Annotated in this window: 56 protein-coding genes, 1 tRNA gene and 1 pseudogene (2 of these 58 cut by a window edge); 34 read left to right on the top strand and 24 right to left on the bottom strand. The window is 68.3% G+C overall.

The window, feature by feature from the left end; genetic code table 11:
• A protein-coding gene (locus ABVF28_RS09565; protein WP_371030308.1) for an ABC-F family ATP-binding cassette domain-containing protein crosses the window boundary here: on the top strand, positions 1-452 show its 3' end. The gene continues 1,147 nt to the left of window position 1, outside the view; only the last 452 of its 1,599 coding nucleotides appear in the window; its start codon lies beyond the left edge, outside the window; its stop codon occupies positions 450-452.
• Positions 453-530: 78 nt separating this feature from the next.
• Here ABVF28_RS09565 and ABVF28_RS09570 read toward each other — a convergent pair whose 3' ends face one another.
• From ABVF28_RS09570 to ABVF28_RS09580, 3 genes are read right to left on the bottom strand one after another with little or no spacing between them, the layout of a single operon-like run.
• A complete protein-coding gene (locus ABVF28_RS09570) occupies positions 531-1,385 on the bottom strand; it encodes an SURF1 family protein (protein ID WP_371030309.1) in 855 nt (284 codons plus the stop codon).
• Entirely contained in the window at positions 1,382-1,660 is a 279-nt protein-coding gene (locus tag ABVF28_RS09575; RefSeq protein WP_306455471.1) for a hypothetical protein, read from the bottom strand. Before ABVF28_RS09575 ends, ABVF28_RS09570 begins: the two co-directional genes overlap by 4 nt.
• Positions 1,653-1,928: a DUF3099 domain-containing protein gene (locus tag ABVF28_RS09580; protein ID WP_371030310.1), complete on the bottom strand. Its 276-nt coding sequence runs from the start codon at positions 1,926-1,928 to the stop codon at positions 1,653-1,655. The genes ABVF28_RS09575 and ABVF28_RS09580 overlap by 8 nt, the downstream gene beginning before the upstream one ends.
• Before the next feature lie 80 nt (positions 1,929-2,008).
• On the opposite strand from ABVF28_RS09580, the gene ABVF28_RS09585 reads away from it, so the two are divergent.
• Positions 2,009-2,719: a beta-ketoacyl-ACP reductase gene (locus ABVF28_RS09585; RefSeq protein WP_104311900.1), complete on the top strand. Its 711-nt coding sequence runs from the start codon at positions 2,009-2,011 to the stop codon at positions 2,717-2,719.
• Positions 2,720-2,796: 77 nt separating this feature from the next.
• Here the strand turns inward: ABVF28_RS09585 and serB are convergent, their stop codons facing one another.
• Positions 2,797-3,456 (bottom strand): phosphoserine phosphatase SerB, encoded by a 660-nt coding sequence (gene serB, locus ABVF28_RS09590; protein WP_371030311.1) that lies wholly within the window; start codon positions 3,454-3,456, stop codon positions 2,797-2,799.
• Positions 3,453-4,694 carry a glucose-1-phosphate adenylyltransferase gene (locus ABVF28_RS09595; protein WP_371030312.1) on the bottom strand — a complete coding sequence of 414 codons (1,242 nt, stop codon included), beginning with the start codon at positions 4,692-4,694 and terminating at the stop codon, positions 3,453-3,455. Before ABVF28_RS09595 ends, serB begins: the two co-directional genes overlap by 4 nt.
• Positions 4,695-4,741: 47 nt before the next feature.
• Between ABVF28_RS09595 and glgA the strand changes: the two genes are divergently transcribed.
• The 3 genes from glgA to ABVF28_RS09610 all read left to right on the top strand — a co-directional run bounded on the left by glgA (position 4,742) and on the right by ABVF28_RS09610 (position 7,111).
• Positions 4,742-5,926 (top strand): glycogen synthase, encoded by a 1,185-nt coding sequence (gene glgA, locus ABVF28_RS09600; protein WP_104311899.1) that lies wholly within the window; start codon positions 4,742-4,744, stop codon positions 5,924-5,926.
• 50 nt (positions 5,927-5,976) lie between these two features.
• Entirely contained in the window at positions 5,977-6,762 is a 786-nt protein-coding gene (locus tag ABVF28_RS09605) for an ABC transporter ATP-binding protein (protein ID WP_371030313.1), read from the top strand.
• 88 nt (positions 6,763-6,850) lie between these two features.
• Complete coding sequence (locus ABVF28_RS09610) at positions 6,851-7,111, top strand: type B 50S ribosomal protein L31 (protein ID WP_068481959.1); 261 nt, start codon at positions 6,851-6,853, stop codon at positions 7,109-7,111.
• A gap of 141 nt (positions 7,112-7,252) precedes the next feature.
• On the opposite strand, the gene ABVF28_RS09615 is transcribed toward ABVF28_RS09610, so the two are convergent.
• Positions 7,253-7,948, bottom strand: coding sequence for an exonuclease domain-containing protein (locus ABVF28_RS09615; RefSeq protein WP_371030314.1), 696 nt, complete (start codon positions 7,946-7,948; stop codon positions 7,253-7,255).
• Between the two features lie 105 nt (positions 7,949-8,053).
• On the opposite strand from ABVF28_RS09615, the gene ABVF28_RS09620 reads away from it, so the two are divergent.
• Positions 8,054-8,965, top strand: a complete 912-nt coding sequence (locus ABVF28_RS09620; RefSeq protein ID WP_371030315.1) for an alpha/beta fold hydrolase — start codon at positions 8,054-8,056, stop codon at positions 8,963-8,965.
• Positions 8,962-10,041, top strand: a complete 1,080-nt coding sequence (locus ABVF28_RS09625) for a glycosyltransferase family 4 protein (RefSeq protein WP_371030316.1) — start codon at positions 8,962-8,964, stop codon at positions 10,039-10,041. Before ABVF28_RS09620 ends, ABVF28_RS09625 begins: the two co-directional genes overlap by 4 nt.
• Positions 10,042-10,057: 16 nt before the next feature.
• On the opposite strand, the gene ABVF28_RS09630 is transcribed toward ABVF28_RS09625, so the two are convergent.
• On the bottom strand, positions 10,058-10,933 hold the full coding sequence (locus tag ABVF28_RS09630; protein WP_371030317.1) for a Sir2 family NAD-dependent protein deacetylase: 876 nt from the start codon (positions 10,931-10,933) through the stop codon (positions 10,058-10,060).
• Between ABVF28_RS09630 and ABVF28_RS09635 the strand changes: the two genes are divergently transcribed.
• Complete coding sequence (locus tag ABVF28_RS09635) at positions 10,932-11,771, top strand: RNA methyltransferase (RefSeq protein WP_211890495.1); 840 nt, start codon at positions 10,932-10,934, stop codon at positions 11,769-11,771. The two genes, ABVF28_RS09630 and ABVF28_RS09635, sit on opposite strands and share 2 nt — an antisense overlap.
• On the opposite strand, the gene ABVF28_RS09640 is transcribed toward ABVF28_RS09635, so the two are convergent.
• Complete coding sequence (locus tag ABVF28_RS09640; RefSeq protein WP_104311892.1) at positions 11,761-12,570, bottom strand: SGNH/GDSL hydrolase family protein; 810 nt, start codon at positions 12,568-12,570, stop codon at positions 11,761-11,763. The two genes, ABVF28_RS09635 and ABVF28_RS09640, sit on opposite strands and share 11 nt — an antisense overlap.
• Before the next feature lie 97 nt (positions 12,571-12,667).
• Here ABVF28_RS09640 and ABVF28_RS09645 point away from each other — a divergent pair, with 97 nt between their 5' ends.
• Positions 12,668-13,846, top strand: coding sequence for an acyl-CoA dehydrogenase family protein (locus ABVF28_RS09645; protein WP_104312571.1), 1,179 nt, complete (start codon positions 12,668-12,670; stop codon positions 13,844-13,846).
• Between the two features lie 56 nt (positions 13,847-13,902).
• A complete protein-coding gene (locus ABVF28_RS09650) occupies positions 13,903-15,732 on the top strand; it encodes a DEAD/DEAH box helicase (RefSeq protein ID WP_104311891.1) in 1,830 nt (609 codons plus the stop codon).
• 77 nt (positions 15,733-15,809) lie between these two features.
• On the opposite strand, the gene ABVF28_RS09655 is transcribed toward ABVF28_RS09650, so the two are convergent.
• The 3 genes from ABVF28_RS09655 to ABVF28_RS09665 all read right to left on the bottom strand — a co-directional run bounded on the left by ABVF28_RS09655 (position 15,810) and on the right by ABVF28_RS09665 (position 17,446).
• Positions 15,810-16,511: a DedA family protein gene (locus tag ABVF28_RS09655; protein ID WP_179556779.1), complete on the bottom strand. Its 702-nt coding sequence runs from the start codon at positions 16,509-16,511 to the stop codon at positions 15,810-15,812.
• A gap of 107 nt (positions 16,512-16,618) precedes the next feature.
• Positions 16,619-17,167, bottom strand: coding sequence for a flavin reductase family protein (locus ABVF28_RS09660; RefSeq protein WP_371030318.1), 549 nt, complete (start codon positions 17,165-17,167; stop codon positions 16,619-16,621).
• Positions 17,168-17,360: 193 nt separating this feature from the next.
• Positions 17,361-17,446, bottom strand: a tRNA-Leu gene (locus ABVF28_RS09665).
• Positions 17,447-17,577: 131 nt separating this feature from the next.
• On the opposite strand from ABVF28_RS09665, the gene ABVF28_RS09670 reads away from it, so the two are divergent.
• The 3 genes from ABVF28_RS09670 to mshC all read left to right on the top strand — a co-directional run bounded on the left by ABVF28_RS09670 (position 17,578) and on the right by mshC (position 21,306).
• Positions 17,578-18,888 (top strand): M20/M25/M40 family metallo-hydrolase, encoded by a 1,311-nt coding sequence (locus tag ABVF28_RS09670; RefSeq protein ID WP_211890497.1) that lies wholly within the window; start codon positions 17,578-17,580, stop codon positions 18,886-18,888.
• 195 nt (positions 18,889-19,083) lie between these two features.
• Complete coding sequence (locus ABVF28_RS09675; protein WP_371030319.1) at positions 19,084-19,926, top strand: undecaprenyl-diphosphate phosphatase; 843 nt, start codon at positions 19,084-19,086, stop codon at positions 19,924-19,926.
• Positions 19,927-19,989: 63 nt separating this feature from the next.
• Entirely contained in the window at positions 19,990-21,306 is a 1,317-nt protein-coding gene (gene mshC / locus ABVF28_RS09680; RefSeq protein WP_371030320.1) for a cysteine--1-D-myo-inosityl 2-amino-2-deoxy-alpha-D-glucopyranoside ligase, read from the top strand.
• Between the two features lie 70 nt (positions 21,307-21,376).
• Here mshC and ABVF28_RS09685 read toward each other — a convergent pair whose 3' ends face one another.
• Positions 21,377-22,501 (bottom strand): proteasome assembly chaperone family protein, encoded by a 1,125-nt coding sequence (locus ABVF28_RS09685; protein ID WP_371030321.1) that lies wholly within the window; start codon positions 22,499-22,501, stop codon positions 21,377-21,379.
• An 86-nt stretch (positions 22,502-22,587) separates the two neighbouring features.
• On the opposite strand from ABVF28_RS09685, the gene ABVF28_RS09690 reads away from it, so the two are divergent.
• The 11 genes from ABVF28_RS09690 (at position 22,588) to lnt (ending at position 33,980) form a co-directional block, all read left to right on the top strand.
• Positions 22,588-23,328, top strand: coding sequence for an HAD family phosphatase (locus tag ABVF28_RS09690; RefSeq protein ID WP_179556782.1), 741 nt, complete (start codon positions 22,588-22,590; stop codon positions 23,326-23,328).
• Positions 23,325-24,380 (top strand): tRNA (adenine-N1)-methyltransferase, encoded by a 1,056-nt coding sequence (locus ABVF28_RS09695; protein ID WP_371030322.1) that lies wholly within the window; start codon positions 23,325-23,327, stop codon positions 24,378-24,380. Before ABVF28_RS09690 ends, ABVF28_RS09695 begins: the two co-directional genes overlap by 4 nt.
• Positions 24,377-25,372 (top strand): hypothetical protein, encoded by a 996-nt coding sequence (locus ABVF28_RS09700; protein ID WP_371030323.1) that lies wholly within the window; start codon positions 24,377-24,379, stop codon positions 25,370-25,372. Before ABVF28_RS09695 ends, ABVF28_RS09700 begins: the two co-directional genes overlap by 4 nt.
• 50 nt (positions 25,373-25,422) lie before the next feature.
• A complete protein-coding gene (locus ABVF28_RS09705) occupies positions 25,423-26,340 on the top strand; it encodes an FKBP-type peptidyl-prolyl cis-trans isomerase (protein WP_371030324.1) in 918 nt (305 codons plus the stop codon).
• A 9-nt stretch (positions 26,341-26,349) separates the two neighbouring features.
• Positions 26,350-27,387, top strand: coding sequence for a helix-turn-helix transcriptional regulator (locus tag ABVF28_RS09710; RefSeq protein WP_371030325.1), 1,038 nt, complete (start codon positions 26,350-26,352; stop codon positions 27,385-27,387).
• Complete coding sequence (locus tag ABVF28_RS09715; protein WP_371030326.1) at positions 27,384-28,355, top strand: helix-turn-helix transcriptional regulator; 972 nt, start codon at positions 27,384-27,386, stop codon at positions 28,353-28,355. Before ABVF28_RS09710 ends, ABVF28_RS09715 begins: the two co-directional genes overlap by 4 nt.
• Positions 28,356-28,421: 66 nt before the next feature.
• On the top strand, positions 28,422-28,778 hold the full coding sequence (locus ABVF28_RS09720; protein ID WP_179556787.1) for a hypothetical protein: 357 nt from the start codon (positions 28,422-28,424) through the stop codon (positions 28,776-28,778).
• 4 nt (positions 28,779-28,782) lie between these two features.
• Entirely contained in the window at positions 28,783-29,130 is a 348-nt protein-coding gene (gene tatA, locus ABVF28_RS09725; RefSeq protein WP_371030327.1) for a Sec-independent protein translocase subunit TatA, read from the top strand.
• Position 29,131: 1 nt separating this feature from the next.
• Positions 29,132-29,992 carry a twin-arginine translocase subunit TatC gene (gene tatC, locus ABVF28_RS09730; RefSeq protein ID WP_258068107.1) on the top strand — a complete coding sequence of 287 codons (861 nt, stop codon included), beginning with the start codon at positions 29,132-29,134 and terminating at the stop codon, positions 29,990-29,992.
• Positions 29,989-32,439 carry a DEAD/DEAH box helicase gene (locus ABVF28_RS09735; protein ID WP_371030328.1) on the top strand — a complete coding sequence of 817 codons (2,451 nt, stop codon included), beginning with the start codon at positions 29,989-29,991 and terminating at the stop codon, positions 32,437-32,439. Before tatC ends, ABVF28_RS09735 begins: the two co-directional genes overlap by 4 nt.
• Positions 32,436-33,980, top strand: coding sequence for an apolipoprotein N-acyltransferase (gene lnt / locus ABVF28_RS09740; RefSeq protein WP_371030329.1), 1,545 nt, complete (start codon positions 32,436-32,438; stop codon positions 33,978-33,980). The genes ABVF28_RS09735 and lnt overlap by 4 nt, the downstream gene beginning before the upstream one ends.
• A 116-nt stretch (positions 33,981-34,096) precedes the next feature.
• Here lnt and ABVF28_RS09745 read toward each other — a convergent pair whose 3' ends face one another.
• Both ABVF28_RS09745 and ABVF28_RS09750 read right to left on the bottom strand, forming a co-directional pair.
• Positions 34,097-34,465 carry an RNA polymerase-binding protein RbpA gene (locus ABVF28_RS09745; RefSeq protein ID WP_371030330.1) on the bottom strand — a complete coding sequence of 123 codons (369 nt, stop codon included), beginning with the start codon at positions 34,463-34,465 and terminating at the stop codon, positions 34,097-34,099.
• A gap of 98 nt (positions 34,466-34,563) precedes the next feature.
• Positions 34,564-35,334, bottom strand: a complete 771-nt coding sequence (locus ABVF28_RS09750) for a glycerophosphodiester phosphodiesterase family protein (protein WP_371030331.1) — start codon at positions 35,332-35,334, stop codon at positions 34,564-34,566.
• 52 nt (positions 35,335-35,386) lie between these two features.
• Between ABVF28_RS09750 and ABVF28_RS09755 the strand changes: the two genes are divergently transcribed.
• Positions 35,387-36,163: an SDR family oxidoreductase gene (locus tag ABVF28_RS09755; protein WP_218854949.1), complete on the top strand. Its 777-nt coding sequence runs from the start codon at positions 35,387-35,389 to the stop codon at positions 36,161-36,163.
• A 137-nt stretch (positions 36,164-36,300) separates the two neighbouring features.
• Here the strand turns inward: ABVF28_RS09755 and ABVF28_RS09760 are convergent, their stop codons facing one another.
• Positions 36,301-36,765 carry an SRPBCC domain-containing protein gene (locus tag ABVF28_RS09760; RefSeq protein ID WP_179556792.1) on the bottom strand — a complete coding sequence of 155 codons (465 nt, stop codon included), beginning with the start codon at positions 36,763-36,765 and terminating at the stop codon, positions 36,301-36,303.
• 20 nt (positions 36,766-36,785) lie between these two features.
• On the bottom strand, positions 36,786-36,965 hold the full coding sequence (locus ABVF28_RS09765) for a hypothetical protein (protein WP_068479684.1): 180 nt from the start codon (positions 36,963-36,965) through the stop codon (positions 36,786-36,788).
• A gap of 204 nt (positions 36,966-37,169) precedes the next feature.
• On the opposite strand from ABVF28_RS09765, the pseudogene ABVF28_RS09770 reads away from it, so the two are divergent.
• The 3 genes and pseudogenes from ABVF28_RS09770 to ABVF28_RS09780 form a co-directional block, all read left to right on the top strand.
• Positions 37,170-37,955, top strand: a pseudogene (locus tag ABVF28_RS09770) (GyrI-like domain-containing protein); the annotation flags it as partial.
• A 181-nt stretch (positions 37,956-38,136) separates the two neighbouring features.
• A complete protein-coding gene (locus tag ABVF28_RS09775; RefSeq protein WP_371030332.1) occupies positions 38,137-39,186 on the top strand; it encodes an LLM class flavin-dependent oxidoreductase in 1,050 nt (349 codons plus the stop codon).
• A gap of 116 nt (positions 39,187-39,302) precedes the next feature.
• The gene (locus ABVF28_RS09780) at positions 39,303-41,318 is read left to right on the top strand and encodes an AarF/ABC1/UbiB kinase family protein (protein WP_104311873.1); all 2,016 of its coding nucleotides are present in this window, start codon (positions 39,303-39,305) and stop codon (positions 41,316-41,318) included.
• Here ABVF28_RS09780 and ABVF28_RS09785 read toward each other — a convergent pair.
• The gene (locus tag ABVF28_RS09785; protein ID WP_371030333.1) at positions 41,315-42,775 is read right to left on the bottom strand and encodes an amino acid permease; all 1,461 of its coding nucleotides are present in this window, start codon (positions 42,773-42,775) and stop codon (positions 41,315-41,317) included. The two genes, ABVF28_RS09780 and ABVF28_RS09785, sit on opposite strands and share 4 nt — an antisense overlap.
• A gap of 87 nt (positions 42,776-42,862) precedes the next feature.
• Here ABVF28_RS09785 and ABVF28_RS09790 point away from each other — a divergent pair, with 87 nt between their 5' ends.
• Entirely contained in the window at positions 42,863-44,806 is a 1,944-nt protein-coding gene (locus ABVF28_RS09790; RefSeq protein WP_104311872.1) for a potassium transporter Kup, read from the top strand.
• Here ABVF28_RS09790 and ABVF28_RS09795 read toward each other — a convergent pair.
• The 6 genes from ABVF28_RS09795 to dhaK all read right to left on the bottom strand — a co-directional run bounded on the left by ABVF28_RS09795 (position 44,803) and on the right by dhaK (position 49,904).
• Positions 44,803-45,294: a hypothetical protein gene (locus ABVF28_RS09795; protein ID WP_211890510.1), complete on the bottom strand. Its 492-nt coding sequence runs from the start codon at positions 45,292-45,294 to the stop codon at positions 44,803-44,805. The two genes, ABVF28_RS09790 and ABVF28_RS09795, sit on opposite strands and share 4 nt — an antisense overlap.
• 95 nt (positions 45,295-45,389) lie before the next feature.
• Complete coding sequence (locus ABVF28_RS09800) at positions 45,390-46,868, bottom strand: flotillin family protein (protein WP_104311870.1); 1,479 nt, start codon at positions 46,866-46,868, stop codon at positions 45,390-45,392.
• Positions 46,869-46,955: 87 nt separating this feature from the next.
• The gene (locus ABVF28_RS09805) at positions 46,956-47,423 is read right to left on the bottom strand and encodes an NfeD family protein (RefSeq protein WP_104311869.1); all 468 of its coding nucleotides are present in this window, start codon (positions 47,421-47,423) and stop codon (positions 46,956-46,958) included.
• Positions 47,424-47,556: 133 nt separating this feature from the next.
• Positions 47,557-48,270, bottom strand: coding sequence for a dihydroxyacetone kinase phosphoryl donor subunit DhaM (gene dhaM / locus ABVF28_RS09810; protein ID WP_371030334.1), 714 nt, complete (start codon positions 48,268-48,270; stop codon positions 47,557-47,559).
• On the bottom strand, positions 48,267-48,899 hold the full coding sequence (dhaL, locus tag ABVF28_RS09815; RefSeq protein ID WP_104311867.1) for a dihydroxyacetone kinase subunit DhaL: 633 nt from the start codon (positions 48,897-48,899) through the stop codon (positions 48,267-48,269). Before dhaL ends, dhaM begins: the two co-directional genes overlap by 4 nt.
• A 3-nt stretch (positions 48,900-48,902) precedes the next feature.
• On the bottom strand, positions 48,903-49,904 hold the full coding sequence (gene dhaK, locus ABVF28_RS09820; RefSeq protein ID WP_371030335.1) for a dihydroxyacetone kinase subunit DhaK: 1,002 nt from the start codon (positions 49,902-49,904) through the stop codon (positions 48,903-48,905).
• Between the two features lie 189 nt (positions 49,905-50,093).
• Here dhaK and ABVF28_RS09825 point away from each other — a divergent pair, with 189 nt between their 5' ends.
• Positions 50,094-50,879, top strand: a complete 786-nt coding sequence (locus ABVF28_RS09825) for an MIP/aquaporin family protein (protein WP_179556800.1) — start codon at positions 50,094-50,096, stop codon at positions 50,877-50,879.
• Between the two features lie 154 nt (positions 50,880-51,033).
• Entirely contained in the window at positions 51,034-52,548 is a 1,515-nt protein-coding gene (gene glpK, locus ABVF28_RS09830) for a glycerol kinase GlpK (protein WP_371030336.1), read from the top strand.
• 87 nt (positions 52,549-52,635) lie between these two features.
• Here the strand turns inward: glpK and trpD are convergent, their stop codons facing one another.
• On the bottom strand, positions 52,636-53,694 hold the full coding sequence (gene trpD, locus ABVF28_RS09835) for an anthranilate phosphoribosyltransferase (RefSeq protein ID WP_179556801.1): 1,059 nt from the start codon (positions 53,692-53,694) through the stop codon (positions 52,636-52,638).
• A gap of 105 nt (positions 53,695-53,799) precedes the next feature.
• On the opposite strand from trpD, the gene ABVF28_RS09840 reads away from it, so the two are divergent.
• The 3 genes from ABVF28_RS09840 to ABVF28_RS09850 form a co-directional block, all read left to right on the top strand.
• Positions 53,800-54,432, top strand: a complete 633-nt coding sequence (locus tag ABVF28_RS09840; RefSeq protein ID WP_211890514.1) for a heme-copper oxidase subunit III — start codon at positions 53,800-53,802, stop codon at positions 54,430-54,432.
• Between the two features lie 22 nt (positions 54,433-54,454).
• The gene (locus ABVF28_RS09845; RefSeq protein ID WP_104252851.1) at positions 54,455-55,288 is read left to right on the top strand and encodes a c-type cytochrome; all 834 of its coding nucleotides are present in this window, start codon (positions 54,455-54,457) and stop codon (positions 55,286-55,288) included.
• 72 nt (positions 55,289-55,360) lie between these two features.
• On the top strand, positions 55,361-55,916 hold the 5' portion of the coding sequence (locus tag ABVF28_RS09850) for a ubiquinol-cytochrome c reductase iron-sulfur subunit (protein ID WP_104311862.1). Its footprint extends 524 nt past the window's final position; the window shows 556 of its 1,080 coding nt (coding positions 1-556); the start codon lies at positions 55,361-55,363; the stop codon falls past the right edge of the window.

The raw sequence follows: 55,916 nt of genomic DNA on the forward strand, positions 1-55,916 counted from the left end.
AGCCGGGCCACGGCCTCAAGATCGGCTACTACGCCCAGGAGCACGAGACGCTGGATGTCGCCCGCAGCGTCCTCCAGAACATGGTGGGCGTCTCGAGCCACCTCACGGAGACCGAGGCGCGCAAGGTACTCGGCTCCTTCCTCTTCTCCGGGGATGACGTGCACAAGCCGGCGGGGGTGCTCTCCGGCGGTGAGAAGACGCGACTCGCGCTGGCGATGCTCGTGGTTTCCAGTGCCAACGTCCTGCTCCTCGACGAACCGACGAACAACCTCGACCCGATGAGCCGTGAGCAGATCCTGGACGCGCTCGCGCACTACGAAGGCTCAGTCGTGTTGGTCAGCCACGACGAGGGCGCTGTAGAGGCGCTCAACCCCGAGCGGGTGCTCATCATGCCCGATGGGGTGGAGGACCACTGGACGCCCGACTACTTCGACCTCATCACGATGAACTAGGCACGCCGCGCGAACGCTCCTGCCTCACCACGAAGCGCATGCCCCTCGGGGCATGCGCTTCGTTCGTGACGGGGACTGTCAGGCGCCTGCGCGGTCGAGGAGCTCGTCCTCGATCTCCGCATCGGTCCTGCGGCGGCGCCCAGCTCGCTCGCGTTCGCGGGCGAGAGCTTCCCTCACCTTGGGGTCGTCCGGGTTTCGATCGCGGTATTCGGCGCGGAGGCCGAAGATGAGCCCCAGCAGGGCGATGATCGCGAAGATGATCCACTGGAACGCGTAGGACAGGTGATTGCCCTCATCCAGCGCCGGCTTCGTCGTGAGCGCGCCGGTCTCCGCTGACGGCCGTTCGGCAGACAGCAGGCCGTATGCACCCGTGTACACGCGGTCCGCACCGAGCTCTTCGGCGAACTGCGGCAGGTGGATGGTCGCGATCTGTCCGGCCGGAGCGCTGCGACCCGGGATCTCTGGTTCACCGGGTTTAAGTCGTGCCACCACCGTCGCATCACCCTCGGGGGGTGCCGGCACGTGGTCGGGGGAGTCCTGCGCGTCCCCGGTCGGGATCCAGCCGCGGTTCACGATGAAGACCCGTCCGTCCTGAGTCTCGAAGGGGGTCAGGATCTCGAAGCCTGGGAGGCCGTTGTGGGGTCGAGACCGAGCCAGGAGCTGCTCGTCGGTCAGATATCTGCCCTGCAGGAGCACGGGCGTCCACTCCTGGTTGATCGAGAACGCGTCGAGCGACGCGAGCTCCGACTCGATCGGGACCGGTTCCCGGTCGAAGTTGCCGGTGATGCGGGCGTTCTCGGAGACGCGCTCGTCTCGACGCTCGAACTGCCAGTGACTCAGGAAGCCGCACGCTATGGCGAACACGATGAGCAGACCCAGGTAACCGAGCCAGCGCTTCGACAGCGCGAACCGCCAGCGACGCTCGCCGCTCACGCGTGCCCATCCTCGTGGTCGGCCGCCTCGCCCGCGATCGCGGCGGCGGTCACCGGAAAGTCCCGTTGGCGGAGGAAGTCCTCGAGGTAGCCAGCATGCTCGCCGCAAGCGAGCCAGACCTTGCGGCGGGTCTCGTCGTGAATGCGTGGATTGCGCCATTCCAGTCGGGTCGTCGCATCGGCGCTGCAGCCCGCGCGCGAACACCGAGGCTCCGCCTCGGCCGCGTCCAGACCGCCGCCCTGCAGGGCCCCGAGCAGGTCGAAGCCGTCACGCATCCGGCTTGCCTCGCCGCTGGAGGAAGCTCGGCCGCTCCACCCTGCGTGTTCTGCGCTGCGTTGCGGCGTTGGCGATGACGACAGCGAAGTAGGGAAGGAAGATGGCCCCGGCTGCGAACACGAACATCCAGGGTCCGCGCACCCAGATGAGCGCGACGAAGCACGCCACCCTGATCAGCATCATGATGGTGTACTTCTTCATGCGGGCGGCGCGCTCGTCGTACTCGCTGTCCGCCAAGGAGGTGACGTTCGTCGTGTGTGATCGCACGGTGGCAGGTGCTCCTCTCGGCGATCTGCTCAGCTTACTCCTCGCCCCTAGACTGGAGCTCACCGTCTCAAGGGAGCAGCATGACCCAAAGAACCGTCCTCGTCACGGGAGGAAACCGTGGCATCGGCTTCGCCATCGCCGCACACTTCGTCAGCTTGGGGCATCGCGTCGCGGTGACCTCGCGCTCGGGGGAGGGCGGGCCGGAAGGCGCGCTCACCGTGCAAGCTGACGTCACCGACTCGGCAAGCGTCGACGCGGCGTTCAAGGCCGTCGAGCAGGAGCTCGGGGCCGTCGAGGTGCTCATCGCCAACGCTGGCATCACGAAGGACAACCTCCTCCTCCGCATGTCGGAGGACGATTTCCAGCAGGTCATCGACACGAACCTGACGGGAGTCTTCCGCGTCCTCAAGCGCTCTTCGAAGGGCATGCTCAAGGCCCGATTCGGACGGGTCGTCTTCATCTCGAGCGTGGTCGGGCTCTTCGGCTCGCCCGGTCAGATCAACTACTCGTCGGCGAAGGCCGGCCTCGTCGGCATGGCCCGCTCGCTCACCCGCGAGCTCGGCTCGCGCGGCATCACAGCAAACGTCATCGCGCCAGGGTTCATCGAGACCGAGATGACGGCCGTGCTGCCGGAGGACACGAAGAAGGAGTACCTCTCGCAGATCCCCGCCGCGCGCTACGGCAGCGTCGACGAGATCGCGAAGACCGCAGCGTGGCTCGCGAGCGATGACGCCGGATACATCTCCGGCGCCGTCATCCCCGTCGACGGCGGACTCGGCATGGGGCACTAGCGGCGGCCGCCAGGCGAACAGACGAAGGGCCGACCGGATGCACGCATCCGGTCGGCCCTTCGTCTGCGTCGTGGCCGTCAGCCCGCGAGGCCGAGCACGTGCAGCACCTGACGCATGTCGCGATCGGGGAGGCTGATGTGCGCCTGCTCGCGCACGACCGGCTTGGCGTCGAACGCGATCGAGAGTCCCGCCGCCGACATCATGCCGAGGTCGTTCGCGCCGTCTCCGATGGCGACCGTCCGCGACGGGTCGACCCCGAGTTCGTCTGCCCACTCGAGCAGCGTGTCGCGCTTGGCCTCACGACCGATGATGGGGCCGGAGACGCGTCCCGTGAGCCTGCCTTCGATGATCTCGAACCGGTTGGCTCGCCACCGGTCGAGGTCCAGCCTTGCAGCGAGGTCGTCGAGGATCTCATGGAACCCGCCGGAGACGGCAGCGATGTACCCGCCAGCGGCGCGCACGCCCGAAACGAGCTCGGGAACGCCATCGGTGACGACGACCCGGTCGACGACCGAGGCGACGTCGGCGGCAGACACGCCCTCGAGGAGCGCAACACGATGCCGCAGGCTCTCCTCGAAGTCGAGCTCGCCGGCCATGGCGCGTTCCGTGACCTCGGTGACCTGGGCGGTCACGCCGGCGTAGTCGGCGATGAGCTCGATGACCTCGTCCTCGATGAGGGTCGAGTCGACGTCGAGGAGGACCAGGAACGGGGCGCGGGTCAGCGTGCCCGACGTCACGGCTCGACGATCCCGAACTTCTCCACGACGGTGAGGCCCGAGTCGGTGACCGTGAATCCGCGACGGAGGTCATGCTCGCGGTCGACGCCGACGGAGGCGCCCTCCTTGACGATGACGTTCTTGTCGAGGATCGCGCGCCGAACCACGGCGCCGGCCTGCACGTTGACCCGATCGAACAGGATCGAGTCGACGACAGCCGCCCCGGACTCGACGTTGTCCCACGGGCCGAGCACGCTCCGCTCGATGTGCGCGCCTGATATGACGGAGCCGAGGGAGATGATCGAGTCGATCATGGTGCCCGTCGACCCGCGGCTGTCGCGGACGAACTTCGCGGGAGGCGAGTTCAGCTGCTGGGCGAAGATCGGCCACTTCTCGTTGTAGAGGTTGAAGATCGGAAGCGTGGAGATGAGGTCCATGTGCGCGTCGTAGAACGAGTCGATCGTGCCGACGTCGCGCCAGTAGTCGCGATCGCGATCCGTGGAACCAGGAACGACGTTGTCCTTGAGGTCGTAGACGCCGCAGTCACCCTGCGCGACGAAGCTCGGGATGATGTCCCCGCCCATGTCGTGCTTCGAATCCTCGAGCGTGGAGTCGCGGATGACGGCTTCCACGAGCTTGTCCGCAGTGAAGACGTAGTTGCCCATCGACGCCAGGATCTCGCCCGGGCTGTCCGGCAGCCCCTGCGCGTCGTCCGGCTTCTCGAGGAACTCGCGGATGAGCGTGCGGTCGTCCGGGTCGACGTCGATGACCCCGAACTGGTCGGAGAGGGAGATCGGCTGGCGGATGGCCGCGACCGTCGCGCTCCGACCCGAGGCGATGTGCGCCTCGATCATCTGCGAGAAGTCCATGCGGTAGACGTGGTCGGCTCCCACCACGACGACGATGTCCGGCGATTCGTCGTTGATGAGGTTCAGGCTCTGCCTGATCGCGTCAGCCGAGCCCGAGAACCAGCGCTTGCCGAGGCGCTGTTGTGCAGGCACCGAGGCGACGTAGGAGTTGAGCATGGCCGGGAGACGCCACGTGTGCGAGACGTGTCTGTCCAGCGAGTGGGACTTGTACTGGGTCAGGACGACGATCTTGTGAAGCCCGGAATTCACCAGGTTCGAGAGCGCGAAGTCAATGAGTCGATACTGGCCTGCGAAGGGCACAGCGGGCTTTGCCCGGTCTGCAGTGAGCGGCATGAGCCGCTTCCCCTCACCGCCAGCGAGAACGATGCCGAACACATTTGCCTGTGACATGACTCGAGCTTAGGGGTTCCCAGCCCCGCTGTACTACCGTGTAGCCCGTGAGAGTAGATCTGGTAACACGCGAGTATCCACCGGCCGTCTACGGCGGGGCCGGAGTCCACGTCACCGAGCTCGTCAAGGCGATGAGGCGCGACATCGACGTCAACGTCCGCTGCTTCGGCGACGCCCGCGATGAGCAGCAGACGTACGCCTACACGACGCCGCCAGCGCTGCGTTCGGCGAACCCGGCGCTCGGCTTCCTCGGCACCGACCTCGAGATCGCGAACGACATCGAGGGTGCCGACCTCGTGCACTCGCACACCTGGTACGCGAACGCGGCGGGCCACGTCGCGAAGCTGCTCCACGGCATCCCGCACGTCATCACGGCGCACAGCCTCGAGCCGCTGCGCCCGTGGAAGGCGGAGCAGCTCGGCGGCGGCTACCGGCTCTCCAGCTGGATCGAGCAGGTCTCCTATGAGCACGCCGACCGCATCATCGCGGTGAGTCACGGCATGCGAGCCGACATCCTGCGCGCCTACCCCAACCTCGACCCGGACAAGGTGGAGGTCGTCTACAACGGAATCGACCTCGACGCATGGCAGCGGGTCGAGGACCCGGAGGCAGCGCGCGAGCTCGGCATCGACCCCGACCGCCCCGCCGTGGTGTTCGTGGGACGCATCACGCGACAGAAGGGGCTTCCCTACTTCCTTCGGGCGGTCCGCGAGCTCCCTCCGGAAGTCCAGGTCATCCTGTGCGCCGGAGCGCCGGACACCCCCGAGATCGAGGCCGAGGTCGCCGCCCTCGTCGCGCAGCTGCAGACCGAGCGCGACGGTGTGGTCTGGCTCGCAAGGCACCTCAGCAAGAGAGAGATCATGACGGCGCTCTCCGCGTCGACGGTCTTCGCGTGCCCATCGATCTACGAGCCGCTCGGCATCGTCAACCTCGAAGCCATGGCCTGCGGCACGGCAGTCGTCGGAACCGCGACAGGCGGGATCCCCGAGGTCGTCGATGACGGCGTCACGGGTCGCCTCGTGCCGATCGAGCAGGCGACCGACGGCACCGGCACGCCGCTCGACCCTGACAAGTTCGTCGCCGACCTCGCTCGGGTCCTCACCGAGGTCGTCAGCGACCCGGAGACGGCCGCACGCTACGGGAAGGCCGGGCGAGAACGCGCCGAGCGCGAGTTCACCTGGCGGCGCATCAGCGACGAGACCATCGCCATCTACGAGCAGCTCGTTGGCTGACGCGGTGCGCCGCCGAAGCCTCGGCGCGAGCCGCGTTTAGGCTGGGGCATATGGCAACGGTTCTCGAATTCAACGACGCTACGGTCGTTCGCAACGGTCGTCCGATCCTCGACCACGTCACCTGGAGTGTCGACGAGACGGAGCGATGGGCGGTGCTCGGCCCCAACGGAGCCGGCAAGTCCACGCTGCTCTCGCTCGCATCCGCGACGCAGCACCCGACAACAGGCGAGGTCGACGTGCTCGGCGAACGCCTCGGGCGGACCAACGTGTTCGAGCTGCGCCCACGGATCGGCGTCGCCTCGAGCGCGATGGCACGCCGGATCCCGGGGGACGAGAGCGTCATCAACGTGGCGCTCACCGCCTCCTACGCCGTGACAGGCCGTTGGAACGAGGCCTACGAGGAGATCGACGAGCGCCGCGCACAGCGCGTCCTCGAGGAATGGAACCTCGGGGACTTCGCCGAGCGCGACTTCGGCACGCTGAGTGACGGCGAGCAGAAGCGCACGCTCATCGCGCGGGCCATCATGACCGACCCCGAGCTGCTGCTGCTCGACGAGCCGAGCGCCTCCCTCGACCTCGGGGCTCGTGAGAACCTCCTCGCGGCGCTCTCGAGCTTCGCGCAGAGCCCGTACGCCCCCGCCATCGTCATGGTCACGCACCACGTCGAGGAGATCCCCGTCGGCATCACCCACGTGCTCCTGCTGCGCGAGGGCAAGCTCGTCGCCGCCGGCCCGATCGCCGAGGTGCTCACCAGCGCGAACCTCGAGACCACCTTCGGTCTTCCCCTGCACGTCACGAACGCGGGCGGCCGCTACGCGGCCCGCGCGTCGCACTGACACTCACGCATCCCCATCTGCTAAGGTTGATCCTTGGCTCAGGACCCGTGGTCCGATTCTGCTCACCAAACTCGTTGAAGGAACCCTTATGAAGGCTGACGTCCACCCCACCTACAACACGGTGGTGTTCAACGACCTCGCATCGGGGGAGAAGTTCCTCACCCGTTCCACGGTCTCGAGCGCCAAGACGATCGAATGGGAAGACGGCAACACGTACCCAGTCATCGACGTCGAGATCTCCAGCGCCTCGCACCCGTTCTACACGGGCAAGCAGCGCATCATGGACTCCGCCGGTCGTGTCGAGAAGTTCAAGAACCGCTACGCCAAGTTCGGCGGCGGCAGCAAGTAGTCTCGTCTGCATCGCAGGCGAGCTCACTGCTCACGCGAGAAGGGCGGCACCGTTTCGGTGCCGCCCTTCTGCGTATCCCCGAGACCGGGGCGAAGCGCGCCCTCGCCCTGTCACAGCGAGCGAGACGCCGGAAACTGATCGTCAGGAAGCCGTGCGGACCGGCCACGCTCCGTCTGCGGTGAAGTCCGGATCGCGGTTGGCTCGCATGTAGGCCTCGAAGTCCCTGGCCTGATCCGCCGCCCACGTGACCTGCCTCATGTGGAGCTCAGGCAGGGGGAGGTCGAGTTCAGCCGGGTACTTGGCGGCGAGGGCAAGGGCGAGCTGCCCAGCGGCGACGGCGTCGTCGCCTGCCGAGTGCGCGTCGATGAGCTCGACCCCGTAGAAGATCGACGTGTCCGTGAGGGTGCGCTTGCCCTTCCGGTAGCGGTCGAGCGCACGATCGATGACGAGGGGGTCGACCACCTGCTCCGAGAAGACGACCGGCTCGATACCGTGGCGCGCGCACTCCCGAGCGAAGAGCGTGAGGTCATACGGCGCGTTGTAGATGACAAGCGGCACCCGATGACGTGCGATCCAGTCGAGGGCGGCCCGCAGCTCCGTGACGACCTCAACAGCAGGCCGCCCCTCCGCCTGCGCGATCTCCGTCGTGATGCCGTGCACCGCCGCGGCTCGCTCCGGGATAGGGACCCCGGGGTCCGCGAGCCAGTCAGTGCCGCGTTCCACCGTGCCCTCCCCGTCGATGAGCCCCACGAACGCGGTGACGATCCGGTCGTTCTCGACGTCGATACCCGTCGTCTCGAGATCGAACACCGCGACCCGCTTCGTCCACTCGGTCATAGCTTCCTCATCCCGCCTCGAGATCCTGGGGCGAGAACAGTGTCCCCGCCGAGCGCGAACGCGCCTGAGCACGGCCTCCCGCCCTGCTCGGTACACTCTTGCACGATGCCTTCCTCCGCTCCTGCAGCCACTCCCGGGTCCCCGTCGCTTGCCCACTCCGCTCGTATCCTGGGCTCAGCGTGCGCCTGGTGGGAGGTGGGCCCCGCCGCCGCAGACGCCACGGCAACGATCGTCCTGGTGCATGGCTTCCGCGGCACCCACCACGGCCTGCTGCCGGTCGTGAATCGTCTTCCAAACGTGCGCTTCATCGCCCCCGACCTCCCGGGTTTCGGTGAGTCGGAACCGCTGGAACACGGGCACACGCTGGACGACTACTCGGCGTGGCTCGAGGCGTTCCTCGAGCAGGTCGATCCGGACGGCGATGCGATCGTGCTCGGGCACTCGTTCGGCTCGCTCGTGATCTCCAGGAGGTCGTCGGCGATCGGAGATCGACCGCTCGTGCTCATCAACCCGATCGCGTCACCGGCTCTGGAAGGGCCGCAGGCGATCCTCACCCGACTCGCGATCTTCTACTACTGGCTCGGCTCGCGCCTTCCCGCTTCGGCAGGTCGGCTGCTGCTCTCGCACCCGCTCATCACGCGCATCATGAGCGAGGTCATGGCGAAGACGAAATCCAAGCCGCTCAGGGCCTGGATCCACGCGGAGCATGAGCGCCACTTCTCCGATTTCTCGGACCGCGAGACGCTCCTCGCGGCATTCCGTGCCTCAGTCTCGGATTCGGTGCTCGCGCACGCGGCTGAGCTTCCGGCATCCACCGTGCTCATCGCCGGTGCCCTCGACGACATCGCTCCGCTCGAGGCGCAGCTCGAACTCGCCCGACTCGCCGACGTGCCACTGCACGTCATCGCGGGCACTGGGCACCTGGTGCACTACGAGACGCCCATCGCCGCCGCGCGCCTGCTCGCCGACGTCATCGCCGACGCACACCCCGGCACGCCAGCGGAGCAAGCACGGTGAGACTGCTCTTCGACTGCCGCTACGTGCGCATCGATCGTCATGACGGCATCTCGAGGTACTCTGCAGAACTCGTGCGGGCCCTCTCCGAGCTCCACCCCGTGACCATGCTGATCTCGGACGAGCGGCAGCTGCCCATGCTGCCCGACCTGCCGCACGAGGTCATCAGTGCGCCGACGTCGCCGGCGGAGCCGTTCGTGGCCCGGGAGGTCAATCGGTTGCGCCCCGACGTGGTCGTGAGCCCGATGCAGACGATGGGGTCCCTGGGTCGGCGCTACGGGCTGATCCTGACCATCCACGACCTCATCTACTACGAGCACCCGAAGCCGCCGCAGTTCCTTCCCTGGTACGTCCGTGTGCTGTGGCGCGTCTACCACCTGTCATTCTGGCCGCAGCGCCTCCTGCTGCGAGGAGCGGACCAGGTGGCGGTCGTCTCGGCGACCACACGCGAACTGCTCCGAGCCAAGCGGCTGACCCGGCGCCCGATCCCGCTCGTGCCCAACGCGCCGGATCCCGCCTTCACGGCCACGCCGAGGTCGGCGCCGCCGAGCGAGCCCAATCTCGTCTACATGGGCTCGTTCATGCCGTACAAGAACGTCGAGACGCTCGCCCGCGCCATGCGAGACCTGCCAGGGTGGCGCCTCCACCTGTGCTCGAAAGTGGATGAGCGGACCCTGGCCGCGCTCGAGGCGCAGGCCCCGGCGGACTCGATCGTCGCCCACCAGGGCGTGAGCGACGGGGAGTACCGCACGCTGCTCGGGCGCGCGACGGCGCTCGTGACCGCGTCGAAGAGCGAGGGCTTCGGCCTGCCGCTCGTCGAGGCGATGTCTGCAGGCACCCCCATCCTGGTGAGCGACACCCCGATCTTCCGCGAGGTCGGGGGGACGGCCGCCGGATACTTCCCGGCGGACGACGCTGGCCTCCTCGCGACCATGGCCAAGCGCCTGCAGGCCGATCCAGCGGCGTGGCGCTCCGCCTCGGCAGCAGGCGTCGCCCGCGCGGCCGACTACGCGTGGGAACGGTCCGCGGCGACGCTGCTCGACGCCTGCCGACAGGTGGCGCAGCGACGGCCGAGCTGAGGCCGCCGACCTCGCCCTAGGAGTCGGAGGTGAGTCTCCCCGCGAGGTCCACGAGCGACTCGGACGTGCCACCTTCGACGTACACGGAAGCCAGGTGGCCGATCGCGGCGTCACCGCGGTTGAACAAGACGACCGGCTTCTTCGCCGCGACGGCGCGGTGCACGAGCCGCCGCCCCGTGTTGACGACCAGCGACGTCCCCGCGACGAGCAGCGCATCGGCCTCATCAACGAGTTCACGCGCGCGCTCGGCAACCGACGGGCGCACGACGTCACCGAACATGACGACGTCGGGTTGCAGGATGCCACCGCAAACCGGGCAGGAAGGAAGTTCGTCGATCTCGGCCCCGCTCGCCTCGGCGTCGCCGTCAGGGCGGCTGCGGGCGTCCGCTGCGAGTTCGGCGATGCGGGGGGAGGAGTCCAAGATGTCGGCGAGCAGGGCAGCTCTCGAGATCTCGTGGCCGCAGCTCGTGCAGCTTGCCGTGCGCATGCTGCCGTGCAGCTCGACGACGTTGCGGCTCCCCGCCCGCATGTGCAATCCGTCCACGTTCTGGGTGGCGACACCCGCGGCGGCTCCGTGGCGTTCGAGCTCGGCGAGCGCGAGGTGCCCGGCATTGGGTTCCGCGCCGGAGAAGCGGGCAGCGCCCAAGGCGGCTCCCGCCCAGTAGCGTCGGCGGGTCGCCTCGTCCGACATGAACTGCTGGATCGTCATGGGCGAGATGCGCGGGGCCTTGCCGTCACCGCGGTAGTCCGGGATGCCGGAGTCGGTCGACAGCCCCGCCCCCGTCAGCACCGCGAAGGTGCGATCCGACAGCAGGTCGGCGGCGCGGGCGAGGCCCTCTGCTCGAGTCCGATCGGCCCTGGCCCCGTTCGCTTCTGACAGGATTGCCTCCATGCGTCTGACCCCTCTCCAGTCGACCGATTGGCCACGTGCGACCCCATCCGTCCGCTCACTCGAACAGTCTGGACTCGACGACTATTCCCGGCTGACCGATGTGGCCCTGCGTCGGCGCCTCGAGCCCGAGGGTGGCCTGTACATCGCCGAGTCGCCGAAGGTCATCGAGCGCGCCCTGCGCGCCGGTCACACACCGCGCTCGCTCCTCCTCATGGAGCAGTGGTTGCCGACCGTGGAACCGCTGCTCGAGTCGTTCCCCGAGGTCCCCGTGTACGTCGGGTCGAGCGAGCAGCTCGAGCAGCTGACCGGGTTCCGCATGCACCGGGGCGCGCTCGCTTCCATGCACCGGCCATCCTTGCGCGATCCGGCGGAGCTCCTGGCCGACGCGAAGACGGTCGTCGTGCTCGAGGACCTCGTCGACCACACCAACGTCGGTGCTGTCTTCCGGGCGGCGGCGGGCCTCGGTGCCGACGCAGTCCTGGTGACCCAGGAGTGCGCTGACCCGCTCTACCGCAGGAGCGTTCGAGTCAGCATGGGGACCGTCTTCCAGGTGCCGTGGACCAGGCTGCCAGCCTGGCCGGACGCGGCGACGCTCTTCGCCGACGCCGGTTTCGATGTCGCCGCCCTGGCCCTCGATGACGACGCGGTATCGCTCCGCGACTACGCCGCCAGCAGACCGGAGCGCACCGCGATCCTGCTCGGCACGGAGGGGGATGGGCTCAGCCGCGGCGCCCTCAGCGCCGCGACGACGACGGTCACGATTCCCATGCTCCACGGCGTGGACTCGCTGAACGTGGCCGCGGCAAGCGCGGTCGCGCTCTACGCGCTCACGGGATAGGCGGCGCGGCATCCGTTCCGAAGGAGAAGGGTTCCGCGAATGGGCGCTTGGCGATCACATTGTCTCCGGACGATTCATTCCGGAGACGACGCAGTACCCAGGGCACGAGGTGCTGCCTCGCCCACACCATGTCCTGCGCCCTCGCTTCGCGCCACCTGGCCGGCCGTGCGGGGGCCGGCTGCATGGCGACGAGATCGTTCTCGACGTTGAGGGCCGCGAGCACCATGCGCGCCACCTCGTGGTGACCGTAGGAGTTGAGGTGCAGTCGGTCGCTGACCCACATGCTCGGCCGTTGGATCGAGCGCAGCGCCCACTGGTCCGCGACGATGCAGTCGTGGTATTCCGCGATGCCGCGCACGTGCTCGTTGTAGATGGCGATCTTGCCGCGCATGGACGAGAAGACGGGCGCGAACTTCGTGTCCACGCCGGTGAAGACCACGACGGTCGCTCCGGACGCCCGCAGCGAGCCGACGAGCCGTGAGAAGCGAGCCGCGATGGCGTCCGGGTCGGCGCCAGGGCGGATGATGTCGTTGCCGCCCGCGGAGACGGTCACGAGGTCGGGCTTCAGCTCGAGGGCCGGCCCGAGCTGCTCCTCGACGATCTGGTCGAGGAGTCGCCCGCGGATAGCCAGGTTGGCGTAGGCGAAGTCGGTGCGATGCGCGGCGAGCTCCTCGGCCACGCGGTCGGCCCAGCCGCGGAGCCCGCCAGGCGCGGTCGGCTCGGGATCGCCGACCCCCTCGGTGAAGGAATCGCCGATCGCGACGTAGCGGCTCCAGGGAATGAGTTCGCGTTCTGACATCTCGCTGCTGCTCTCCTCGATCGGATCTGAAGACCAAGCCCTCGCCGGCTGAGACTTCTTGCTGGTGGTCGAAGCCCTGGCGAGTACCGTGGTCAGCATGCCAGCTTCAGACCCGAGATCCATTTTGGCCGATGAGCTGCTCGAGGTGCTCAACCAGCGCGCGAGCCGCTACGACGCAGAGAACTCGTTCCCTACCGACGACCTCGATGCGCTGCGCGAAGAGGGCTACCTGCGGCTGTTGGTTCCCCGAGATTTCGGGGGCACCGGTGCCACGCTCGAGCAGGCGGTGAGGTGCCAGGCGCGCCTTGCGGCCGCGGCACCTGCGACGGCCCTCGCCGTCAACATGCACCACGTCGTGGCGGGCATCGCCCGCGCGCGACACGAGTCTGACGACGATGGCCTCGACTGGATGCTGCGCGAGATCGTTGCGGGGGAGACGTACGCGCTCGCGATCTCCGAGATCGGCAACGACGCCGTGCTCTACGACTCGAATGTCCGAGCCGAGCCGGAGCAGGGCGGCGGCTACCGACTGCACGGGATGAAGATCTTCACCTCGCTCTCGCCCGTCTGGACCAGGCTCGTCACCTTCGGCCGCGACGACACGGGTGCGGAGCCCGCCCTCGTGCACGGGGTGCTGCGGCGGGATGACGACGGCGTGCGCATCCACGACGACTGGGACACGCTCGGAATGCGGGCCACGCAGAGCTGCTCGACGTCGCTGGATGGTGCTCTGATCCCAGCCGATCGGGTCATCGCCCGTCTCCCCGTCGGACCGAACGGCGAGCCGCACATCTTCGCGGTCCACTCGAACTTCCTTCTCCTGGTCGCTGCCTGCTACGTCGGCATCGGGGACCGTGCCCTCGAGCTGGCCGTCGACGCCGCGAACCACCGGACGAGCTCGACCCAGGGAGGGATGCGGCTCGCCGACGACGTGCAGGTTCGAGAGGAAATCGCCAGAATGAGCATTCGACAGCTCGCAGCGCGTACCCTCGTTGAGTCCATCGCACGCGATGTCGACGAGGGGGCGCCGCACGGCGACGCCTGGTTCGCGCGCTTGACGATGGCGAAGTACGAGGCGGTCGCAGCCGCGGCCGCCACGACGCACGATGCGCTCGGGATTGTCGGAGGCAGCGGCTACCGTTCCGGACATGAGCTCGCGCGACTGCTGCGGGACGTGCTCGCGGGCGGGCTGCACCCGTCCAATGAGCGCGCCGTGCGCCGGCTCCACGCCGGCCACCGCCTCGGACCCATTCAAGACCCACCAACCAGCCGCTGACGGACGAAGACCGACGGGCTGCCCCTGCCAATGAGTGAAAGGAACTCGACGCAGCTATGACCGAACGCGAGGCCGTCCAGGAAACGCACTCCTCAAGCCACGACGGCACCCGCTACGGTCACCAGGTCGGCACGTTCGCCGCCGAGCACCTCTCGCCTTCCTTCCCGCAGCGAGCACCCTGGGGAACGGCGGGCAGGCTCCGAGCCTGGCAGGCCGAGGCCCTCGACGTGTACTTCGAGAGCGAGCCAAGAGACTTCCTGGCCTCAGCGACGCCGGGCGCTGGGAAGACGACGTTCGCCCTCCGACTCGCGACGGAGCTCCTCCAGCGCCGCTCGGTGGACCGCATCACGATCGTCGCCCCGACCGACCACCTCAAGACGCAGTGGGCAGAAGCCGCGGCTCGGGTCGGCATACGCATCGACCCCCGCTACGGCAACAACCAGGGCATCCATTCGCGGCAGTTCCACGGAGTGGCCGTCACGTACGCGCAGGTCGCCATGAAGCCGAGCGTGCACAGCCACCTGACGGCCTCGGGTCGCACGCTCGTGATCCTCGACGAGGTGCACCACGGTGGAGACGCGTTGAGCTGGGGTGATGCGATCCGCGAGGCGTTCGGCCACGCCGATCGTCGCCTCTCGCTCACGGGAACCCCGTTCCGCTCCGACTCCGCGCCCATCCCCTTCGTCACCTACGCGCCCAACGAGGACGGCATCCGCACCTCGCTCACGGACTACTCGTACGGCTACGGGCGAGCGCTCGAAGACGGCGTCGTCCGCCCCGTGCTCTTCATGTCCTACGCCGGCAACGTGCGCTGGCGCGACACGCAGGGCGAGGAGATGTCGGCCGGTCTCGCGGAGGACAACACGAAGGACATCGTCTCTCAGGCGTGGCGCACCGCCCTCGACCACGAGGGGCAGTGGATCCCGCAGGTCCTGCAGGCCGCAGACCAGCGCCTCAGCGAGGTGCGCCAGGAGGTGCCGGACGCCGGCGGCCTCGTCATCGCCACCGACCACGCTGCCGCCAAGGGCTACGCGGCGATCCTGAAGACCATCACCGGCACGAAGCCCGCGCTCATCCTGTCCGACGACAAGGGCGCCTCTGACCGCATCACCGAGTTCTCGGCGAGCGATGAACGGTGGATGGTCGCCGTGCGCATGGTGTCTGAGGGCGTCGACGTGCCGCGCCTCGCGGTGGGCGTCTACGCGACCAACGCGTCGACGCCGATGTTCTTCGCGCAGGCCATCGGCCGTTTCGTGCGCGCCCGCAAGAAGGGCGAGACGGCCACGGTGTTCGTTCCGAGCGTGCCGCAGCTCACCAAGCTGGCGCACGCCCTCGAGATGGAGCGCAATCACGCGCTCGATCGGCTCGCGGACGCCGACGATTCCAGGGCCCCGGAAGAGGACATGATGGCGGCCGCCGAGCGGCCGGACAAGACCAGCGATGAACTGGGCAAGTTCACCTTCGAGGCGATCTCCAGCGAGGCGCTCTTCGACAAGGTGCTGTACGACGGGGGCGACTTCGGCTATGCGGCCGAGGTCGGCAGCGAGGAGGAGCTCGAGTTCCTCGGTCTGCCTGGCATCCTGGACGCCGACCAGGTGCGCTCCGTGCTGTCGCAGCGCCAAGCGAAGCAGGGCCGCATCCAGGAGTCGCGCGTGAAGGCCGGGCCACCGGCCCCGGCGCCACCGCAGGCCCTGCACCGGACCCTGAAGGAGCAGCGGACGCTGCTCAACAGTCTGGTCTCCGTCTACGCGAAGCAGTCGGGGGAGCCCCACGGCATCGTGCACGCGGAGCTGCGTCGCAGCTGCGGAGGGCCAGCGGTCGGCCAGGCCACCGTGTCGCAGATCCAGGCACGCATCGACGTCCTACGGCGACGAATGCGCGCCTGAGACGCGGATGGACGCCTGAGACGCGGATGGACGCCCACGTCGGTGGGCGTCCATCAACGAACGCAGAGCGGGAAGCGCTACGCGGAGTGTCCACCCCGGTGCACGCGTCCGCGGATCTTCACCACCAGGAACCAGATGATGGCGCCAGCGACGAGGGCGTAGACGAGGTACTTGAGCGCGTCAGCGTAGATGAGGATCTGCTCCCACGCGTCGCCGAGCAGGTAGCCGGCCATGACGAAGATGGTGTTCCAGATCGCGGAGCCGGCGAGCGTGAGCAACCCGAATTGCAGGGCGGGCATGCGCTCGATGCCAGCCGGTATCGAGATGAGGCTGCGGAAGATGGGCAGGAAGCGGCCGAAGAACACGGCCTTCTTGCCGTGCTTCTTGAACCAGTTCGTGGTCTTGACCACGTCGGCGGCGTCGACGAGTGGGATCTTGCGGGCGAGCCACACCATGCGGTTGTGGCCCAGCCAGCGGCCCAGCCAGTACAGCGCGTAGGCGCCGACGACCGAGCCGATGGTCGTCCAGATGATCGCCTCGACCACCGAGAACTTGCCCTGGTGCGCCGCGAGGCCGGCGAGGGGGAGGATGATCTCGGACGGGATGGGCGGGAACAGGTTCTCGAGTGCGACGGCGAGGCCGGCTCCCGGGGCCCCGATCGTCCCCATGATGTCGATCGCCCAGTCGGAGATCACGCCGAAGAATCCGCCTGAGGCTTCTTCGACGGCGCCGCCGCCTGAGCTGGCGGCGTGCAGGAGGGCGGTTGCGAGGCCGGGCATGGTTCGAGGAGGTCCTTCTCGGTCTGGGAGCGTCGAGGCAGTTGACGCGCGAAGCGCTCGTCGGTGTCCTGCATCCCCAAACTACCGGAAGGGGCCCTCCAGGCCTGTCAGCTGTGTGGTGCGCCGAGCTCGTGCCAGATGCGGTTCCGGTACACGACCCCGCCGCCTGCTCGTTCGGAACCCGCTCGGCCGTCGCGCGCTTCGATGACGTCGAGCACGACCAGCACCGCCCCATCGACGTCGAGGGTGCTGCGGATGGTGCCTCGCGCCCACCGCTGGACGACACTGTAGTGCGGCTCACCGCTCGGCAGGTAGCTCCAGCTGTCGAGGTCCGCGAAGCGGTCGACGCCGCTCGTGGCGGCCACCTGAGCGACCGCCAGGGACTCCTCGTCGATGAAGTGCACGAGGATGCTGGGCGACGAGAGGATGCCCGGCGTCGCCGACGACGCCGTGGAGAGCGAGAAGGCCACGAGCGCTGGGGAGGCGTTCACGGAGGTGAGCGACGTGATCGTCATCGCGACCGGACCGTCTTCGCTCTGCGCCGTGAGGACCGCGACGCCCGACGGATGCTGGCGGAAGAGCGACCGGAAGCTCTCGGAGAGTTCTGTCTGGTCGATCTGCGCGTGGTTCACGAGCGATGTCGTTTCAGCTGACACGGGTGCACTCCTGGGATGACGGGGGATGGGCCAACACCGAGCGTCACGCGACGTGCGCTTCCTCGCAAGCGAAGGTTGCCGAGTGTTTCGCTCCGCGGCATCTCACTACGCGCGGAGTCAGGGAGTCGGACCACGGTGTCGTCACGGAGAAACACGAAAGGCCCGGGAGAGAACTCCCGGGCCTTTCAACCTGTGCGCGAGGGGGGACTTGAACCCCCACGCCCTAATACGGGCACTAGCACCTCAAGCTAGCGCGTCTGCCATTTCCGCCACCCGCGCAGGTTGTGCTGTTGAGCACGAGGAGAAACATTACCAGGATTCCGACGAAACGCGAATCGAGGCGAGAATGCGTGCATCCCGGGCGCGTCGCGCCGGACTTCCGGGCCTCGCACAGCGGTAGCGTTGGGGGCATGGCTGACTCCCTCGAACTCGACCCCACCGTCACGACGACCCAGGACCTCATCCGTCTCGACACCACCAACTACGGCGAGGGTCGCTCGAAGGGCGAGACCGAGGCGGCCCAGTACCTGGAGGCGCGGCTCACGGCGCTCGGGCTCGACGTGACCACGATCGAGGCAGCCCCGGGACGCCCGAGCATCTTCACGCGGGTCCCCGGCCGCAACGCGGCGAAGCCGGCCCTGGTCGTGCATGGGCACACCGACGTCGTGCCCGCCGAGGCGGGCAACTGGAGCGTCGACCCGTTCGCGGGGGTCATCAAGGACGGTCTCCTGTGGGGGCGCGGGGCCGTCGACATGAAGAACATGGACGCCATGATCCTGACCGCGGTCGAGGAGATCCTCGGCGCGGGGGAGCTCCCCGAGCGCGAGCTCGTGCTGGCCTTCTTCGCCGATGAGGAGAACGGCGGCCAGTTCGGCTCCGAGCCCATCGCGCGAGACCACCCTGAGCTCTTCGCGGGGGCGACACAGGCGGTCTCCGAGGTCGGCGGCTACTCGATCACGGTCGGCGGCAAGCGCGCCTACCTGCTGCAGACGGGGGAGAAGGCGCTGCTCTGGCTGCGCCTCCACGCGAAGGGACGGGCCGCACACGGCTCGCGTGTCATCCCCGCCGAGGAGAACGCGGTGACACGCCTCGCCCAGGCCATCGCGAAGCTCGGCTCGCACGAGTGGCCGGTGCTGCTCAACGACACGACCACGTCCATGATCACCGAGCTCGCGCGCCTCCTGGACGTCGACCCGCAGGAGACCACGCCGGGTGCGATCGTCCTGGCGACGGGCAGCGCGTCCGGCTTCCTGACAGCCAGCCTCCGGTCGACGACGAACCCCACGATGCTGAGCGCGGGCTACAAGCACAACGTGATCCCGGAGTCGGCGAGCGTCGCCATCGACGCGCGCCCGTTCCCCGGCGCCGAGGACGAGCTGCTCGCGGAGATCCAGGCGATCGTCGGCGACGACATCGAGATCGAGACCGTGTTCCGCGGCATCGGCACCCAGGCCCCCGTCTCCGGCCCCATCGTCGACGCGGCGACAGCGGCCCTGCAGCGCCACGACCCAGAGGCGGTCGTGGTCCCGTACTTCCTGTCGGGCGGCACTGACAACAAGGCCCTCGCGACGCTCGGCATCGAAGGCTACGGCTTCGCGCCGCTACGACTGCCGGAGGGCATCGACTTCCCCGCGATGTTCCACGGCGTCGACGAGCGTGTCCCACTCGAATCGCTGGTCTTCGGCCGCAAGGTGCTCGGCGACTTCCTGCGCAGCTACTGACGGCACCGGGGGCCGAGCCGAGGTCGCGACACCCACCACCGCGGCCGGTTCGCGCCGCCGAGGCCGGCCGGCGCATCACCGTCGACGCGGGGTGCCCTCCGCGGCCGGCGCCGGTTTCGTGTTAGCGTGCGCCGGGCCCGACGTGACCTCACCGCGGCCCGCAGCTGGAAAACTCTCTCGGAAAAGGCAGTGGCAATGAACTGGTTTGACGCCGTGATCCTCGGTCTCGTGCAGGCGCTCACTGAGTTCCTGCCGATCTCCTCGAGCGCGCACATCCGCATCGTGGGCGAGTGGATCGGGGTCCAGGACCCGGGCGCGACCTTCACCGCCATCATCCAGCTCGGCACCGAGGCAGCCGTGCTCGTCTACTTCTGGGGCGACATCAAGCGCATCATCTCGCGGTGGTTCGGCTCCCTGCGCGGGAGCGTGCCGCGCAACGACCCGGATGCGCGCATGGGGTGGCTCATCATCTTCGGATCGATTCCCATCGTCGTGCTCGGCTTCCTGCTCCAGAGCCTCATCCGCGACCAGTTCCGGTCGCTCTGGATCGTGGCGTTCACGCTCATCATCTTCGGCGTCATCCTCGGCCTCGCCGACATCTTCGGCAAGCGCGCGAAGTCCCTCCAGGACCTCAACACGAGAGACGGCGTCGTCTACGGATTCGCGCAGGCGCTCGCCCTGATCCCCGGCGTCTCGCGCTCGGGCGGCACCATCACGGCGGGGCGCATCATGGGCTACGACCGACCGTCCGCCGCGAGGTACAGCTTCCTGCTGGCCATCCCCGCCGTGTTCGGCTCGGGCTTCTACGAGCTCGTCTCCGCGTTCGGAGAGGCGGAAGGCGCCGAGGCGCCCGTCGTCGGCACGATCATCGCGACGATCATCTCCTTCGTCGTCGGCCTTGTCGTCATCAAGTACCTGATGGCCTACCTCAATAAGGGCAGCTTCCTCCCGTTCGTGGTCTACCGGATCGCGCTGGGCACCCTCATCATCATCCTGCTGTCGTTCGGCCTCATGGATCCGACCGGCGGCGCCGCCTGACGCTGACACGCTGACGCCCTCTCGCGGACCGGGCAAGGCTGGGGCGCGACATAGGATGTTCCGGTGCGAACCGTTCCCTCGTGGCCCATCCCTGCAGTCCCCTCGGTAGCCGGCAGCGGCGGTGGTGCGATCCGGGTCTTCGATTCCGCGAGTGGCCGCGTCCAGGACACGGTCACCCCCAACGGGATCGCAACGCTGTACGTGTGCGGGATCACGCCATACGACGCGACGCACCTGGGGCACGCGGCCACCTACGTCGCCTTCGACACCCTCGGACGAGCCTGGCGCGACGCGGGCCTCGAGGTCCGCTACGCGCAGAACATCACCGACGTGGACGACCCGCTGCTCGAGCGTGCGGCGAAAACGGGACGCGACTGGCAGGAGATCGCCGCGTCACAGACCGATCTCTTCCGTTCCGACATGGCCGCGCTGCGTGTGCTCCCGCCGGACGCCTACGTGCGAGTGCAGGACAGCATCGGGGAGACGGGCGAGGCAATCGCCGCCCTCATCGGGGCGGGTCTCGCCTACCGAGTCGACGTCGCCTCGGACGCCGAGCCGGCGGCCACCACCCAGCTGGGCGATGTCTACTACGACGTCGCCGCAGCCGAGGCGGCAAGCGACTGGAACATGGGGGACGTCTCCGGGTACACGGCGGCGGAGATGGAAGCCGCCTTCCTCGAGTTCGGGGGAGACCCCGACCGGGCGGGCAAGCGCGGAGCCTTCGACCCGCTCCTGTGGCGCAGCGCGCGGGCGGGCGAACCCGCGTTCGAGAGCGCCGTCGGCCTCGGGCGCCCCGGCTGGCACATCGAATGCTCCGTCATCGCCACGCAGACGCTCGGCGCTCCGATCTCCGTGCAGGGCGGCGGGCGCGATCTCCGCTTCCCACACCACGAGCTGTCCGCGGCGCACGCCATGTCGCTGCTCTCGGTGGACTCGCACGGGACGCCGGCGGACTTCGCGCGCGCCTACACGCACGCTGGTCTCATCGCCTATGACGGCACGAAGATGTCGAAGTCGCTCGGCAACCTCGTGCTCGTCTCACGGCTCACCGCAGCTGGGGTCGCCCCCGGTGCGATCCGGCTCGCGCTGCTCTCACACCACTACCGAAGCGACTGGGAGTGGACCGACGAAGAGCTCGAGGGCTCGAACGTCCGCCTGCAGGAGTGGCGCGAGCGCGCGGCTCGATCGTCTGACGACACGGTGGCACCCGAGCTCAATGCCGTCGTCCAGCGGATGCGCGACGCCATCGCCGACGACCTCGACACCCCTCGCGTTGTCGCGATCGTCGATGAGTGGGCGTCGATGCCCCCCGCCGCGGGAGACGCGGACGTCGTCGCGCTCGTCGACGCCCTGCTCGGGCTGGACCTCACGAGCGACTAGCGGCGGCTGGATGCGCGCGCGGCGGACCGCCGGCGATGCGCATCCACCGAGGACGGGCGTCGGTGGTCGGCTAGGCCTGACCCTCGTGGTCGTCGTCGGCGTTCTGGTCGTCAGCTCCGCCACCGTCCTGCTCGGGTTCTTCGTCCGGCCTCGTCTCGGCGCCTGGCTCGAGGCCCTCGTCGTCGGCCGTGGTCCGTCGTTCGACGCCCATGGGGCGCTGCGGGGTCCCCGAGAGATCGGTGGGGAACGCCGCCGGGCCGGGTTGCGGCTTCTTGTCGGCCGCCTGCTCGAGGAAGCGCTCGAACTCCTGCGCGATGGCCTCGCCGGAGGCCTCAGGCGCCTCGACCATGTCGCGGGTGCGCTCGAGATAGCCGACGTACTGAGCGATCTCGTCGTCCTGCGCGGTCGCCTCCGTGACCTCGGACTCCCACTCGGCGGACTCGGTGACGAGGTCGCCGTGGGGGATCGAGACGTCGACGATCTCGGTCAGCCGGTCCACGAGCGCCAGAGTCGCCTTCGGCGAGGGAGAGTGGTGCGCGTAGTGCGGCACAGAGGCCCAGAGCGAGAGCACGAGCATGCCCCGTGAGCGAGCCTCCTCGCCGATCGCCGAGAGCACGCCGGTCGGCCCCTCGTACTCGCTGCGGTCGATGTCGAGCTCATCGCGCACGACCGCGTCGTCGCTCGACATGAAGATCGTGATGGGCCGCGTGTGGGGCACGTCTGCCAGCAACGCGCCCACGAGCACGATGCGCGTGATGCCTTCGCGTTCGCACAGATCGACGACGTGCTTCGTGAAGCTGCGCCACCGCAGGGTGGGTTCCGGGCCGATGAGCACGAACACGTTCTCGCCGTTGTCCGAGCTCACCGAGAGACCTGCATCGGCGGCCAGCTCCGTGCTCTCGGCTGCGGGATCGGCTTCGTCGGCCTCCCGCTGAGGAGTGCCGCTGAAGGACACGCTGGGCCATTGGATCTTCCGGACGCCCTCGGTTCCCGCGCGCATGACGGGCCGGTGGATGGAGTAGTCGAAGAACGACTCGTCATCGATGTCCTCGACGAGACGGTCCGCGCCGATGGCCTCCTGCAGCGCGCAAACGGCACTTGATGCCGCATCGCCCGCGTCGTTCCAGCCGAGCAGTGCGACGACAAGCAGTCGGCCCCGCGCGAATGGTGTGGTGGCCTCGCTGTGATCCGTCACCGTGCTCCTCGCCATGCTTGAAGTGTTGTCCCAGGATACGCGCCGGGCGTCGGTGGGCCGCCTGCCGCCCCGTAGACTGTCGCCCCGTGGCTCCTTCGAATCTTCCCGACGCCGTCCTCTGGGATATGGATGGCACCATCGTCGACACCGAGCAGTACTGGCAGACAGCCCAGCTGAACCTCCTCGCCGACCACGGGCTGCCTCCGCTCACCGAGGAGCAGGAACTCGGCATGGTCGGGTCGAGCATGGCGGACGCATCGGAGTTCTTCGCGCGCCTGGGCGTCGACCTCGCGCCCGGCGAGATCGTCGACCACATGAACTCGACCGTCATGGCGAGCATCCTCGCCGAGCTGGCCTGGCGGCCCGGCGCGCTCGACCTGCTCGGCGCTCTGCACGCGGCGGGGGTCCCGAACGCTCTGGTCACCAATTCGACGCGCGTCCTCGCAGACGCCGTCGTCTCGACCCTCGACACCCCTCTGTTCGCGATCGTCATCGCGGGCGACGAAGTCGAGAACGGCAAGCCGCACCCGGAGCCCTACCTGCGCGCCGCAGCGCAGCTCGGGGTCGCGCCCGAGCGCTGCGTCGCCGTCGAGGACTCCCGCCGCGGCCTCGAAGCCGCACGTGCCGCAGGATGCGCGACCATCGGCATCCCGCACGGACAGACACTCGAAGCGCACCACGCGCATTTGGTCACGGCGACCCTCGAGGGCATCACGCCAGAGGCGCTCGGCGAGCTCGTCGAGCAGGTCGCTCGCGAGACGACGCAGCGCGAGAACGCACACACGGCAGCAGACGCCGCCCCCGCAGAAAGCGAAGCACAGCTATGACCGAGACCGACATCGGCGGACCCTTCCGCGCGGGCGACCGCGTGCAGCTGACCGGGCCCAAGGGGCGTGTCAGCACGCTGTACCTCGAACCCGGCAAGCGGTACTTCATGCACAAGGGCATGATCGACCACGACACCATCATCGGCGTCGACGAGGGCTCCGTGATCTCAGCGACGGACGGCGGCCAGTACCTGGCGCTGCGTCCGCTCCTCGAGGACATCGTCATGTCGATGCCGCGTGGGGCTGCGATCATCTACCCGAAGGATGCGGCCGCCATCCTGGCGAAGGCGGACATCCGGCCGGGGGCGCGCGTCATCGAGGCCGGAGTCGGCTCCGGCGCACTCTCGCTCTGGATCCTCCGGATGCTCGGCGGCACCGGATCGCTCACCTCCTTCGAGCGCCGCGAGGAGTTCGCCCAGGTTGCCGAGGGCAACGTCGTGAGCGTGATGGGGGAGAAGCCGGACAACTGGAACCTCGTGCTCGGCGACCTCGCCGAGGCGCTTCCGGAACAGCACGCGGACGGGACGGCGGACCGCGCCGTGCTCGACATGCTCGCGCCCTGGGAGTGCCTCGACGTCGTCGCCGACGCGCTCAAGCCGGGTGGGGTGCTGCTCTGCTACGTCGCGACCGTGACGCAGCTGTCACGCGTCGCCGAGGCGATCCGAGCGACAGGCCTGTTCACCGACCCCAGCGCCGACGAGACGATGGTGCGAGGCTGGCACGTCGAAGGCCTCGCGGTGCGTCCCGACCACCGGATGATCGCGCACACTGGCTTCCTTCTGACGGCCCGCCGCCTCGCCGACGGGGCGGTCCTGCCCAATCTCAAGCGCCGCGCCTCCAAGTCCGACTTCACCGACGAGGATGTGGAGATCTGGACGCCGGGCTCGCTCGGCGACCGTCAGGTGAGCGACAAGGTGCTCCGCAAGCGTGCTCGGCTGGCCCAGCGCGGCGCGGCGATCACCGCGGAGAAGGGGCGCGATCAGACCCCAGACGTGGTGGAGGCAACGGATGCTCCCGCCATCAGCACGGAGACTGAGGGAGAGAGCGAATGATGCGCACACGTACCCGACTGGCGGGGGCTGCCCTGACGGCCGCCGCTGTCGCCGTCGCACTGACCGGCTGCGTGACGTGGCCTGAGAGCGAGCTCGACGCGGACGCCTGCGAGCTGCCTAGCGTCGATGGCGCCGCGTCGTCGAGTGTGTCGGCCGAGGGCGCGTTCGGCGAGCTGAGCGGAGCGGCGCTCACGCATCCGCTCTCCGTGACGTCGCTGGAGACGACCCGCGATGGAACGGGAACCGGCGACCCGGTGACGTCCTCCGGCGTGGTGCGAGCCAACTTCGAGCTGCTCGACGGCGCCGACGGGGAGGTGCTGGTTCCCTACAGCCCCACCGTCGCGAACGAGACCGGCGGCGCAGCCGCCACGAGCGTCGCGACGATCGCGAACACCTTCCCTGGTCTGGCGGAGGCGATCGAGTGCTCGCAGACGGGTGAGCGCGTCGTCGCCGTCATGCCCGCGAGCGTCCTCTTCGGCGAAGCGGCCACGTCTGTCGGCGTCGACCCTGCCATGACCATCGTCGCCATCGCCGACGTGCTCGACGTCTACCCATCGAGCGCCGGCGGGCGGATCGCGGCCCCAGCGGATGGCATCCCTGCCGTCGTCACCGCCCCCAACGGCACCCCTGGCGTCACGATGCCAGCGCAGGACCCGCCAGCCGCCCCCAAGCGGCACGTCCGCATCGAAGGGTACGGCTCCCCGGTCGCCGAGGGACAGCTCGTCACGATGCAGCTGTCGGCGTTCGATTGGACGACCGGCGAGCAGGTGGCATCGACCTGGACTCCCGGCAACAACGTCCTGCAGCTCACGACCGCGGCCACCGATGGCCTCTTCGGGCTGAGCGAGGAGATCGTCGGCACCCCCGTCGGCTCGCAGCTCGTCGTGGTCCTCCCACCCGAGCGGCTCGCCTCCCAGCCTGGCCCGCTGAACGCCTCGGCCACGCAGGGACGCACCCTCGTCTTCGTGATCGACATCCTGGCCGCCGAATAGGCGTCCGCTCCACCCCCAGAAGCCTCTCCCACCCCACGCAAGGCGGATTCATGCAACGACGACTCCCCGCGATCGCCGCGGCCGTCCTCCTCTCCCTCGGACTCGCCTCGTGCGCCGGCAGCTCGACGCCAGTAGCGAGCGGCGACGCGCTCAACGGCATCGAGGTCACCGGCGAGTACGGTGCCGCGCCTGCCGTCACCATCGGCGAGGTCTCCGGACTCGGCGACGAGATGGAGCGCCGCATCGAGGTGGAGGGCGACGGCGAGGAGATGACGCTCGATTCGACGGTCACCGCCAACCTCACGGTCTACGACGTCGGCACGCAGGCCGAGCAGAGCCCCTATGGGCCCCTCGGCCAGGTGCTCGACCTCAGCGATGAGGGCATCCCGGGGTATCTCAGCGGCCTGTTCGACGGCGTGGCCTCTGGCTCGCGCGTCGTCGCGCTCATCCCGTCGGCGCTGCTCCTCGAGGGGACTGCGAACGCGGGCGCGACCGACACGCCCCCGGCGCTTGTCGTCGCCGACGTGATCGAGATCCCGGAGACACGGGCGACCGGTTCCGAGCAGACGCCCACGCAGGAGCTCGTCACCGTGACCGACGCCGCCGAGGGGGCCCCGCAGATCACGATCGCGGAGGGCGCTGCGGCACCCGACGAGCTCGTCCTCGACACGCGCAAGCTGGGAACCGGTGCTGTCGTCGCCGACGGCAGCACCGTCGTCGTGCAGTACACGGGGGTCCTCTTCGCGAACGGCGAGAAGTTCGACAGCTCCTGGGACCGCGGGGAGCCAGCCCAGTTCTCGACCACGGGGGTCGTCGACGGCTTCGCGCAGGCGCTCGTGGGCCAGACGGTCGGATCCCAGGTCATCGCGGTGATCCCACCCGCGCTCGGGTACGGCGACCAGGCGAGCGATACGATTCCTGCCGGCTCGACGCTTGTCTTCGTCGTCGACATCCTCGGCACGATCTAAAGTCGAGGCGTGACGCACGAGCGAACAGACCGAGCGAAGGCCCCCGCGGCTGCGGAGCGCCAGTTCTCGCTCATCCTCGCGCTCCTGACCACGGAGCGCGGACTGACGAAGAGCGACGTCTTCCAGACCGTCCACGGCTACGCGGACGACAGCCGCGACAGCACTTCACCCGCGGCTGCGGCGGCGCGCGAGAAGCGATTCGAGCGCGACAAGGCCGAGTTGCGTGACCTGGGAGTCCCTGTCGAAGTCATCGACGACCCGTCGGCGCCCGGCAACAACCAGCTGGTCCGCTACCGCGTGCCCCGAGGCGGCTTCGCCATGCCTGCTGGCCTCGAATTCGACGCAGACGAGACCTCCCTGCTCAGCCTGGCGGCGCAGGTGTGGCGCGAGGGGTCGGTCTCGCAGGAGTCGAGGCGGGGCCTCATGAAGCTGAAGGCGCTTGGCGCCCAGACGCACGAGGACCTCATCGGAGTGGCACCTCGCCTGCGTGCCCGGGATGCGGCCTTCGAACCCCTCTCCACGGCCATCGAGCAGGGGCAGACCGTTTCCTTCTCCTACTCGAAGCCCGGGGACGACGGGGCCAGCATCCGCCGCGTCGAACCGCTCGCGCTTGTCTTCGCCGACGGCAACTGGCTCCTCGTCTCCTATGACCTGGACCGCTCATCCGAGCGCATGTTCCTGCTGTCCCGCATCGTGTCCGCACCGCGGCCGGCCGGGAACGCGGACGCGTCGCGGTACCCGGGGGTGAGCGCGGAGCAGCACGCGGCGAGAGCGCTCGAGGACCTGGCCGAGCTCGCTGGCAGACAGCGGACCAGGCTCGAGGTGCGCGCTGGTTCCGACGCCGAGGTCCGCCTGCGCGGTGACGCGCGAGCGACGTCAGGGCCCTGGCTCGAGGTCGAGCTCGGCTACACCGACCTGAGCCTGCTCGCAGACCGACTTGCGTCCTTCGGTCCAGAAGTCAGAGTCGTCTCGCCACCCGAGCTCAGACGCCTCGTCGCCTCGAGGCTGGCCTCGGTCGTGTCGGCTCACGCCGGAGCGTCCTCGTGAGCACCTTCGTCTCGGCCGACCGCCTCGCGCTCCTCGTCTCGTTGGTCCCGTACCTCCGCCAACAGGACGAAGCGGTGCCCGTCGAGACGGCCGCAGCCCACTTCGGCGTGACGCCGAAGCAGGTGAGGGACGCAGTGAGGCTCATCGCCGTCTCCGGGACCCCGGGAGACGCGGGCGTCTACAGCCACCTCGACCTGTTCGACATCAACTGGGATGCGTTCGAGCTGCAGGACCTCATCGAGGTGACCCACTTCGTCGCGCTCGAGGAGGCGCCTCGCATGTCGAACCGCGAAGCCGCGGCGGTCATCGCGGGACTCGGCTACCTCAGAAGCCTGCCTCGCCTCGTCGATGAGTCCCGTATCGACGAGCTGCTCGGCAAGCTCGGCCCCAGCGGGGCGACGCCCCACTTCGCCTTCGGGACGACGGGGGAGCATCCGGCAGCCAGGGACGCCGTGGCCGCCGCCATCGCGACGAACAGACGGCTCCGCTTCCGATACCGCAGGGAAGATGGGGTCGAGAGCGTGCGTCACGTGGACGCGTTCACGCTCGAGACGCTCGGCGGCGACCTGTTCCTGCACGGCTGGTGCCTGGAGCGAGACGCAGAGCGGGTCTTCCGGCTCGACCGCATGCGGGATGCCGTGGTCACCGACGTGCGGGCCCCCGCGCGTGCGGAGGCCAAGCGGGGGCGACCGATCTTCGCACCGAGCGACGACCACATGCTCGTGACGCTCGAGGTCGGCACCGCCGTCCTGCCCCTCATCCGCGACTACCTCCCGCCGGGCGCCCCGGTTCCGCAGACGGATGCGCGAGGTCGGGCCGTCGTCGACGTGCGCATCGCCTCCATGCAGCACCTGGCACGCCTCGTCGCCGGGAACGCTGGCCAGATGCGCGTGCTCTCACCAGACTCCGCGCGAGCCGCCGTCCTGCAATGGGCCGCCGACGCGCTCCGCGCTCAGCAGGAAGATTGAATCTGAAAGCGAGTCCGGGCCGGTGGCCTGGCGATTCACCTCAGAGCAGGTATCGTTGGAGTCACTATGCCGTGGTGGAGTTGGGTTCTCATCTGGGTGGGCCTCGTGCTCGTCCTGCTCGCAGTGCTCGGCGCGCTCGGCTACTGGCTCTTCAGGAAGGTCGTCCTCCTGCAGGGCGAACTGGCGAAGTTCGAGGTACTCCTCGAGGCATTCGAGCAGCGTGCGCAGACTCTCGTCTCGTTCGCGCCGGCCCGGAGCAATGCGATCGTCCGCGGGCTCCGCGAGGTCCAAGTCGAGCGAGGCGAGCTGAACGACGTGCGCGACGAAACCAAGGAGCAGCGACGCGAGCAGCGCCTGGAGCGCGCCCGTGACCTGACGACCGCAGACCCGTTTCAATACGAACACCTTGTGAAAGGCAACTGACACCATGCCGAATCTGACTGGCCCACACCTCATCATCATCCTGGTGATCATCCTGCTGCTCTTCGGTGCTCCGAAGCTTCCCGGCCTCGCGAAGAGCATCGGACAGTCGATGCGCATCTTCCGCGGCGAGGTCAAGAACATGAAGAAGGACGACGAGGTCGACGTCCCGTCGGCCACCGACGTCTACTCGCAGCCGGCCGCTTCGACCACGCCGGCAGCTCCGCAGGCACCGGCGGCACCCCAGGCCCCGGTGACGCCTCCAGCGCAGAACTCGGCACCGGCCGCACCGGCGCCCGAGGCACCCGCCGCGCCCAGCACGGACGCCAGGGGCAACACGGGCACCTCCAACTGACGTGACCGTTCAACCCGAGGGGGCTCCGCTGGCGGTCGAGCCGACGAAGTCGAAAGCGAAGAAGAGCCGGAAGCGCGACCCTGACGGGCGCATGCGCCTCGCGGAGCACCTCATCGAGTTCCGCAACCGCCTCATCATCTCGGCGATCGGCATCGTCATCGGAATGGTGGGCGGCTTCCTGCTCACCGACTGGGTGTTCAACGTGATGGCCGACCCCATCCGTGAGATCGCCGAGGCCCGAAACCGCAACGCGGACCTCAACTTCGAGGGCATCACCAGCGCGTTCGATCTCCGCCTGCAGATCTCGCTCACGCTCGGCATCATCATCTCGGCCCCGGTCTGGCTCTACCAGATCTGGATGTTCATCGTCCCAGGGCTGAAGAAGAACGAGCGCTGGTACGCGCTCGGCTTCGTGGGAACCGCGATCCCGCTGTTCCTCGCCGGGGTCTGGGTGGCCTGGATGCTGATGCCCCGCATCGTCGAGGTGATGCTGAGCTTCGCGCCCGCGGAGAGCGCCAACTTCATCAACGCGGCCAACTACTACAAGCTGATCATGACGCTCTGCCTGGCCGTCGGCATCGCCTTCATCCTCCCCGTGATCCTCGTCATGCTGAACTTCGCTGGCATCATCACCGGAGAGGCCATCCTGAAGGGGTGGAGGGTCGCCGTGCTCCTCGTCGCCCTGTTCGCCGGCATGGCGACGCCCTCGGCGGACGTGCTGTCCATGTTCTTCCTCATGGCGCCCATGCTCGCGCTGTACTTCCTCGCCGTCGGCATCGCGATCATCAACGACAAGCGACGAGCCAGGAAGCACAAGAAGTTCGAGGCCGACCTCGCGGCAGCCGAAGCGTCCGCTACATGACCCCGAGCCCGTCCGAGCGCTTCGCCGCGAGCAGGGCGCGCGCCAAGCTGCAGCAGTTCGAGCTGTTCAGGCGCGAGCTGAGCTTTGACCTCGACGAGTTCCAGATCGCATCCTGCGCGAGCGTCGAGGCCGGCAGGAGCGTCCTCGTGGCGGCACCGACAGGAGCAGGCAAGACGGTCGTGGCCGAGTTCGGCGTGTTCCTCGCGATGCGACAGCCGAACGCCAAGATCTTCTACACGGCCCCCATCAAGGCGCTGAGCAATCAGAAGTTCAGTGAGTTCGTCCGTCGCTACGGCGAGAGCGAAGTCGGACTGCTGACGGGCGACGTCAACATCAACCCGCGGGCCCGCATCGTCGTCATGACGACCGAGGTGCTCCGCAACATGCTCTACGCGGGCAGCGACCTGCTCGACGACCTCGCCTACGTCATCATGGATGAGGTCCACTACCTCGCCGATCGCTTCCGCGGGGCCGTCTGGGAAGAGGTCATCATCCACCTCCCCAGCGAGGTGCGTCTCATCTCGCTGTCGGCGACGGTCTCGAACGCGGAGGAGTTCGGCGACTGGCTGCAGACCGTCCGCGGTGACACCGACGTCATCGTCTCCGAGGAGCGGCCGACCCCGCTGTTCCAGCACGTGCTCGTCGGCCATCGCCTCTACGACCTCTTCGAGACTCGAGACGGCGACATCGCCGACCGAGTGAACCCCGACCTGGTGAGGGCAACCCAGGGCGGCGGTGGTCGACGCGAGGACGGCCGCGACCGCGACCGCGTCGGCAGACGCGGGCGAGGCAGCAGATGGAAGGAGCAGCGCTTCCAGGCGCCGCGCGCCGACCGTGCCGGCCTGACGAAGATGCTCGACGACGCGGACATGCTGCCCGCGATCAACTTCATCTTCAGCCGCAAGGGCTGCGACCAGGCCGTGTCGCAGGTGCTTCGCGCTGGCGTCTCGCTGACGACCAGGGAAGAGCGCGACGAGATCAGGTGGATCGTCGAGGACCGCTGCCGCAACCTGCTCGACGAGGACCTCGGAGTGCTCGGCTACTACGAGTGGACGGAAGGTCTCGAGCGGGGCATCGCCGCACACCACGCCGGTCTCCTGCCCGCCTTCAAGGAAGTCGTCGAAGAGCTCTTCCAGAGGAAGCTCGTGAAGCTCGTCTTCGCCACCGAGACGCTCGCCCTCGGCATCAACATGCCTGCTCGGACGGTTGTCCTCGAGAAGCTCGAGAAGTTCAACGGCGAGTCACGCGTGCCGATCACCCCGGGGGAGTACACGCAGCTCACCGGCCGGGCAGGGCGTCGCGGCATCGATGTCGAAGGCCACGCCGTGGTGCAGTGGGTCGGGGGCATGCACCCGCAGGCCATCGCCTCGCTGGCTTCCCGTCGTTCGTACCCGATGAACTCGAGCTTCAAGCCCACCTACAACATGGCGGTCAACCTCATCGACCGCTTCGGTCGCGCTCGTACCCGCTCGGTGCTCGAGTCGTCGTTCGCCCAGTTCCAGGCGGACCGCGCCGTCGTCGACCTGGCCAAGCGCGTCCGGCAGCAGGAGGAGGCCCTCGCCGGCTACGAGGACGGCATGAAGTGCCACCTCGGCGACTTCTTCGAGTACTCGCGCATCCGACGTGAGCTGAACGATCTCGAGCGCAAGCGCATCCCGCACGACGAGGCGCACCAGCATGCGGCTCGCGAGCGGCGCCAGGCGAAGCTCACCCAGCTGCAGACCGCGCTCAAGCGCCACCCGTGCCATGTCTGCCCCGACCGGGAGCAGCACGCGCGCTGGGGCGAGCGGTACTGGAAGCTGAAGCACGAGAACGACAAGTTCACCCGGCAGATCGAGTCGCGCACCGGTGCCGTCGCGCAGGTCTTCGACCGGATCACAGAGCTGCTGCTCGAGCTCGGCTACCTGGCCCCCGCCGAGAGCGGAGACAGGGACCTCGCGGTCACGGCGCACGGGCGCACGCTCGCGCGCATCTACGGCGAGCGCGACCTGCTCATCGCCGAGTGCCTGCGTCGGCAGGTCTGGAACGAGCTGAACCCGCAGCAGCTCGCCGCGATGGCCGCCGTGCTCGTCTACGAGCCGCGGCGAGAAGAGGAGAGCCTCGAGGAGTACCAGCTGCCGCGCGGCGCGTTCCGCGGGGCGATGCAGACGACGGAGAAGCACTGGCAGGCGTTGGATGAGCTGGCCGAGCGCTTCCGCGTGCCACGTTCGTCGAGGCTCGCGACGAACCTCGCGCCGGCCATCTTCCACTGGGCGCACGGCGCGGAGCTCGAGCGTGTGCTCGACGAGTCGAATCTCGCTGCCGGCGATTTCGTGCGCTGGTGCAAGCAGGTGCTCGACGTGCTCGACCAGATCGAGAAGGTCGCGGAGGGCAAGTTCGCGACCACCGCGCGCCAGGCCGCGAACAGCGTGCGCCGCGGGATCGTCGCGTACTCGGGGGTTGGGTGAGGTCGTTCTGGCTTTCGCTGCTCGCCGCCGTCGCCGGTGGACTGCTGCTGAGGGCCGCGTTCCCAGGACCGGCGCTGTGGCCCCTCGCCTTCGTCGGCACAGGCCTCGTGCTCTGCTCGCTCATGCACCGCTCCGCAGGCGGGGCGCTCCTCGTGGGCCTCGCATCCGGGCTCTCGTACTACTTCCCGCTCATCGCCTGGGCGTCGCTGTTCCTGGGCCCGGTGCCGTGGAGCGCCCTCAGCATCCTCTCGTCGCTGTTCTGGGCCGGGGGAGCGGTGCTCATCGCGCTCGCCTCCCGGCGCGTCACGGCGCGATGGGAGACCGGCCCCAAGCGCCTGCTCCTCGTCCCAGCGGCCGTGGCGGGCCTGTGGACGCTGCGGGAGGGGATCTACTCTGCATGGCCGTACGGCGGCTTCGCGTGGGGTCGTGTCGCCCAGTCACAGTCGGCGAGCCCGTTCGCGGAGCTCGTCTCCTGGCTGGGTCTCTCCGGCATGGGCTTCGTCATGGTCTTCCTCGTCGCGCTGGTCCTCGAGCTCGGCCGCTCGCGCGCCCGCCCGCTCACCTGGGCGACCGCGGCCGCCGCCATCCTGGTCGTCACCGCCGTTCCCCTCTTTCCCACGAACACGATCGGCTCCGCCCGGATCGCGGCAGTGCAGGGTGACACCCCCGAGGCTGCTTACTTCGTCGAGGGTGACCCTGGCGATGTCTTCCTCGGCCACGTCAACGCGACGCGCACCATCCCAGACGACGCCGAGGTCGACGTGATCCTGTGGCCAGAAGGCTCCATCGACCTCAACCCGGACGCTTCGCCCGGCGTGCGCCGCACGCTCGATCAGCTGAGCGACAGCTACGGCGCGCCCATCGTGGCCAACACGGTCACGGTGGAGCCGGGGGAGACCCAGGCCGATGACCGCTTCTTCAACTCGCAGTTCGTGTGGGATGCGGAGAGCGGATGGGGCGACCAGTACGACAAGAAGCACCCCATCCCATTCGGCGAGTACGTCCCGGACCGGGACTTCTGGTACTCGCTCGCTCCCGACCTCATCGGCATGATCGGCCGCGGATACTCGCCGGGGGAGCGCGACAGCATCCTCGAGATCGGCGACATCAAGGCCGGCACCTACATCTGCTATGACATCGTCGACGACGTGCTGATCAGGGACGCCGTCCTGGGAGGTGCGACGGTGCTCTTCGCGCCGAGCAACAATGCCGACTTCGGGAAGACCGACGAGCCGGCTCAGCAGCTCGCGTTCGCCCGTCTCAGGTCGATGGAGACGGGACGCTCGCTGGTGCAGGCGTCGACGGTGGGGATGAGCGCCATCTACTCACCGGAGGGGCGCACGCTCGCGGAGCTGCCCTGGTACGAGCCCGGCGTGATGATCGTCGACGTCCCGCTCGCCGATGGCATGACGCCCGCTGTCCTCTTCGGGCGCGGCATCGAGATCACCCTCGGGATGCTCGGGCTCGGCCTCCTGATCGGCGCCGGCAGCTCGAAGACCCAGCGGATGCGCGACTCGGCGACACGCATCCCGCTCCGGTAGCGGGCGCCCAGCCTCTGCGCCCAGACAGCACCACGACCCGACAACACGAAAGGGACGAAGCCACAGGCTTCGTCCCTTTCGACATTCAACGTCGCTCGCTGAGCGACCTCCGGGGGTCAGAGGTCTTTCGCGCCTTTGGTTCCGCGCCGTGAGCGCAGGAACGCGAGTCGCTCCTGGAGGACCTCTTCGAGCTCCTCCCGGGTGCGACGCTCGAGCAGCATGTCCCAGTGAGTGCGCTGGTGCTTCTGCTCCGGCGCCTCGTAGGCGACCTGTTCGCCACCTTCATCCAGCAGACGACCCTCGTTGCCGCTCTTCGGCGACGCCCAGACCTCGGGCACCTCCGCTTCGGCGGCAAAGGTGACGGTGAAGCGCTCACCCAGTGTCGTCTCGTACGTTCGCACCTGGCGGTCGACAAGGACAACGCCCTCGTCACTCTGCAGGCTCTGTGCGCCGAGCCGCATTCCGCGCAGACTTCGATCAGCCATGCTGACCTCCTCTCCTCGTCAGTGCGGTTCTACTACTACCGGTCAAACGTGCGATTGTGCCGAGGTATTCCCGCGCGTTCCAGCTTTTCCTCGAAAACTCATAGATTTAGGCGGCGTCGCACAACCTCGGCGGCCAGGTCAGCGCGGTCCGTGACAAGACCATCCACGCCGCACTCGAGGAGGTCGCGCATCCTGGCCGGGTCGTTGATCGTCCAGACGTGCACCTCGGGCACGTGCCGGTGGAACCCACGCAGCCTGGCGGGGGAGAGCAGATCGAGACCTGCGGCACGCTCCGGGATCTGCACCGCGGACGCGCCCCGGAGTGCCCGGTGAAGCAGTCGGCCAGAACGTACGGACATGGCGATGAGCGCCGCCGCGATGCCCGGGCTCGCCACGCCACGAGCCGCTTCGGGCAGCAGGGCGGCCGTGCGCCGCAGCCGAAGGGCGGAGAAGGAGGTGATGAGCACTCTGGACGACGCGTCTGCTCGCCGGACAGCCTCGGCCACGGCCTCCACCGCGTCCGCCGACTTGACGTCGACGTTGAATCGCGCGGCGGGGAACTCCTCGAGGGCCTCCTCGAGCAACAGCAGCCTGGCACCCGGCGTCGGCCCCGCCGACGTGAGCCCGGCCAGCACGGATGCGGGGGAGCCAGCGACCGGCCGGTCGCTGCCGTCGTAGCCCTCGAGCGTCTCGTCGTGCCACAGCACGGCACGGCCGTCTGCGGATGCCCGTGCGTCCGTCTCGATGTGGGTCGCCCCGACGTCGAGCGCGGCGCGGAACGCCTCCATCGTGTTCTCCGTCGCCACCAGGGCGAGGCCTCGGTGGGCGAGGATGCGCGGTCCAGCGCCGTCCAGGTACGGGTGCTGCATGCGTCCAACGCTAGTGCGCGGGGGCGACGCCGCGCCCAATAGACTCGGAGGCATGGCTGAACAGATTCTCAACCCGCTGGCCGCCGGTTCCCTCGAGGGCAAGCGCGCGCTTGTCACGGGGTCCTCGCGCGGTATCGGCGCGGACACCGTCAAGTTCCTCGCGCAGGCTGGCGCCAAGGTCGTCGTGAACTACCGCAACAAGGAGGCCCGCGCCGTCAAGCTGGTCGACGCGATCACCGCCGACGGCGGCACGGCGATCGCCGTGGGTGCCGACCTCACCGACGAGGCGAGCCGCCGGGGGCTCTTCTCGAGCATCGAGAGCGCGTACGGCGGGCTCGACGTGCTCGTCCTCAACGCGTCCGGCGGCATGGAGTCGGGCCTCGGCGAGGACTACGCCCTGAAGCTCAACCGCGACGCGCAGGTCGAGACCCTCAAGGGCGCCCTCGAACTCATGGGGGACGGCGGGCGTGTCGTGTTCGTCACGAGCCACCAGGCGCACTTCATCCGTACGACGCCCACGATGCCGGAGTACGAGGCCGTCGCCAGCTCAAAGCGGGCGGGAGAGGACGCCCTGCTGGCGCTCGTGCCCGAGCTCACGGAGCGCGGCGTCGAGTTCGTCGTCGTGTCCGGCGACATGATCGAGGGGACGATCACGGCGACGCTGCTCGACCGCCTCAACCCGGGTGCGATCGCCGCCCGCCGCGAGGAGGCGGGCAAGCTCTACAACGTGCAGGAGTTCGCGGCCGAGGTCACGAAAGCGGTCGTCGAGCCGGTTCCGGCCGACAACCTGCGGCTCATCGGCGACACGTCAGGGTTCGTCACGGAGTAGCGGCTCTGCCGTCGTCCTGCACGACTGGCGGACCCAAGGCGGAGATGCCCGGACCACACGGTCCGGGCATCCTGCTGTCGAGCACTGCTCCTGCACCGTCACGGACGGAGGGACGGGGGAGAGCAGGCCAGGGGAGCTCAGGAGTGCTTGAGCGAGTTCGTCGCGAGCTTCCGGCCTGGACCATCTTCGAAGAGCTCCTGGAGTTGCAGCAGATGCTCGCGCCAACCGTCGCGGTACTTCGCGACGTGGATCTCGGCGTAATCGCCCCGGGGGAATCCCTGCTCGAGGACACGCACCTTGCTCTTCTTGTCTTTCTGCTGCACGACGACAAGTACGACGTCCGTCTCGAAGTCGCCTGATTTCGTCTTCCAGGTGAAGTGCAGTTCCTCAGGAGCATCGATCTTGGTGATGGTTCCCGAGGTGATACGGGGTTTCTTCTTGCCCGGACGCAGGGAGCGTGCCGTGATCTTCGCGCCGCGCTTGATCTTGAATTCGGAGTCGGGCCACCACAGCTCGCGGAGGTCCTCGTCGACGAGTGCCTGCCAGATGAGCTCTGCGGGTGCCTTGATCCGCACGCTGATGTCGATGCTGGGGGTGAACACCGCGCGTGGGGCCTCGGTCGCTACTTGCGGCTTTGGCCCACGAGCTGCCACGGGATGAACAGCGCCAGTGAGTTCAGGAGGATGCCGGCCAAGAACACCAGGAGACGAAGCGTGTCGCCGTCGACCTGGAAGGCCAGTCCGTAGCACCAGATGCCGGCGCCGAAGATGATGATGCAACCGATGGCAATCAGAACGCTCACGAGTGTCGGCTCCCAGAATCTCTCAGTGACACAAACAACGACGAGGTGGCGCGAGCCACGAAGTCAGCCACGGCAAAATCATCACCGCGTCCACACAGCCTACTGGATGCGGGGCGACGTGCTCGCGCATGGCGAGCCACCTCCGCTACATCCGATAATGCACATTATGACATTACGAGCGCCGGGTCTAGCTCCCCAACCGCCTCGCTCGGCACCACCGAGTACCACGCACGGCGGATGTTCTCCTCGCTGGCCGGCATGCCCCTCAGCGAGTACATCAGACGACGGCGCATGACCGCCGCGGCAGGCGACGTGATCGGCGGCGACGAGCTGCTGGAGATCGCGACTCGCTTCGGCTACGGATCGACGGAGGCATCCGCTCGAGCGTTCCGCGCCGTGCACGGCTCCACGCCCGGCGAGGTTCGACGCTCCGGTGGACCTCTCCGCTCGCAACCGCACCTCAGGTTCCGCCTGACCGTAGAAGGGAACTCCCCCATGGACACACGAATCATCGAACATCCCGCTTTCCAGCTGATCGGGCACGCCGCACGCGTTCCGCTCATCCACAACGGCGTGAATCCTCACATCCAGGCGCATATCGCGGCGATTCCGGCGGAGGCGCACGCGAGGCTCAAGGCGCTGAGTTCCGGCGAGCCGACCGGCTTGCTCCAGGTGAGCGCCGACGTCGACCCGGACTACACGGAGGGCACTCCCCTGACCTATCTGCACGGCGTCGCCGTGGGGCACGACCGTGCGGTGCCAGACGACCTCGACGTCATCGGGGCGCCGGCGGGAACCTGGGCCGTCTTCACAGCAACTGGAGACTACCCGGCTGCACTGCAACAGCTCTGGGCCGCCACGGCGACCGATTGGTTCCCGTCCAACCCATGGCGGCTGCGCCCGGGCCCCTCGATCGTCGCGATCATCGACCGGTCGCCAGACTTCAGCACGGCGACGTGCGAGTTGTCGTTGCCTGTCGAGCGGAGTTGAGCGGCGGTCGAATGACGCTCACGCGAGGCCGATGCTCTTTATATCTTTATGATCTAGGAAGAGCGCAGCAAGCGGCATCTCTCCAGAGATGAGATCGGCGCGCACGTCTCCTCACCCGGCCTTACGCTCCATGACGAGGATGCACGGCTGGCCGTGATTCCGGCGGGATGCTTGGGAGATCATGAGCGATCTTGCGACGCAGCCAGCACCCACCACTCCGAAACGACTCTCCTTCCTCGCCTTCGTCGAGCACACCAGAGTCTCCGCGCATCGATCGCTCGGCCTCCAGGAGGGCTTGGAGCTCTTCGAGTACGCCGAAGACCTCGGCTACGTCACCGGGTACGTGCGCCACCGGCACCTCGAGACGTACCTTTCCTCGCCCTTCACGTTCCTCGCCGCAGCGGCCCAACGCGCCCGGCGCATCCGAGTCGGGACGAGCGTCACTCCCCTGCGCTTCGAGCAGCCGGTGCGCCTCGCTGAGGACGCGGCGACGCTCGATCTGCTCACGGGAGGACGGCTCGAGCTCGGGCTCAGCTCCGGATACGCGGCGACCGAGTCGACGTTCGCGCAGGCCTTCGGCAGGATCGAGGGCGATGACGTGCGTGCGCTCGTCGACGCACGTCTCGACACCTTCCTCACGGCGATCGAAGGGAGAACCATCGCCACGGCCGAAACCGACCTGCCTTTCGCCGAGGCCGGCAGCGCGCTGACCGCGCAGCCTCAGAGTCCGGGGCTCAGGGGCCGCGTCGCCTACGGGGCCGGTGGCGGCACAAGCGCGCGGAAGACCGGCAGGCGCGGACTGCGACTGCAGCTCTCGACCCTCAACACGGAGATCGGGGACCTCGGCTTCGAGGACACGCAGGCGCAGTACATCCGCGATTATCGCGAAGAGCACGCCAAGGCGAGCTCCCTCACCTCGTTCGCCTCTGTGAGTCGCGCCATCGTGCCATTCGACACTCCCGCCGAACGCTCCGAGCTCGAGTGGCTGCTCGGGCGCGACGCCGAGCGTGCTGCGAACGTGGGCGGAGGTCCGCTGCCATTCCAGTTCGGGCGCGTTGCGAGCGGCACCGGCGAGCAGATCGCCGAAGCGCTCGCGGACGACGCCGGCATCCACGCCGCTGACGAGCTCGTGATCGCACTCCCCTTCGACTACCCCGCCGAGACGCAGCGGCGAATCCTGCGCCAGTTCGCAGAGGGTGCGGCGCCGCACCTCCCGTACCTCTCGCGCTGACGGCGGCGGTGGCACGCGATCGGTCAGAGCTCGAACGACTTCGCAGGTCGGCCGGCATGCTCGAGCGCCAGCCGAGCGGCTAGCCTGGGCGAGTCCCCCACCTCACGAGGAGCGCCGTGTTCGCCAACGCCCTGCTGATCGCCGTCGCGATCCTCGCCGCCATCCTCGTGGGGCTCGTGTCCCGCCGCGTGCTCGGCGTGCCGATCGGGTACATCCGGGCGATCATCGTCGGAGCGCTCGTCGTGATCGCCTCGATCCCCTTCGGCAACTGGATCATCCGCGAGACCGGGGTCGACCAGCTCGAGGACGGCGAGACCAACTTCACGGTCGTCGTGGTCGTGGTGCTCCTCGCCGTCTCGTGGATCTTCGCCCTCGGCGTGCTCGTCCTCGTCGCCCTCGAGGCGACCATCCCCACCCGCGCGTTCCCGAACCCCATCGAGCTCGTCCGCTCCGCCATCAGGCGTCGCAGCCGTACGAAACGCTATCTGCAGATCCTCACGATCGCGTCGCGCGACGGGGCCGGCTGGCTGCTGCACGGGCGCCGCACCTCGACCGCAGAGGGGCGCACGACCGCCCAGCAGCGCGCGGATGCCCTCATCACGACCATCAACCACGCCGGCGTCACGTTCGTGAAGCTCGGGCAGGTCCTCTCCACGAGACGGGACCTCGTCCCGGAGCCCTACCTCTCCGCGCTCGCGCGGCTGCAGTCCAACGCGACGACGGTGCCGTGGCCCGAGATCGAGCGGGTGCTGAAGAGCGAGCTCGGGGCGCCTCTCGATACGATCTTCCGGGAGATCGACTCCACTCCCCTGGCGGCCGCCTCGGTCGCACAGGTGCACCGCGCCCGCCTCGTCGACGGCACCCCCGTCGTCGTCAAGGTGCAGCGACCGGATGCGCGAGCTCAGGTCGAAGCCGACGTGGACATCATCGGGCGTCTCGCGGACCGGGCCGAGACGCACACGGCGCTCGGCAGGGAGATGCGGCTCTCCGCGATGGCCGCCGGCTTCACGACGACGTTGGAAGAGGAGCTCGACTATCGGGTCGAGGCTCGAAACGTGCACATGATCGAGAGCACGATGCGCGAGATCCACGCGGGCTCCCCCGAGCTCACGGAGATCGCCATCCCTGCCGTGTACTCGGCGGCGAGCGCGCGCAGGGTCCTGACGATGGACGTCATGGACGGGAGCCCGCTGAGCTCAGCAGCCGACCGCCTGGAGGCGCTGGGCCCGGAGGCCCGTCACGACCTCGCGCAGACGCTCATGGAGACGGTCATCGAGCAGATCCTCGTCTACGGCGTCTTCCACGCCGATCTGCACCCTGGCAATGTGTTCATCCGCGACGACGGCACGCTCGGCCTCATCGACTTCGGCGCGATCGGCATCGTGCAGCGAAGCCAGCGCGAGCACCTGGCCGCGTTCCTGCTCTCGGCGGCGAGCGACGACGACGTGTCGGCCGCCGACGCGCTGCTCCTCATCGTCGACGCTCCCGAGGACCTCGACGTGGAGGCCTTCCGGCACGACATCGGCATCGCACTCACCTCGGTGCAGCACTGGCCTCGCGGGGAGGGCTCGATCTTCACGATGATGCTCGACGTCATCCGCAAGCACCACCTCGCGCTCCCCTCGACGCTCGCCTCCGCGTTCCGCAGCTTCGCGACGCTCGAGGGTTGCCTTCGCGTCATCGAACCGGACTTCGACTTCGTGCAGCGCGCGCTCCCCTTCGTGCCGAAGCTGCTGAAGCAGCTCCTCGCACTCAAGCGGGTCGTCGGCACCGCGCAGGCGAAGGCCGCCATCGCCGCCGCCTACGCTGCCCGCATGCCGAACCGCATCGACACGATCGTCTCGAAGCTCGAAGACGGCGAGCTGAGCGTGCGGGTCAGTCCGTTCTCCGACCGACAGGACCGCAGCTGGCTCGGGGGGCTCGTCAGCCGAGGCATCGACACGGCGGTGGCCCTGACTGCCGTGATCCTCGCGATCGTGCTGGTCGTCGCGGGCGGCGGTCCAACGCTCGCCCCCGGCCTGCAGCTGTTCAACCTGCTCGGGGCGGTGATCGGCCTGCTCGGCTTCTTCGGGATCCTGCGCGCCATGCTGCGCTCCATCGTCGGATCCAGGGGGCAGTCGCTGACGGACTAGGGCGAGGTGCCCTCGGCGAGCTCGTCGAGCTCCTCGGCCCCACGACGGGCCACCCGCTTGCTGACGACGAGGCGCCACATGAGGCCGAGGCCGAGGAACCACAACGGCAGCACGATCAGGCCGGCGCGGGTGTCCTCGCCCATGGCGAGCGCGACGAGGATGAAGGCGAAGAACGCCAGGATCACCCACGGCATGAACCGTCCGCCCGGCATCTTGAACTTCGAGGCCTCGTGGAGCTCGGGGCGCTTCTTCCGGAACATGAGGTAGCTGACGAGGATGAACGTCCACGTCGCGATGAAGTTGAGGGAACTCACGGAGGTGACGACCGTGAAGGCCGCCATCACGTTGTCACCGAGGGCGAGCACCGGCAGCGCCGCGAAGAGGAACGCCGTCGTGAAGAACACGCCCTGCGTCGGCACGCCACGCGAGTTGAGGAGGCCGAACCGCTTCGTCGCCTGCCCGTCCGCCGCGAGGCCGTAGAGCATCCGCGTGGACGAGTAGAAGCCGGAGTTGGCGCTCGACGCCGCTGAGGTGAGCACCACCAGGTTGACGACGATGGCCGCCGCCGGGAACCCGATGAGCTCGAACATCGAGGTGAACGGGCTCACTCCCGGCTGGATCTGGTCCCAGGGGGTCACCGACATGATGATGACGAGCGCGCCGACGTAGAACACGAGGATGCGCACGACGACCGAGTTGATGGCCTTCGGCAGGTTCTTCTCGGGATCCTCCGCCTCCGCGGAGGCCGTGCCGACGAGCTCGATGCCGACGAACGCGAACACGCCCATCTGGAAGCCCAGGATGAACCCGCTGATGCCGAACGGGAACATGCCGCCGTGGTCCCACAGGTGCGAGACCGAGGCCGTGACGCCGTCCGCGCTCGTGAAGCCGGTGACGAGCAGGAAGATGCCGACGCCGATGAGGGCGAGAATCGCCACGACCTTGATGATCGCGAACCAGAACTCCGTCTCGCCGAAGGCCTTGACCGGCTGCAGGTTGAGGAGGAGCAGACCGATCGCCGTGGCGATCGCCGGCGCCCAGGCGGGGATGTCGGCGTTGAAGAACGCCACGTAGCCCGTGATGGCGACGATGTCGGCGATGACCGTGATGACCCACGCCAGCCAGTACGTCCAGGCGACGACGTAGCCGGCCCAAGGGCCGATGAGGTTGGCCGCGACGTCCCCGAACGTCTTGTACCCGAGGTTCGAGAGCAGCAGCTCGCCGAGGGCCCGCATGACGAAGAACAGCGCGAGGCCGACGATCGCATACACGAAGATGATCGACGGTCCGGCGAGGCTGATGGTGGTCCCCGACCCCAGGAAGAGCCCGGTGCCGATGGCTCCGCCGATCGCCAGGAGCTGCAGATGCCTGGCCTTGAGACCACGACGCAGCCCGCCGGGCGCCGTCCCCTCGCTGTGCGGATGCTGCGCCTCGGTCTGGACTGTGCTGCTGGTCACCGGGACCCCCTCGATACTGCTCGATGCCGAACCCGGGAATTCTAGTCTCCGGTCGGCACGCACGCAGACCGGGTCTACATTGGTCGCATGCACGATCTGCGCACCGCGCGACCCGAGGCTGCCGCCGCCTCCCACACCAGAACCAGCGGCACCCTCCTCGCCCGGTCCGCCGTTGGCGTCGCCGCGATCGGCATCGTCTTCGGCGATATCGGCACGAGTCCCCTCTACGCCCTGCGGGCGGTGTTCTCCGAGCACGACGGCATCGTGCAGCCGAGCATCGCGCACGTCTACGGGCTGATCTCGCTCATCATCTGGGCCGTCACGCTGCTCGTCACCGTCAAGTACGTGCTGTTCGTGCTCCGCGCCGACCACGAGGGCGAGGGCGGGATCCTCGCGCTCTCCACCCTCATCGGGCGGCGCCTTCGCGGATCACGGCGCGCCATGGCCGCGACGACCCTCGTCGGGATCATCGGGGCAGCCCTCTTCTTCGGGGACAGCGTCATCACGCCTGCGGTGTCCGTGCTGTCAGCCGTCGAGGGCCTTGAGATCGCGGTGCCGGGCACCGGGGCACTGGTCGTGCCCATCGCCCTCGTCGTGCTCGTCGGCCTCTTCGCGCTGCAGCGGTTCGGCACCGCCGGCATCGGCCGTCTGTTCGGCCCGATCATGCTGATCTGGTTCATCACCCTCGCGCTGCTCGGAATCCCCCACATCCTGGAGCATCCCGAGATCCTCGCGGCGTTCTCTCCGCACCACGCGCTCGGCTTCATCTTCAGCGAGCCGCTCATCGCCGGCGTGGCGCTGGGAGCCGTGGTGCTCGCCGTCACGGGCGCCGAGGCCCTCTACGCCGACCTCGGCCATTTCGGCCGCTCCCCCATCTCGAAGGCCTGGCTCTTCGTCGTGTTCCCGGCCCTCACGGTCTGCTACCTCGGTCAGGGTGCCCTCGTCATCGAGGACCCGACCGCCATCGACAACCCCTTCTTCCGCATGGCCCCCACCTGGGCGGTGTTCCCCCTCATCGGCCTCGCGACGCTCGCCACCGTCATCGCCTCCCAGTCGGTGATCTCCGGCACCTTCTCGGTCGCCAGACAGGCCATGCGGCTCGGCTTCCTGCCGAACCTCAGCGTCAAGCACACCTCGCGTGCGTCCATCGGCCAGATCTACATCCCGGTCGTCTCGATGATCCTTCTCGTGCTGATCATCGGGGTCGTCCTCGGGTTCCGAACGTCGGAGAACCTGGCGGCGGCCTACGGGCTCGCGGTGACGACGACCTTCCTGCTCACGTCGTCGCTCTTCATCGTGTACCTGCGCATCGTGTGGGAATGGCCCTGGTACCGAGTGCTGCTCGTGACGGTGCCGATCGTCCTGCTCGAGCTCGCCTTCTTCGTCTCGGGTCTCGTGAAGTTCTTCGCGGGCGGCTGGCTGCCGCTCGTGCTGGCCGCCGCGATCATCCTGACCATGCTCACCTGGAGACGCGGCCGCGAGATCGTCACCGGCAGGCGCGAGCGCCTGGAGGGCACCCTGCAGGAGCTCATGAGGCGGCTCCTCGCGGACCAGCCGACGCGCGTCCCCGGTTGGGCCATCTACCCCCACGGCGGCGCCCGCACGGCGCCCCTCGCGCTCCGCCTCAACACCCGGGTCAACCACGCGCTCCACGAGCACGTGCTGCTCGTGCGCGTCGCGACGGCCGATGTGCCGCACATCCCGGAGCGCGCGCGCTGTCGGATCGACGACATCGGGCCAGCCCCCGAGGGCCTCGTGCACATCACCCTGACCTACGGGTTCCTCGACCGTCGGGACGTGCCGCTGTCGCTTCGGGACGCCCGGCTCGCCGGCACCGTCTCGCAGTTCGACAACGAGAGCGCGATCTTCTTCCTCTCGCGCATCGCGCTCCGGCCAGGCCACGCGAGTGGAATGGCGACCTGGCGGGCCAAGTTCTTCGTGCTCATGTCGCGCGGTGCGTCGTCTCCCGCAGCGCAGTTCGGGCTGCCTCCTGAGCAGACCGTGGAGATCTCGCCGCAGGTGCTGCTCTAGGCTCTCGCCGCCTCCGCGCGTGCGAAGCCCGTCAGGTACGCCGGCACGAGCACGGACGCGGTGAACAGCAGCGTGAGCACGAACGTGCACGTGAGCACCGTGAGCAGGTCGTACGCTCCCCCGGAGATCCAGAAGCTGCAGAACGTCGCGCCCGCGGCCGCCAGGATCGAGTGCCCGAGAGCGAGCGGCAGCACGCGCTGGCGGGTGTAGGAACGAAGTCCCGTTGACACGCCACGCTCGGCTGCGAGCGCAGCGACTGCGCCCAGGATGCACAGCCCGAGCATCGCGATCCAGCCGAGCAGCAGGGGCACGAAGCCGCGCTCGTCGAGCTGCGTTCGGCCCGCCTCGGTGGCCAGCGCGTAGCCGAGGAACGCCACGAGACCGACGCCGAGCAGCGTCGGGACAAGGCGGGCGAGGACGTCACGCTGGCTCGGCCGGAACGTCGCGAGGGAGATCGACGGGGACTCTTCTGCAGGGGCGACGCTCACGCCGGTCAGTGTAGCCGCCGCAGACGACGAGACGGGGCGACCCCTGGTGGGGCCGCCCCGTCTCAGTGCACGGAACGAGAGGTCGCGACTCTCGGTCAGATGTTCGGCGTGGTGTCACCCGTCTTCGGAGCGGAGGGGGCGAGGCCACCGTCCTTGGCGAACGAGCCGACCAGCTGCTGCAGGTCGATGCCCGTGAGGGTCTTGAGCACCTCGGTGCCCTCGCCGAGAACGGACCCGACCGTCTTCGTGACGGCGCTTGCACCGTCGGTGGAGATGACGGTGAGCTTCTCGATGTTGCTGATCGGGTCGGCCGCGGCGCGGACGATCTCCGGCAGACGCGAGATGATCTCCTGCGCGATGGCGGCTTCGCCGTACTTCTGCAGAGCCTGAGCCTTGGCGTCCGTAGCGGCGGCCTCTGCAAGACCCTCAGCCTGGATCGCGGCGGCGCGAGCGTCACCCTCTGCACGAATACCGGCTGCGAGCGCGATCTGGCGGTCACGGTCGGCCTCACCGGAGTATCGGACGGCGGCGGCCGCTGCTTCAGCGTCCTGGACGGCGGCCACCTTGTTGGCCTCTGCCGTGCGGGTGCGCTTGTAGACCTCGGCGTCGGTGGCCGCGTTCTCGGTGTCGCGGATGGCGTTTGCCTGCTGGACCTTCGCGTAGGCGTCCGCTTCGGCAGGCTTGCGGATCTCGATGTCGAGCCGCTCCTGCGTCACGAGCGCCTGCTCGATGAGCGCTTCGCGCTCCTGCTGTGCGACGAGGCGGTCCTGCTCGGCCCGTGCGAACTGGCCAGCGGCCTCGGCTTCCGCGTTTGCGCGGTCGGTCTCGGCCTTGATGGAGGCCTGACGGAGACGGAGTTCCTTCTCACGCTCTGCGATGCGCTCAGATGCCTCGATCTTCGCGAACTCGGACACGCGGGCCGCTTCGGCCTCGCTGACCTCCGCGACCTGACGGGCGCGAGCGGACTCGGAACGCCCGAGGTTCTGCAGGTAGTCGCTGCCGGGCGTGGAGATGTCGGAGATGTTGAGGAGGTCGACCTGCAGACCCTGCTCGATGAGGTCGGCCTTCGTCTCGGACACGACGCGGTCGGAGAGGCTCTTGCGGTCGGAGATGATCTGCTCGATCGTCATGTCTCCGACGATGGAACGAAGCGAGCCCTCGAGCGACTCGCGGATGATGTCGGTGAGCGCTTCCTGCTGGTCCAGGAATCGCTGGGCCGCGCGGCGCACGCCTTCCTCGGTGCCGGACACCTTGAAGTTGATGGACGCCTTGATGGCGATCTTGATGCGGTTCTTGTCGACACCCTCGACCTGGATGCCGATCTGGCGCTGCTCGAGCGAGAGCGCGAAGCCCTGCTGCAGAATCGGCCAGACGAACGTGCGGCCGCCGATCACGACGCGCTGTCCCGTCATGTCGCTCTGGGCCTTCTGCCCGGCGCCGCGGCCGACGATGATGAGGGCCTCGTTCGGTGGGACGCGGCGGATGCGGGATGCGATGAAGACACCGAGGGCGAGCAGCGCGATGATGATCGCGATGACGCCGATCACGGAGACGTTGGCAGTTATCAAGTCCATATGGTCGATTTCCTGTCGTGGAGGTCGTGGTTGGTCATGCTGTGGTCGTGCCGCGCCTGCCGCCTCGTCCGGTGAGCGCGACAGGGCTTAGTTCGATTCGCGTTCGACTTTGACGCGCGAGCCGAGGTGCTGCACGACGCGGATGCGCGTTCCCTGCTCGATGTCCCCGTCGGCGAAGGCGAGGCGTCGTTCGATCTCGTGGGAGCCGTCGAGCGCGACTTCGCCGCTGGCGTTCGTGATGCGGGACATCGCCGTTCCGGTATCCCCGGTCACGTCGCGCGGCACGCCGTCGCTGCTCTTCGAGAGGTTGCGCACGAGGAGGGCAGATCCGACGTAGGCGATCAGACCGATCACGATCGCGACGATGTAGGCCCAGAACTGCGGGAGTCCCATGCTGTCCGTGATCGCCCCGGAGGCGCCGAAGACGACGAGGGCGACCGCGAGGCCAGGTACCGAGAGCAGTCCACCGGCATCCACGTCGAGGATCTCTCCGAAGAACATCGAGAAGACGAGAAGTCCGAGGCCGATCGCTCCGATGATGATGAAGACGGTCATGACGGTGAGCTCCCTGGTGGCCGCGTGTGGCGGGGTGTGCCCCCGCCTGGCATTGATTCTACCGAAGGCGCGGACGCCGACGCGCGGGGACTTTTCCTCGGCGCCGGTGCCGCGTGCTGTGGTTGCTTGTTCCTCAGGCTTCGCCGAAACCGGAGCTGATGAGATCGGCGAGTTCTCGCACGGCCTGGTCCGCGTCCCTGCCGGTCGCGGCGACCTCGATCTCCTGACCGTGTGATGCCCCGAGCGAGATGATGCGCAGGAGGCTGTCCGCGTCGGCCCCGCCGATCGTGATCTTCGCCTCGAATCTCGCCGCCGCCGCCGCGAGCTGCGCCGCCGGCCTCGCGTGGAGCCCCTGCTCGTTGACGATCGTGACGCGAGCGCTCGCGTCGGGCACCGTGGCATCCGACGCTGAATCCGCGGCGACCTCATGCGTAGCGCCCTCGCCGAGGCCGGTCGACTGCTCAGCTGGGCGCAGCCAAGCGGACTCTCCAGCAGCGACGACCTCGTCGAGAGAGGCACCGCCCGCCGCAGCGACGGCGGCCGCGACCGTGCCCTCGACCAGTGGCGCATCCACGAGCCGGACCTCGTCGGCATCGTCGTCGAGCATCTCGAGGACCGTCTCGGCGGTCATGACGGCCGAACCGAGGTCGGTGAAGACCGCGACTCCGTCGCCGGACCGTGCCTGTGCCACGGCGCTCTCGATCAGCTCGAAGCTCGTGCCGACGCGACCGTCCTCCGTGCCGCCGGCGGCGATGATCGCCACGTCAGCGGCCATCTGGCCGGCCAGCTCGACGAGCCCATCAGCGATGCGGGCCGAGTGAGAGACGACGACGATGCCGACTGTCACGAGGCGGCCTCGACCGCGGCCCCGAGGAGGTAGGCCGTCGACTGCGCTCCAGGGTCGCGGTGCCCCGCACTCCGCTCGCCCAGGTAGCTCGCCCGCCCCTTCCTCGCGACGAGCGGCTCCGTGGCCGCGGCGCCTTCGACGGCGGCGAACGCCGCGGCGCGCAGCACCGAGACGGCATCCTCGCCTGCGTCCGAGGCTTTCTGCGCCGCGGACGCGGCCGGGGACCATGCGTCCACCATCGTCTTGTCGCCTGGCTGCGCCTTGCCGCGCTGCTGGAGTCCGGCGCTCGCCGCCTCCACGAACGCCGCGACGTCAGCCGGGTCGAGTTCCGCCTTGCCCTTGAGGGCAACCGCGCCCTTGAGGAAAGCTGTCCCGTACAGCGGCCCCGCAGCACCGCCGACGGTCGAGATGAGGGTCGTCGCGAGCAGCTTCAGCACATCCGCCGGCGTCGCGCCGTCCTCGAGCGTCGACAGCTTCCCGAGAGCCGCCTGGAATCCTCGGTCCATGTTCTCGCCGTGATCGCCGTCACCGATGTTCCTGTCGAGGTGGATCAGCTCAGTCCGATGTTCGGCCATAGAGGCCGCGGAGAGCTCCACCCATGTGCGAGCCCAGTTTCCGTCGAGTGCCATGTCCTACCTTCCCCACCGGAGCGCCGCCGTGTGGACGGGCGCATCCCATAATTCGGTCAATTCGTCGTCGAGTCTCAGCACGGTGATCGAGCATCCCTGCATCTCCAGCGAGGTCGTGAAGTTCCCGACGAGGTGACGAGTCACGGAGATCCCGTGCTCTGCGAGTACCGCCGCCGCCCTCCGGAACACGATGTAGAGCTCGATTTCCGGCGTGCCCCCCATTCCGTTCACAAAGAGAAGAACATTGTCGCCGGATGCAAAAGGGAGGTCCTCGAGAATCGGGGCCAAGAGGCGATCGACAATCGCATCCGCAGGCTCGATCCCGATTCGCGCGCGCCCGGGCTCCCCGTGAATACCGATGCCGATCTCGATCTCATCGTCAGCGAGGTCGAAGCTCGGCTCCCCCGCGTGCGGAACCGTGCACGCCGTCAGGGCGACGCCCATCGATCGCGTCTGCGCGTTCACGCGCTCCGCGAGGCCCGCGACGGTGTCGAGGTCGTCGCCGCGCTCGGCCGAGGCACCCGCGATCTTCTCCACGAGCACCGTGCCTGCCACGCCTCGACGCCCCGCCGTGTACAGCGAGTCCTTGACGGCCACGTCGTCGTCGACGATGACGCTGCGCACCTCGATGTCCTCGGCGAGCGCGAGGTCGGATGCGGTCTCGAAGTTGAGGACGTCACCCGTGTAGTTCTTGACGATGTGGAGCACCCCGCGGCCTGCATCGACCGCCTTCGTCGCCTCCAGGATGGGGTCAGGCGTCGGGGAGGTGAACACGGGCCCAGGAACTGCCGCGTCGAGCATCCCGTACCCGACCAGGCCTCCGTGCATCGGCTCGTGACCAGAACCGCCACCGGACACGATGCCGACCTTGCCGGCCACCGGCGCGTCGTTGCGCACGAGGAACGCCGGCTCCGGAGCGACCCGGAGAATGTCGGCGTGTGCGAGCGCCATGCCTTCCAGTGCTTCTTTGACAACGTCCTTCGGATCGTTGATCAGCTTTTTCACGATCATCCTCTCGACGAGATATTGGCGGCAGCATTGCAACCAGGCCCAGCCTAGTGCCGCCGACTTGTCACGATTCGGGGAAATTCCCTCGTAACACGCGCGTATTAGTTCGCGCTGTGCCTAGGGTGAGGCACCGCTCAATCGCGGCACGGGCTCGCCCCGTATCGAACTTCCCAGAAAGGCAATCCCGTGGATCTAGGATCGATCTTCTTGGCCGAGCTGGTGGGCACCGCAGTGCTCGTCCTCCTCGGTTGCGGTGTCGTCGCCAACGTCGTCCTCAAAGGCACGAAGGGCAACGGCGGCGGCTGGCTCCTCATCAACTTCGGCTGGGGCTTCGCCGTCTTCATCGGCGTGCTCTCGTCTGCGGCCTCCGGCGGCCAGCTCAACCCAGCAGTGACGCTGGGCCTCGCGGCCAACGCCCTCGCGAACGGCGACCCGATCGACGGAGGAGAGATCGGGCTGCGCATTCTCGCCCAGCTGATCGGTGCCATCCTCGGAGCCGTCATCGTGTGGCTCGCCTACAAGCTGCACTTCGACGACGAACCCGACCCGGCCTCCAAGCTCGCGGTCTTCGCCACCGGCCCGGCGAAGCGCAGCCTCGGCTGGAACACGGTGACCGAGATCATCGCGACGTTCGTCCTCGTCCTCGCGGTCATCGCCTTCACGAACTTCCCGGGGATCCTCGGCAGCGACCTCGGATCGACCGCACCCGATTCGACGAGCCTCGGCAACCTCGCGCCGCTCGCCGTCGCGATCGTCGTGGTCTCCATCGGCGCGAGCCTCGGTGGCCCGACCGGATACGCCATCAACCCAGCACGTGACCTCGGGCCCCGCCTCGCGCACGCCTTCCTCCCCATCAAGGGCAAGGGTGGCAGCGACTGGAGCTACTCGTGGGTCCCCATCGTCGGACCGATCATCGGCGGCATCCTCGCGGGCCTCGTCGGCACCGCGATCCTGCCAGGCGTCACCGCCTAGCACCCGCGAGCACACCACCACGTCTTCGGGGCCGGACTCCTCACAGATCCGGCCCCGAAACTGTCTGCATGACACCACCCGCGATGCTCGCGCCAGGTCGGCATCGCTGTCACCACCACTGGCACATCACCATCTCTGACAAGGGAGTCATTCCGTGAGCAAGTACGTCATCGCCATCGACCAGGGCACCACCTCCTCTCGAGCCATCGTCTTCGACCACTCAGGGACGATCGTGTCCACGGGGCAGCTCGAACACGAGCAGATCTTCCCGCAGGCAGGCTGGGTCGAGCACGACCCGAAGGAGATCTGGAACAACACGCGAGAGGTCATCGGCCAGGCGCTCTCGAAGGCGAACATCACCAGGCACGACATCGCCACGATCGGCATCACCAACCAGCGCGAGACGGCCGTGGTCTGGGACAAGACCACCGGCGAGCCGGTCTACAACGCGATCGTCTGGCAGGACACGCGCACTCAGGCCATCGTGGACCGCCTGGCGGCCGACGGCGGCGTCGAGCGGTTCAAGGACACCGTGGGCCTGCCCCTCGCCACCTACTTCTCCGGCACCAAGATCGTCTGGATCCTCGAGAACGTCGACGGAGCGCGCGAGCGAGCCGAGGCAGGCGACCTCATCTTCGGCACGACCGACAGCTGGGTGCTCTGGAACCTGACGGGCGGGGTGAATGGGGGCGTGCACGTCACCGACGTCACGAACGCCTCCCGAACGCTCTTCATGGACCTCGAGACGCTCGCCTGGGACCAGTCGATCCTGGACGCCTTCGGTGTTCCAGCGTCGATGCTCCCCGAGATCAAGTCCTCGTCCGAGGTCTACGGACACGCGAGCACGCAGTCGCTCCTCCGCGAAGTCCCGATCTCCGGCATCCTCGGCGACCAGCAGGCGGCGACGTTCGGGCAGACAGCCTTCACGTCCGGCGAGGCCAAGAACACCTATGGCACCGGGTCCTTCCTCATCTACAACACCGGCGAGAAGATCGTGAAGTCCGAGAACGGGCTCCTCACGACGCTCTGCTACAAACTCGGCGACGCGGCTCCCGTCTACGCGCTCGAGGGTTCGATCGCCGTGACCGGCTCGCTGGTCCAGTGGCTCCGCGACAACCTGGGTCTCATCAACTCGGCACCGGAGATCGAAGAGCTGGCGAGCAAGGTCGAGGACAACGGCGGCACGTACATCGTCCCCGCGTTCTCGGGCCTCTTCGCGCCGTACTGGCGACCGGATGCACGAGGCGCCATCGTCGGTCTGACGCGCTTCGTCAACAAGAACCACATCGCGCGTGCAGCGCTGGAATCCACGGCGTACCAGACGCGCGACGTCCTCGAGGCGTCGAACGCTGACTCAGGCGTGCCGCTCGCCGAGCTCAAGGTCGACGGCGGCATGGTCGCCAACGACACGCTCATGCAGTTCCAGGCCGACATCCTCAACACCGATGTCGTTCGCCCCGTGGTCACGGAGACAACCGCACTCGGCGCCGCCTACGCGGCCGGCCTCGCAGTCGGGTTCTGGAAGGACCTCGACGAGGTGTCCGCCAACTGGCAGGAGGACAAGCGCTGGACCCCGCAGATGCCGGAAGAGGAGCGCGAGCGCCTCTACCGCAACTGGAAGAAGGCCGTCTCGAAGACGCTTGACTGGGTCGACGAGGACGTCTCGTAGCCCGGGAAACGCAGAGAACACGTCGAGGCCCTCAGCAGCACCTGCTGAGGGCCTCGGCCGTTCTCCGTGGTCTGAGCTGCGTCGGGGTCAGGCGGCGCGTGTCGCGGCGACCCAAGCGTCGAGGGTCTCGATCGCCCGCCCGCTGTCGATGCTCGCCGCTGCATCCACGATCCTGGCTGACAGCCGCTCCCGGAGGGGCCGCTCGGCGGCCTCGGGATTCTGCGCGAGGTCGTAGGCGACGAGGCCAGCGGCGGCGTTGAGCAGCACGATGTCGCGGACGGCACCGTGTCGCTTCCCGGACAGGACGTCGCGGGCGATGGCGGCGTTCTCCTCTGGCAGGCCTCCGAGGAGCTCCTGCATGTCGTACGTGCCGAGGCCGACGTCGCGCGGATGAAGGTCGTGCTCCGTGATCGCGCCGTTCGAGACCTCCCAGATGTGGCTGTATCCCGTGACGCTCAGCTCGTCGAGCCCGTCGTCTCCTCGGAAGACGAGTGCCGTCGCACCGCGCGTGCGGAACACGCCGGTGATGAGGGGGATCGCCGCCTGGCGTGCCACGCCGACCGCCGAAGCCTCCGGTCGTGCTGGGTTGGTGAGCGGGCCGAGCAGGTTGAACACGGTGGGGACGCCGAGCTCGCCGCGCACCTTCCGCGCGTGCCCGAAGCCGGGATGGAACTGCGCCGCGTACACGAACGTCAGGCCGACCTCCTCGAAGATCCGCTTCACGCGGACCGGATCGGCCGTGTGCACGGCGCCCAGCGCCGAGAGGACGTCGCTGGAGCCCGACTTCGCGCTGGACGCACCGCCGCCGTGCTTGACGACCGGCACCCCGGCCCCAGCGCAGACCATCGACGACATGGTCGACACGTTGACGGTTCCGACCATGTCGCCACCGGTGCCGACGATGTCGAGCGCCATCGGCGGCACATCGAGCGGCACCGCGTGCTCGAGGATCGCGTCCCGGAAGCCGACGACCTCCTCGACCGTCTCCCCCTTCGCACGGAGCGCCACGAGGAACGCCGCGAGCCGAGCCTCGCTCACCTCGCCCGCCATCACCTGGCGCATCGCCCACGTCGCCTGCGCGACGCTCAGATCCTCACCGCCAAGCAGCTTCTCGAGCAGTCCGGGCCAGGTCTCGGTCGAAGTCATGCAGGAAACGATAGTCGTCCACCACCCAGGCACACCTAATCGGACGCGACCCGCCGGTCGGGCCGCCTTGTCTCGGGAGCCTGGGAAATCGGTCATAATGGTCAGGTGACTGCTGCAACCTCCGCTCAGGCCGTGCACACGGTCCATCGCCCCAATACGACTGCCATCGGCGTCATCGTTTGGCTCGGTAGCGAAGTGATGTTCTTCGCTGGGCTCTTCGCGATCTTCTTCACACTGCGCTCAATGGCGCCGGAGCAGTTCGCCGAAGGCCACAGCGTGCTGAACGTCCCCTTCGCGACCATCAACACGCTCATCCTCGTGAGCTCGTCGTTCACGTGCCAGTTCGGCACGTTCGCGGCTGAGCGCGAGCAGGCGCGTGCGACCGGCAAGAGCCCCAAGCACTGGGGCGCCATCGAATGGTTCTACCTCACGGTCCTTCTCGGCGGCATCTTCGTCGCGGGCCAGGTCTGGGAGTATGCCACGCTCGTGAGCGAGGGCTACGTCCTCAACCTCAACGCGTACACGAGCGCCTTCTACATGACGACCGGCTTCCACGGCCTGCACGTGACCGGCGGACTCGTCACGTTCCTCCTCGTCATCGGCCGCATGTACTCGGCCAGGCGCATGGGCACCCGCGAGGTCAGCAGCGCACTGGGCATCTCCTACTACTGGCACTTCGTCGACGTGGTCTGGGTTGCACTCTTCTTCGTCATCTACCTGCTGCCCTACTTCTCGTAGCCCGATCCTGGAGAACACCCAAATGTTCCGAACCACCAAGCCACGGACTGCGAAGACGGCGACCCGCAAGACGGCACGCCGCCGCACCCCTCTCGCCACCGCCGCACTCCTCGGAGCCGGCCTCCTCCTCACCGGAGGCGCGTACACCGCGATCGACTCCGCGACGACGGCGGCCGCAGCACAAGGTGCCGCCCCCGCCGCGGCGAGCGACATCGAGAACGGTGCTGCGCTCTTCGGCGCGAACTGCGCAACCTGCCACGGCATGAACGCCGCCGGTACGGAGAACGGTCCGAGCCTCATCGGCGTCGGAGCAGCCGCCGTCGACTTCCAGGTCGGAACCGGCCGCATGCCGATGCAGGCGAACGCCGCCCAGGCGCCCGCGAAGCCCGTCCAGTTCGACGAGCAGGGCATCAGCGACCTCGCGGACTACGTGGCATCGCTGGCCCCCGGCCCCGCTGTCCCGGACGAGCAGTACCTGCAGGCCGACGGCGACGCGGCACGCGGCGCCGAGCTCTTCCGCATCAACTGCGCGATGTGCCACAACGTGGCCGGCGCGGGCGGCGCCCTGACCGAGGGCAAGTTCGCTCCCGAGCTCATGACTGTCGAGCCGGTGCACCTCTACGAGGCCATGATCACCGGCCCGCAGAACATGCCCGTCTTCAACGACGCGAACCTCACCCCCCAGGACAAGGCCGACATCATCACGGCCATCCGCTGGCAGACCGAGGTCACAGGCACGATCGGCGGCAACAGCCTCGGATCGCTCGGACCCGTCTCCGAAGGCCTCTTCATCTGGATCTTCGGGATCGGTGCCGGCGTCGCCATGGCGGTCTGGATCGCCACTCGACCGAACTAGTGCTGGCTGAGACCTGCCACAGGCATCCAAGACATACTGCAGCTGAACAGACACACCCAGAAAGGGATCACCATGGCTGATGGCGAACACGGCGGAGAGCTTCGCACTGCTCCTTCGTCGGAGCGGGCGCCTCACATCGGGACCGCGATCCTTCCCAAGGACGGCTTCGAGAACCCTGGCATGCCGGCGCACCGCGACCGGATCACCGACGTAGACCCCGCACAGGCGAAGCGCACCGAGCGGATCCTCGTCGCGCTCTTCGTCTTTTCGGCGCTCGCCAGCATCTTCGCTGTCGTCGCCTACTTCGTGTGGCCGATCAGCCGCGAGGACATCTCCACGGTGCGGGCGAACAACATGTTCCTCGGCATCGGCATCGCCCTCGCCATGCTCGCCATCGGAATCGGCACCGTCGCCTGGTCGAAGTACCTCATGGCCGACCACGAGATGGCCGAAGCACGCCACCCCGGCAAGGGATCGCCCGCGACACGCTCGCGCGCCGTCGAGATCTTCGCGCAGGCCAACGAGGAATCCGGCTTCAGCCGCCGCAAGCTGTTCCGCAACTCGCTCATCGGTGCGCTCGTCGCGATGCCGCTTCCCGGCATCGTCCTCTTCCGCGACCTCTACAACG

The sequence above is a fragment of the Pseudoclavibacter sp. JSM 162008 genome, assembly GCF_041366455.1.
Taxonomy (GTDB): Bacteria; Actinomycetota; Actinomycetes; order Actinomycetales; family Microbacteriaceae; genus Pseudoclavibacter.

What these genes read in the sequence shown, in the direction of transcription:
- ABVF28_RS09630 (WP_371030317.1), bottom strand. Translation starts at nt 10,933, where the DNA reads ATGGAGGCAATCCTGTCAGAAGCGAACGGGGCCAGGGCCGATCGGACT.
- ABVF28_RS09595 (WP_371030312.1), bottom strand. Translation starts at nt 4,694, where the DNA reads ATGTCACAGGCAAATGTGTTCGGCATCGTTCTCGCTGGCGGTGAGGGG.
- ABVF28_RS09610 (WP_068481959.1), top strand. Translation starts at nt 6,851, where the DNA reads ATGAAGGCTGACGTCCACCCCACCTACAACACGGTGGTGTTCAACGAC.
- ABVF28_RS09645 (WP_104312571.1), top strand. Translation starts at nt 12,668, where the DNA reads ATGCCAGCTTCAGACCCGAGATCCATTTTGGCCGATGAGCTGCTCGAG.
- ABVF28_RS09735 (WP_371030328.1), top strand. Translation starts at nt 29,989, where the DNA reads ATGACCCCGAGCCCGTCCGAGCGCTTCGCCGCGAGCAGGGCGCGCGCC.
- ABVF28_RS09800 (WP_104311870.1), bottom strand. Translation starts at nt 46,868, where the DNA reads ATGGACTTGATAACTGCCAACGTCTCCGTGATCGGCGTCATCGCGATC.
- ABVF28_RS09675 (WP_371030319.1), top strand. Translation starts at nt 19,084, where the DNA reads ATGAACTGGTTTGACGCCGTGATCCTCGGTCTCGTGCAGGCGCTCACT.
- ABVF28_RS09705 (WP_371030324.1), top strand. Translation starts at nt 25,423, where the DNA reads ATGCAACGACGACTCCCCGCGATCGCCGCGGCCGTCCTCCTCTCCCTC.
- ABVF28_RS09695 (WP_371030322.1), top strand. Translation starts at nt 23,325, where the DNA reads ATGACCGAGACCGACATCGGCGGACCCTTCCGCGCGGGCGACCGCGTG.
- ABVF28_RS09745 (WP_371030330.1), bottom strand. Translation starts at nt 34,465, where the DNA reads ATGGCTGATCGAAGTCTGCGCGGAATGCGGCTCGGCGCACAGAGCCTG.
- ABVF28_RS09620 (WP_371030315.1), top strand. Translation starts at nt 8,054, where the DNA reads ATGCCTTCCTCCGCTCCTGCAGCCACTCCCGGGTCCCCGTCGCTTGCC.
- ABVF28_RS09720 (WP_179556787.1), top strand. Translation starts at nt 28,422, where the DNA reads ATGCCGTGGTGGAGTTGGGTTCTCATCTGGGTGGGCCTCGTGCTCGTC.
- ABVF28_RS09755 (WP_218854949.1), top strand. Translation starts at nt 35,387, where the DNA reads ATGGCTGAACAGATTCTCAACCCGCTGGCCGCCGGTTCCCTCGAGGGC.
- ABVF28_RS09845 (WP_104252851.1), top strand. Translation starts at nt 54,455, where the DNA reads ATGTTCCGAACCACCAAGCCACGGACTGCGAAGACGGCGACCCGCAAG.
- ABVF28_RS09775 (WP_371030332.1), top strand. Translation starts at nt 38,137, where the DNA reads ATGAGCGATCTTGCGACGCAGCCAGCACCCACCACTCCGAAACGACTC.
- ABVF28_RS09640 (WP_104311892.1), bottom strand. Translation starts at nt 12,570, where the DNA reads ATGTCAGAACGCGAACTCATTCCCTGGAGCCGCTACGTCGCGATCGGC.
- ABVF28_RS09605 (WP_371030313.1), top strand. Translation starts at nt 5,977, where the DNA reads ATGGCAACGGTTCTCGAATTCAACGACGCTACGGTCGTTCGCAACGGT.
- tatA (WP_371030327.1), top strand. Translation starts at nt 28,783, where the DNA reads ATGCCGAATCTGACTGGCCCACACCTCATCATCATCCTGGTGATCATC.
- ABVF28_RS09615 (WP_371030314.1), bottom strand. Translation starts at nt 7,948, where the DNA reads ATGACCGAGTGGACGAAGCGGGTCGCGGTGTTCGATCTCGAGACGACG.
- trpD (WP_179556801.1), bottom strand. Translation starts at nt 53,694, where the DNA reads ATGACTTCGACCGAGACCTGGCCCGGACTGCTCGAGAAGCTGCTTGGC.
- ABVF28_RS09805 (WP_104311869.1), bottom strand. Translation starts at nt 47,423, where the DNA reads ATGACCGTCTTCATCATCATCGGAGCGATCGGCCTCGGACTTCTCGTC.
- ABVF28_RS09650 (WP_104311891.1), top strand. Translation starts at nt 13,903, where the DNA reads ATGACCGAACGCGAGGCCGTCCAGGAAACGCACTCCTCAAGCCACGAC.
- ABVF28_RS09670 (WP_211890497.1), top strand. Translation starts at nt 17,578, where the DNA reads ATGGCTGACTCCCTCGAACTCGACCCCACCGTCACGACGACCCAGGAC.
- dhaL (WP_104311867.1), bottom strand. Translation starts at nt 48,899, where the DNA reads ATGGCACTCGACGGAAACTGGGCTCGCACATGGGTGGAGCTCTCCGCG.
- ABVF28_RS09750 (WP_371030331.1), bottom strand. Translation starts at nt 35,334, where the DNA reads ATGCAGCACCCGTACCTGGACGGCGCTGGACCGCGCATCCTCGCCCAC.
- ABVF28_RS09585 (WP_104311900.1), top strand. Translation starts at nt 2,009, where the DNA reads ATGACCCAAAGAACCGTCCTCGTCACGGGAGGAAACCGTGGCATCGGC.
- ABVF28_RS09575 (WP_306455471.1), bottom strand. Translation starts at nt 1,660, where the DNA reads ATGCGTGACGGCTTCGACCTGCTCGGGGCCCTGCAGGGCGGCGGTCTG.
- ABVF28_RS09635 (WP_211890495.1), top strand. Translation starts at nt 10,932, where the DNA reads ATGCGTCTGACCCCTCTCCAGTCGACCGATTGGCCACGTGCGACCCCA.
- ABVF28_RS09790 (WP_104311872.1), top strand. Translation starts at nt 42,863, where the DNA reads ATGCACGATCTGCGCACCGCGCGACCCGAGGCTGCCGCCGCCTCCCAC.
- ABVF28_RS09700 (WP_371030323.1), top strand. Translation starts at nt 24,377, where the DNA reads ATGATGCGCACACGTACCCGACTGGCGGGGGCTGCCCTGACGGCCGCC.
- ABVF28_RS09655 (WP_179556779.1), bottom strand. Translation starts at nt 16,511, where the DNA reads ATGCCCGGCCTCGCAACCGCCCTCCTGCACGCCGCCAGCTCAGGCGGC.